General features: G+C 38.9%; 51 protein-coding genes and 1 pseudogene (2 of these 52 cut by a window edge). 15 read left to right on the forward strand and 37 right to left on the reverse strand.

Features of this window, described 5'->3' with window-relative positions; all coding sequences use genetic code 11:
- On the reverse strand, positions 1-196 hold the beginning of the coding sequence (locus tag J7I96_RS17125; RefSeq protein ID WP_214772817.1) for a branched-chain amino acid aminotransferase. It extends 893 nt beyond the left edge of the window; 196 of the gene's 1,089 nt are visible here — the first part of the coding sequence; the start codon lies at positions 194-196; the stop codon falls past the left edge of the window.
- A gap of 640 nt (positions 197-836) precedes the next feature.
- On the opposite strand from J7I96_RS17125, the gene J7I96_RS17130 reads away from it, so the two are divergent.
- Positions 837-2,105 (forward strand): L-lactate MFS transporter, encoded by a 1,269-nt coding sequence (locus J7I96_RS17130; protein WP_101225408.1) that lies wholly within the window; start codon positions 837-839, stop codon positions 2,103-2,105.
- Between the two features lie 499 nt (positions 2,106-2,604).
- Entirely contained in the window at positions 2,605-3,672 is a 1,068-nt protein-coding gene (locus J7I96_RS17135; RefSeq protein ID WP_214772816.1) for an AI-2E family transporter, read from the forward strand.
- A 245-nt stretch (positions 3,673-3,917) separates the two neighbouring features.
- On the opposite strand, the gene J7I96_RS17140 is transcribed toward J7I96_RS17135, so the two are convergent.
- On the reverse strand, positions 3,918-4,370 hold the full coding sequence (locus tag J7I96_RS17140; RefSeq protein WP_214772815.1) for a YueI family protein: 453 nt from the start codon (positions 4,368-4,370) through the stop codon (positions 3,918-3,920).
- A gap of 224 nt (positions 4,371-4,594) precedes the next feature.
- On the opposite strand from J7I96_RS17140, the gene J7I96_RS17145 reads away from it, so the two are divergent.
- Entirely contained in the window at positions 4,595-5,338 is a 744-nt protein-coding gene (locus tag J7I96_RS17145) for a L,D-transpeptidase family protein (RefSeq protein ID WP_214772814.1), read from the forward strand.
- A 398-nt stretch (positions 5,339-5,736) separates the two neighbouring features.
- On the opposite strand, the gene J7I96_RS28450 is transcribed toward J7I96_RS17145, so the two are convergent.
- From J7I96_RS28450 to J7I96_RS17190, 10 genes are all read right to left on the reverse strand, one after another.
- Positions 5,737-5,865 carry a hypothetical protein gene (locus J7I96_RS28450; RefSeq protein WP_285289436.1) on the reverse strand — a complete coding sequence of 43 codons (129 nt, stop codon included), beginning with the start codon at positions 5,863-5,865 and terminating at the stop codon, positions 5,737-5,739.
- Positions 5,866-5,975: 110 nt separating this feature from the next.
- Entirely contained in the window at positions 5,976-6,425 is a 450-nt protein-coding gene (locus J7I96_RS17150; RefSeq protein ID WP_396020115.1) for a nucleoside 2-deoxyribosyltransferase, read from the reverse strand.
- A 287-nt stretch (positions 6,426-6,712) separates the two neighbouring features.
- A complete protein-coding gene (locus J7I96_RS17155) occupies positions 6,713-7,033 on the reverse strand; it encodes a type II toxin-antitoxin system HicB family antitoxin (RefSeq protein WP_214772812.1) in 321 nt (106 codons plus the stop codon).
- 110 nt (positions 7,034-7,143) lie between these two features.
- Positions 7,144-7,425 (reverse strand): DUF4190 domain-containing protein, encoded by a 282-nt coding sequence (locus J7I96_RS17160; RefSeq protein WP_063577730.1) that lies wholly within the window; start codon positions 7,423-7,425, stop codon positions 7,144-7,146.
- A 740-nt stretch (positions 7,426-8,165) separates the two neighbouring features.
- Positions 8,166-8,816: an amino acid ABC transporter permease gene (locus tag J7I96_RS17165; protein WP_034307000.1), complete on the reverse strand. Its 651-nt coding sequence runs from the start codon at positions 8,814-8,816 to the stop codon at positions 8,166-8,168.
- A gap of 14 nt (positions 8,817-8,830) precedes the next feature.
- Positions 8,831-9,469 carry an amino acid ABC transporter permease gene (locus J7I96_RS17170; protein ID WP_057277535.1) on the reverse strand — a complete coding sequence of 213 codons (639 nt, stop codon included), beginning with the start codon at positions 9,467-9,469 and terminating at the stop codon, positions 8,831-8,833.
- A gap of 107 nt (positions 9,470-9,576) precedes the next feature.
- Positions 9,577-10,404: a transporter substrate-binding domain-containing protein gene (locus J7I96_RS17175; RefSeq protein ID WP_214772811.1), complete on the reverse strand. Its 828-nt coding sequence runs from the start codon at positions 10,402-10,404 to the stop codon at positions 9,577-9,579.
- 22 nt (positions 10,405-10,426) lie between these two features.
- A complete protein-coding gene (locus J7I96_RS17180) occupies positions 10,427-11,155 on the reverse strand; it encodes an amino acid ABC transporter ATP-binding protein (protein WP_214772810.1) in 729 nt (242 codons plus the stop codon).
- A 435-nt stretch (positions 11,156-11,590) separates the two neighbouring features.
- A complete protein-coding gene (locus J7I96_RS17185; RefSeq protein ID WP_214923041.1) occupies positions 11,591-12,001 on the reverse strand; it encodes a hypothetical protein in 411 nt (136 codons plus the stop codon).
- Positions 12,002-12,246: 245 nt separating this feature from the next.
- Complete coding sequence (locus J7I96_RS17190; protein ID WP_034307016.1) at positions 12,247-13,149, reverse strand: AEC family transporter; 903 nt, start codon at positions 13,147-13,149, stop codon at positions 12,247-12,249.
- A 225-nt stretch (positions 13,150-13,374) separates the two neighbouring features.
- Between J7I96_RS17190 and J7I96_RS17195 the strand changes: the two genes are divergently transcribed.
- The 3 genes from J7I96_RS17195 (at position 13,375) to J7I96_RS17205 (ending at position 16,853) form a co-directional block, all read left to right on the forward strand.
- Complete coding sequence (locus tag J7I96_RS17195; protein WP_214923042.1) at positions 13,375-13,860, forward strand: nucleoside deaminase; 486 nt, start codon at positions 13,375-13,377, stop codon at positions 13,858-13,860.
- Between the two features lie 25 nt (positions 13,861-13,885).
- On the forward strand, positions 13,886-15,649 hold the full coding sequence (ade, locus tag J7I96_RS17200) for an adenine deaminase (RefSeq protein WP_214772807.1): 1,764 nt from the start codon (positions 13,886-13,888) through the stop codon (positions 15,647-15,649).
- A gap of 145 nt (positions 15,650-15,794) precedes the next feature.
- Positions 15,795-16,853 (forward strand): lactonase family protein, encoded by a 1,059-nt coding sequence (locus tag J7I96_RS17205; protein WP_214923043.1) that lies wholly within the window; start codon positions 15,795-15,797, stop codon positions 16,851-16,853.
- A 61-nt stretch (positions 16,854-16,914) separates the two neighbouring features.
- Here the strand turns inward: J7I96_RS17205 and J7I96_RS17210 are convergent, their stop codons facing one another.
- The 5 genes from J7I96_RS17210 to J7I96_RS17230 all read right to left on the reverse strand — a co-directional run bounded on the left by J7I96_RS17210 (position 16,915) and on the right by J7I96_RS17230 (position 22,341).
- A complete protein-coding gene (locus tag J7I96_RS17210) occupies positions 16,915-17,712 on the reverse strand; it encodes an endonuclease I family protein (protein WP_214772805.1) in 798 nt (265 codons plus the stop codon).
- Between the two features lie 94 nt (positions 17,713-17,806).
- On the reverse strand, positions 17,807-18,421 hold the full coding sequence (locus J7I96_RS17215) for an NUDIX hydrolase (protein WP_214772804.1): 615 nt from the start codon (positions 18,419-18,421) through the stop codon (positions 17,807-17,809).
- A 279-nt stretch (positions 18,422-18,700) separates the two neighbouring features.
- Positions 18,701-20,041, reverse strand: a complete 1,341-nt coding sequence (locus tag J7I96_RS17220; RefSeq protein WP_214772803.1) for an aspartate aminotransferase family protein — start codon at positions 20,039-20,041, stop codon at positions 18,701-18,703.
- 71 nt (positions 20,042-20,112) lie between these two features.
- On the reverse strand, positions 20,113-21,570 hold the full coding sequence (locus tag J7I96_RS17225) for a CoA-acylating methylmalonate-semialdehyde dehydrogenase (RefSeq protein ID WP_251025311.1): 1,458 nt from the start codon (positions 21,568-21,570) through the stop codon (positions 20,113-20,115).
- Positions 21,571-21,792: 222 nt separating this feature from the next.
- Positions 21,793-22,341, reverse strand: a complete 549-nt coding sequence (locus J7I96_RS17230; RefSeq protein WP_214772802.1) for a GNAT family N-acetyltransferase — start codon at positions 22,339-22,341, stop codon at positions 21,793-21,795.
- 120 nt (positions 22,342-22,461) lie between these two features.
- Between J7I96_RS17230 and J7I96_RS17235 the strand changes: the two genes are divergently transcribed.
- Positions 22,462-23,418 (forward strand): D-2-hydroxyacid dehydrogenase, encoded by a 957-nt coding sequence (locus tag J7I96_RS17235; RefSeq protein ID WP_214772801.1) that lies wholly within the window; start codon positions 22,462-22,464, stop codon positions 23,416-23,418.
- Positions 23,419-23,602: 184 nt separating this feature from the next.
- Positions 23,603-23,803 (forward strand): cold-shock protein, encoded by a 201-nt coding sequence (locus J7I96_RS17240; RefSeq protein WP_029714163.1) that lies wholly within the window; start codon positions 23,603-23,605, stop codon positions 23,801-23,803.
- A gap of 220 nt (positions 23,804-24,023) precedes the next feature.
- Here the strand turns inward: J7I96_RS17240 and J7I96_RS17245 are convergent, their stop codons facing one another.
- From J7I96_RS17245 to J7I96_RS17275, 7 genes are all read right to left on the reverse strand, one after another.
- Positions 24,024-24,878, reverse strand: a complete 855-nt coding sequence (locus J7I96_RS17245) for a crotonase/enoyl-CoA hydratase family protein (RefSeq protein ID WP_214923044.1) — start codon at positions 24,876-24,878, stop codon at positions 24,024-24,026.
- 205 nt (positions 24,879-25,083) lie between these two features.
- Positions 25,084-26,076, reverse strand: a complete 993-nt coding sequence (locus J7I96_RS17250; RefSeq protein WP_076369598.1) for an ABC transporter ATP-binding protein — start codon at positions 26,074-26,076, stop codon at positions 25,084-25,086.
- 13 nt (positions 26,077-26,089) lie between these two features.
- Entirely contained in the window at positions 26,090-27,103 is a 1,014-nt protein-coding gene (locus J7I96_RS17255; protein ID WP_214772799.1) for an ABC transporter ATP-binding protein, read from the reverse strand.
- A gap of 49 nt (positions 27,104-27,152) precedes the next feature.
- Complete coding sequence (locus J7I96_RS17260; protein ID WP_053535169.1) at positions 27,153-28,082, reverse strand: ABC transporter permease; 930 nt, start codon at positions 28,080-28,082, stop codon at positions 27,153-27,155.
- Positions 28,082-29,011 (reverse strand): ABC transporter permease, encoded by a 930-nt coding sequence (locus J7I96_RS17265; RefSeq protein ID WP_214772871.1) that lies wholly within the window; start codon positions 29,009-29,011, stop codon positions 28,082-28,084. Before J7I96_RS17265 ends, J7I96_RS17260 begins: the two co-directional genes overlap by 1 nt.
- 133 nt (positions 29,012-29,144) lie before the next feature.
- On the reverse strand, positions 29,145-30,779 hold the full coding sequence (locus J7I96_RS17270; protein WP_251025310.1) for a peptide ABC transporter substrate-binding protein: 1,635 nt from the start codon (positions 30,777-30,779) through the stop codon (positions 29,145-29,147).
- A 683-nt stretch (positions 30,780-31,462) separates the two neighbouring features.
- Complete coding sequence (locus tag J7I96_RS17275; RefSeq protein WP_214772798.1) at positions 31,463-31,897, reverse strand: DMT family transporter; 435 nt, start codon at positions 31,895-31,897, stop codon at positions 31,463-31,465.
- Positions 31,898-32,178: 281 nt separating this feature from the next.
- Between J7I96_RS17275 and J7I96_RS17280 the strand changes: the two genes are divergently transcribed.
- The 3 genes and pseudogenes from J7I96_RS17280 to J7I96_RS17290 all read left to right on the forward strand — a co-directional run.
- A complete protein-coding gene (locus tag J7I96_RS17280) occupies positions 32,179-32,460 on the forward strand; it encodes a hypothetical protein (protein WP_214772797.1) in 282 nt (93 codons plus the stop codon).
- Between the two features lie 1,233 nt (positions 32,461-33,693).
- Complete coding sequence (locus J7I96_RS17285) at positions 33,694-34,362, forward strand: DNA alkylation repair protein (protein ID WP_214772796.1); 669 nt, start codon at positions 33,694-33,696, stop codon at positions 34,360-34,362.
- A 632-nt stretch (positions 34,363-34,994) separates the two neighbouring features.
- Positions 34,995-35,120, forward strand: a pseudogene (locus tag J7I96_RS17290) (IS3 family transposase); the annotation flags it as partial.
- Between the two features lie 14 nt (positions 35,121-35,134).
- Here the strand turns inward: J7I96_RS17290 and J7I96_RS17295 are convergent.
- Complete coding sequence (locus tag J7I96_RS17295; RefSeq protein ID WP_214772795.1) at positions 35,135-35,713, reverse strand: GNAT family N-acetyltransferase; 579 nt, start codon at positions 35,711-35,713, stop codon at positions 35,135-35,137.
- 64 nt (positions 35,714-35,777) lie between these two features.
- Positions 35,778-37,010: an NAD(P)/FAD-dependent oxidoreductase gene (locus tag J7I96_RS17300; RefSeq protein ID WP_214923045.1), complete on the reverse strand. Its 1,233-nt coding sequence runs from the start codon at positions 37,008-37,010 to the stop codon at positions 35,778-35,780.
- A 337-nt stretch (positions 37,011-37,347) separates the two neighbouring features.
- Here J7I96_RS17300 and J7I96_RS17305 point away from each other — a divergent pair, with 337 nt between their 5' ends.
- The 3 genes from J7I96_RS17305 (at position 37,348) to J7I96_RS17315 (ending at position 39,906) form a co-directional block, all read left to right on the forward strand.
- A complete protein-coding gene (locus J7I96_RS17305; protein ID WP_214772793.1) occupies positions 37,348-37,977 on the forward strand; it encodes a CAP domain-containing protein in 630 nt (209 codons plus the stop codon).
- Positions 37,978-38,253: 276 nt separating this feature from the next.
- Entirely contained in the window at positions 38,254-39,135 is an 882-nt protein-coding gene (locus J7I96_RS17310; protein WP_214923047.1) for a helix-turn-helix domain-containing protein, read from the forward strand.
- Positions 39,136-39,306: 171 nt separating this feature from the next.
- Complete coding sequence (locus J7I96_RS17315; protein ID WP_214772791.1) at positions 39,307-39,906, forward strand: exonuclease domain-containing protein; 600 nt, start codon at positions 39,307-39,309, stop codon at positions 39,904-39,906.
- Between the two features lie 179 nt (positions 39,907-40,085).
- Here the strand turns inward: J7I96_RS17315 and J7I96_RS17320 are convergent, their stop codons facing one another.
- The 8 genes from J7I96_RS17320 to J7I96_RS17355 form a co-directional block, all read right to left on the reverse strand.
- Positions 40,086-42,482, reverse strand: coding sequence for a YhgE/Pip domain-containing protein (locus J7I96_RS17320; protein WP_311315190.1), 2,397 nt, complete (start codon positions 42,480-42,482; stop codon positions 40,086-40,088).
- Between the two features lie 390 nt (positions 42,483-42,872).
- Entirely contained in the window at positions 42,873-43,871 is a 999-nt protein-coding gene (locus J7I96_RS17325; RefSeq protein ID WP_214772790.1) for an NAD(P)H-dependent flavin oxidoreductase, read from the reverse strand.
- A gap of 169 nt (positions 43,872-44,040) precedes the next feature.
- Positions 44,041-44,784, reverse strand: a complete 744-nt coding sequence (locus J7I96_RS17330) for a Cof-type HAD-IIB family hydrolase (RefSeq protein ID WP_214772789.1) — start codon at positions 44,782-44,784, stop codon at positions 44,041-44,043.
- A gap of 166 nt (positions 44,785-44,950) precedes the next feature.
- Positions 44,951-45,946, reverse strand: a complete 996-nt coding sequence (locus tag J7I96_RS17335) for a cation diffusion facilitator family transporter (protein ID WP_214772788.1) — start codon at positions 45,944-45,946, stop codon at positions 44,951-44,953.
- 268 nt (positions 45,947-46,214) lie between these two features.
- Positions 46,215-46,967, reverse strand: a complete 753-nt coding sequence (locus J7I96_RS17340) for a hypothetical protein (RefSeq protein WP_214772787.1) — start codon at positions 46,965-46,967, stop codon at positions 46,215-46,217.
- 241 nt (positions 46,968-47,208) lie between these two features.
- Positions 47,209-48,627 (reverse strand): amino acid permease, encoded by a 1,419-nt coding sequence (locus J7I96_RS17345; RefSeq protein ID WP_156404363.1) that lies wholly within the window; start codon positions 48,625-48,627, stop codon positions 47,209-47,211.
- A gap of 805 nt (positions 48,628-49,432) precedes the next feature.
- Complete coding sequence (locus J7I96_RS17350) at positions 49,433-50,578, reverse strand: histidine kinase N-terminal domain-containing protein (RefSeq protein WP_214772786.1); 1,146 nt, start codon at positions 50,576-50,578, stop codon at positions 49,433-49,435.
- Positions 50,579-50,809: 231 nt separating this feature from the next.
- Positions 50,810-52,642, reverse strand: coding sequence for a sigma-54-dependent Fis family transcriptional regulator (locus J7I96_RS17355; protein ID WP_214772785.1), 1,833 nt, complete (start codon positions 52,640-52,642; stop codon positions 50,810-50,812).
- 483 nt (positions 52,643-53,125) lie between these two features.
- On the opposite strand from J7I96_RS17355, the gene J7I96_RS17360 reads away from it, so the two are divergent.
- On the forward strand, positions 53,126-54,607 hold the full coding sequence (locus J7I96_RS17360) for an aldehyde dehydrogenase family protein (protein WP_214772784.1): 1,482 nt from the start codon (positions 53,126-53,128) through the stop codon (positions 54,605-54,607).
- A gap of 181 nt (positions 54,608-54,788) precedes the next feature.
- Here the strand turns inward: J7I96_RS17360 and J7I96_RS17365 are convergent, their stop codons facing one another.
- The 3 genes from J7I96_RS17365 to J7I96_RS17375 all read right to left on the reverse strand — a co-directional run.
- Positions 54,789-55,493 carry a TerC family protein gene (locus J7I96_RS17365; protein ID WP_095679524.1) on the reverse strand — a complete coding sequence of 235 codons (705 nt, stop codon included), beginning with the start codon at positions 55,491-55,493 and terminating at the stop codon, positions 54,789-54,791.
- 321 nt (positions 55,494-55,814) lie between these two features.
- The gene (locus tag J7I96_RS17370; RefSeq protein WP_214923049.1) at positions 55,815-57,302 is read right to left on the reverse strand and encodes a tagaturonate reductase; all 1,488 of its coding nucleotides are present in this window, start codon (positions 57,300-57,302) and stop codon (positions 55,815-55,817) included.
- 66 nt (positions 57,303-57,368) lie between these two features.
- A protein-coding gene (locus J7I96_RS17375) for a zinc-binding alcohol dehydrogenase family protein (protein WP_214772782.1) crosses the window boundary here: on the reverse strand, positions 57,369-57,671 show its 3' portion. 711 nt of this gene lie beyond the right edge of the window; the window shows 303 of its 1,014 coding nt (coding positions 712-1,014); its start codon lies off the right edge, out of view — the gene reads right to left on this strand; it ends in the stop codon at positions 57,369-57,371.

Below are 57,671 nucleotides of genomic sequence, written 5' to 3' on the forward strand. Positions count from 1 at the left end.
AGTGAAAAATCATAGCTGACGGCTCCAATGAGAGCGGTTGATAAGGAACAATTCTTGGATCATGCCACCCTTGCCCTTGTGTGTAATCCATAATAAACATATGATCGGTAAACTGCTTACCGAACTCAAGCTGGTCCGCTTGTGGTTTTTCTTTCTTTGTTGTACTAAGCGTGATTTGCATGTCATGTTCCTTCATTACCAAAACCCCTTGTTGATTAAATTTACAAGATTTCACTTCCATAAAATCTATCTTTCATTAGTTTACTCCTATAAGGAATCATAGTTCAAGCCTTTAAGACGAAATTTTCGGAATTTTTTAAAATAAATTGGTTTTTCTTTGATTTCCAGACTATGATTCCTGAAAAAAGAATCAATTATTCCTGAAACCACTAAAAATATCAATTCCGAGTGGTACGCTTATATGTCTTGAATATTATATTAATTTTATCAAAATAATCACTTTAAAGCCAATGAGAATAATTCTGGTTCATCGCACCTTTAGAGTAAATTCAATCGTTTCCCTTTTTGTAATCAGGAAAATCGCTAAATGAAAAGACTTTTGGGCAGATTCGTGAATAATACACCTCAGCAATACCTGCAAACCTTATATGTATATTAAAATCCTTAGAATATATAACATTTTAATCCGAATCCATAAAGTGTTTTTTCCAACTCTAAGCACGAGGAAAATTTTACATGAATTTCAATTTAGTAGTTTACTACTAAATAATATTCTTATATACTTATTCAACAAGATAGATGAAACGCATGCAAAACCTTATATTATAGATAAAACGCATGCTACTTTCTTAATTTTGAAGAAAAGGGGTAACAAGATGACAAAAAACAGATGGTTAATCGCTTTATCCGCTATCGCCATTCACCTATCCATTGGCGGTGCATACGCATATAGCGTTTACAAAAAACCATTAGTCGAAACCATGGGGTGGTCAGAAACTGAAGTAACGTTAGCATTCACAATAATGATGGCGCTTGCAGGAACTTCTGCTGCCTTCTTTGGCAAGTTCGTAGAAAAAAATGGACCACGAAAGTCAGCTATGGTCGCGGCTGTATTATTCGGATTAGGACAAGCCGGTTCCGGTTTAGCGGTAATGGTCGATTCACTTCCGCTCTACCTATTGACTTATGGGGTGTTAAGTGGTCTTGGTATGGGAATCGGGTACATTTCACCAGTATCCACTTTAGTCAAATGGTTCCCAGATCGCAGGGGATTGGCAACAGGAATGGCAGTATTAGGTTTCGGTGCCGGAGCTCTCATTACAGCCCCAGTCGCTGCAAGCCTTATGGAATCCGTCGGCATATATACTACATATTATATTTTAGGCGCAGGCTATTTCATACTGATGTTCTTAGGGGCCTCCTATATTGCACCTCCAAAAGCCAACTGGCTGCCTGAAGGAATGAAGAAAGATATTGAGTCCGGTAAGAAAGAACTGAAAAAAGACTTAAGGCAATTAACTGCAAAAGAAGCGGTTAAAACTAAACACTTCTGGATGTTATGGTCCATGAAATTGATCAATACAAGTGCAGGGATCATGATGATTTCGGTTGCTTCACCTATGGCTCAAGACGTTGTCGGGCTGTCAGTGGCAGGTGCAGCAACATTAGTCGGAATAATGGGAATCTTTAATGGCGGAGGAAGACTTGGCTGGGCAGCGGCATCTGATTATATTGGCCGTCCAAATGTTTTCGTCATTTTCTTCATCATACAGATCGGTGCGTTCCTTTTACTTCCAACGACTACAAATACACTATTGTTCCAAGGACTCATCTTATTGGTCGTTAGTTGTTATGGAGGAGGATTTTCTAATCTCCCTGCATTTGCCGGGGATTTATTTGGCACTAAGGAAATCGGTGCCATCCACGGTTATCTTTTAACTACATGGTCTCTAGGCGGGGTTTGCGGCCCAATGTTGGTTACTGCAATCAGGGAAAGTACGAACAGTTACATTCCGGTATTCTACGTTTTCGCAGCATTGATTGCGATAGCATTCGCCATTTCCATCTGGTTACGTCTCGACATAAAAAAAATGCAAACAGAACAGAAACAAGGAGTAACGAACACATTCAGTAAAATATCCTAATTTAAGAACCATTATAAAAAGGCATGATCAAGTAAAGTTCCATAACCGGAATTTACCTTTGATGATGCCTTTTTAGTATGTACATTGGAATATCATATGGATTAGGTCATCTCACCTGGGGGCAGTTGTGAGCATAAATTCAGATTATCGACTTATGCACGTAAAGACAGGTAAAAGTCAAAATTGCCGATATATATTAATATGTCCTTCTTTTTACAGTGAAAGTCTTGTTTTTGTTTCCATATATCAACTTCTTTTTTTCCGGATATAGCTATTTGAATTCCAAAAAAAATTTAAAAAGTACGAACTTCCATTTAATAAACAGTTGGTCAGTTAATATTGCTTTTAAGTTTTAAAATTGAAACACAATCGAATAAAAGCTGAATGACAAACTTTCATCCATCTAAAAGTTTTGCACCGAACATTTAATCAAGTTATTTAGTTTAACATTAAGCTAAATCAGGGAATCAAGTAAGAGATGGAATTAGGGGGGATTTTCTTGTGGATCAATAAACCGTTTTTCAAATATGCTTGCGCAATCATTTTGATCATTTTAATTATTTTTTTACTGGGTAAGATTGATTATGTTCTGCTGCCGCTGCAAAAAATCATTGCTGCCATGTTTTTTCCTATTATTGTGGCTGGGCTTTTATATTATATATTACGGCCGGTCGTTAACTTGTTAACTGAATTTATCCCGAGGTCAGCTAGCATCTTCACCGTGTTTTTGATTATATTTAGCATGATTGGGATGGTAAGTTACTTTGGAAGTCCTGTAATCGTTGACCAATTTCAAAAATTATCTGAAAACCTCCCCGGCAAAGTCAAGGAATTCTCTAAAGAATCTGAAGTCATGATAGAAAAAAATGATTTTGGCATGGTAAATATGGAAGAGTTGAAAGAAAAAGCGGTCACGCATTTGAAAGATTATTCGGAAAAGCTCATCGGGAATGTCAATACCATTTTATCAACTATAACTAGTGTATTAACAGTATTGGTCATTACACCATTCATTTTATTCTATTTCTTGAAGGATGGAGATAAATTACGACCATTTCTATTAAAATACATACCGAACGATGTAGAATCAGAGGGGAACACGATTTTAAAAGACGTCGATAAAGCCCTCTCAACTTATATTATCGGTCAATTCATCATATCAATCGTCATAGGGACTTTGATGTATGTTGGTTACCTTATTATCGGTCTCGATTATGCACTCGTATTGGCCTTATTCGCCATGATTTTTACCGTTGTACCATTCCTTGGTCCATTAATAAGCATCATCCCCGCCCTTTTCATTGCCTTACAACAAGACATTGGGCTGGCAGTGAAGGTACTCATTGTCCTTACTGTTGTTCAACAGGTCGAAGGGCACTTGGTTACACCGAATATTATGGGGAAACGGCTTAACATTCACCCGCTTACCATTATTCTATTGCTGCTTGCTGCTGGATCAATATACGGATTCATCGGTATTTTAATCGCTATCCCTACCTATTCCGTAGTAAAAACAATTATAGGAAATTTCAGGAAGTTTTATAAGTTACGGAAAAGAGTTACATAAACAGGATAGGTTGTATAAACACTTAATTAAAAGAGCGCTTAAAAATAAAAACAAATATCACTCGTTCCAGATTGTAGACAAACTCTTAAGAAAGAGAATTCACCTACAGTTTTTTCTTTCAAAAAAAGTTCCAGTTAATTTCATAAATCCGTAAAAATTATTAAGGTAACCCAATTCTTACTATCATGGTTAGGTAGCCCATTCCGAACTCTTCTTCAGACAAACTAAAAACGTTGATAGTTGCATCAACGTTTTTTTAATAATTTTTTAACACAGCGTTTAAAAAACGCTGTGAAGCTTTTCTTTTTGATGACTTGCTGGGCATGAATTTGCTTCTCTATATAAATTTCTTCTTTGTTTATGGCGTTACTTTCCGCTAACACCAGACCCAAATCGGAGTTATGATCTTTGTTTAGGACGATTTTGTATGGAATATCATGACTCATTGCCAATTTAATATATTTTCCTAGATATTGATAGTCCATCTGACCATTTAAAAACAAATTTGAATGGGGATACTGCTTCATCATTTGCTCTATCTCCGGGTATACATTCGTTTCAAAGACTTGGCTTCTTTTTAGGACGATGACTACGCGTTCCCGTAATGTGCCCAGAAATTCCCTTCGTTCACCAGCCTTGATTTCTTTTGGTCCATGAATGCCTTGTTCTAGATAGTCCTCCACCTTTAGGCGTGACAATTCTTACCCACCTCCGCTTTCACTTCAATAATGTATGTAATATGGCCAAAAATAGTGCCCATCTTCTTTCGATATGCATAAAAGTGAAATTGGATCTAAGTTTGACTTTTCCCATAGTTAATTAGTCTACCCTTTTTTTAAAAAAATGTCACTTTAGCCTTACTTCATGCATAGGATAGTATATGTGTAAATGTAGGTTGCTTATATGAGGGACGGGGAAAAACATGAAAAAATTAATTGTATTTGTATTGATTTTCGCCTTTAGTTTTTTGGGGTTCAGTAATACTTCAGGTGCGGCAGCAAGACAACTGATTATCATCAATAAAGCCAATAATCAGCTTGCCTATTACGAAAATGATAAATTGGTGAGGGTATTCATCGTGGCGACAGGTAAGAAAGCCTCTTACACTCCTGAAGGAAAGTTTAAAGTGGTGACAAAGATTGTGAATCGTCCCTATTATAAAGGCAACATTAGAGGCGGAGACCCAAAAAATCCTCTAGGTAAAAGATGGCTGGGGATCAATGCAAGGAATACACCAGGAAATACGTACGCAATACACGGCAATAATGATTCTACAACCATCGGGAAATATATAAGTGCCGGTTGTATTCGTATGTATAACAATGATGTACAATGGCTTTACGAAAAGGTGAGAATGAACACTGTAGTATTGATTGCCAGTTCGAATAAATCATTTGCCAACATAGCTGCCACGAATGGATTTAAAGTGAGCGGATCTGTGAGCCTGCCGGTAAATACAAACGCTACCTTGAAGAAAGGAAGCAGCGGCCCCCAAGTTATCGAACTGCAAAAAAGATTAACTAAACTTGGATACAGCACTAAAGGAGTAGATGGGTCATTTGGAAAAAACACCGAAACAGCCGTAAAGAAATTCCAAAAGTCCAAAAAACTTACTTCTGATGGAATCGTCGGACCAAAAACAAAAAAAGCACTAGGACTTAAATAATTTTCTCACTGATATCCACTGATTAGAGGATATCTTTTTTATATTTTAACAGTACAACCTATACATTATTACCCATATCGTCTTTAATTTTCCACCATCGGATATTGACTTTATGTTATAATTTATACATCAACAGCTAATCATAATCGCACTGTCATTACATACAAGGAGGTAATACAAATGTACGATGAAATTCTAGTGAATTCCATTAAAGCAATTTTTGTTATCGGTACCATTTCAATGTTTGTGATTTTAGGATTCGTAAAAGGACGCAAGTTTTAACTTTAATTCAATCGTTAAAATATCCCAACCTGCCTGGTTTCTTGTATTATTTTCATACAGGTAATCAGGCTATTTTCACTTTAAAAAAAGCATATCCTCTATGGGCATGCTTTTCTTTACCAACTCCAATTATCCGTATTATCTAAAAGTTGATCGATGTCAAATGTATCAAGATGGAATGGAACTGACTCTTCTGCTATCGCTTCAGTGGCTAACAATAATTGGTCGATATCAATAATGGCCAAAACAGTCCTCCCCCTTTTTTAATGGTCTTTATCCTCATTTTTAATACTTTAAACAATTCGTTCAAAAGAAATTTTATTAGAGGGTATCCTTAAAATTTTACATTTGACATTTAGTTAAGAGGCAGTGAATCTTTTTCAGTTCCTTCCGGAGAAAGCGTATGTATCAATTTAACCAGTTTATAAAAGGTCCCGCTGCAGATTGTTACCTCGGGCAGATTATGAAATATTGATTTTTTATTAATATGATAATTTTCTTTCTCAGGGGAATACACAATTATTTTCTTATTTAAAGATAAAGCATAGCCAAGCTCATATAGATTACCTTTTCCTGCCGTTAGGAAGATCAGCATGAAATCAGCTTCCTCTATCCCCTTTTTTTCATATTCTCCAATGTCGTCCGTTATTTGGTTTTTCTCATCATTCGTAATTAAATTCATGTCATTCACACAAGTAAATCCCTTTGAAGCCAATTTCTTGATCAATGATTTTACTTGCTTCAAATTTTTTTCGTCTGATGCTATATAATATTTCACATGTACACCTCCAAAATATATAACTATTGATACTTTTTACCTATGTTACCTATACTATACATATTCGTTATAAAGAACGCAATATCCTTTATCCAAAAATAAAAAATAATTAAAGGGGAAATTTAAAGCGAAACTAAAAACCATCATTCCTTTTACAGGTAATGATGGTTTTTTATATTTTATGAGTGGCACTATTATCACCATCGATTTCAGCTTACAAAAAAATAATATTTTGTATATACTGGTCTGACATTCCGGGTTAATTCAATAAATCCAAAATAAAAAAACCTTGTCCTTTAACCGGCAAGGTTTTTTTATTTTTCATATGTGATATTTTCTATTTCAATTCTGAAGGGTGCAGCCTCGCATATATTGATTCCCCGATCTAGATTCACCTTTTCCATTTCGCTTGCATCCGGGATTGTTTTTTTATCGTGTATAAAATGTTCGACCATGGACTCCAACAGTTCTTGAGCACAAGCTAAGGCTTCTAACCGATTCCTACCGCTAACGGAAGAAATAATTCCTTTTCGCCTAAAATCCGGGAAACAAACTTGAACGGAAAAAGAGTCGATAATCAACGGGTGCTTTTCATAATAGAATACGGCTGGGTACTCAAAGATTTGAATGGTCAAAATATCATCCCTTCATACAATATTTAGATATTTATAATAATTATAACATGAATTTCCATTTTTTATAGGTTTATATTACTTTTCTTTGTTTGTCAAGTTAATACTTACATTCAATAGGTTGATATGTCCGTATTGACTACGAAATAAAAAAACACCATGAAAATCAAAATCATGAGAACATTCAAGATTATTCCTATAATGCTGCACACTTTTCCCGCTGTCACTAAACCATTTCCAGATTCACCAGTAAGGTTCATTTCTTGTTTACTTTTCGATGCAAATATTAACCCTAAAATACCTAATATGATGCCGATGATTGGAATAAACAGGGATAATACCCCCATGATCAATGATACAATCGCTTTGCTATTACTTCTTTTAATTTCCGACATGTATTCCACCTTCTTTCTTCCTTTATATATACGGTTATTAAAACCAAAAGATTCATTTTTTGTGTACTATTCATCATTAATATTCGAGTTGAATCCAGAGGTTCGCTCCCTTACCGATGGCTATCTGCAAAGCCGCATTAAAGTAAACATCTCCGGGGTATCGGCTATCCAGTTATTCGGCAGGTGTGTCGCAATCTTCTTCCATCCATTAAGGGTTACAGTATAAATCCATGAAGGATAACTAAGTTTTCAACTTGTTTGGGATGAGTCCAGCCTACGTTTTTTTCTTAAAGTAACATTCCAGTTGATTCCAGAGGTCCGATCCCTTTCCGACGGCTGTCTGCCAAGCCTCCTTGACGCAAGCGTCTGTTGGGTCTTGGCTAGCCAGCAGGAGTGTCGCAAATTTCTTCTATTAAATGAGGTTTCATTAAACAATGAAAAACTCAAAGTGTAACATTTTCTTAATCAAAGTTAGGAATGAAACCAAACTATAGTTTATTCTTTAAAAAACAATCCAGTTGATTGGAGCGGGTATGCGAGACTCCTGCGGGAATTGCGAGTCCAAGGGAGACCCCGCGCAGGCGCAAGTGCGCCGAGGAGGCTCCCGGACCGCCCGCGGAAAGAGAGTGCCTGAAGTGAAAATCAACGTTCAAATTTGTACAAGCAAAAAAAATGTAGACAAACTCGATTTTCATCGAGTTTGTCTACATTCTGAAACGACTCATTTCTGAGTCGTTTTTTTAGGTTCGTTTCAATTCAAGTCTCTGGGCTACCAAAGAAAGACTATAATTAACTATGAAATACATGAGAGCTACCAGAATCAAAATCGGTATTAAATACTTTTGACTTTGTCCATATATGATTTGACCATGATGAGTCAGCTCCGGTAAAGAGATGACAACAGCTAAAGAGGTGTCCTTTAATAAAGAAATGAATTGGCTGACAATAGGAGGAACCATGCGGCGCAGCGCTTGGGGCAGAATAATATGTATCAATGCCTGTGTATAGCTCAAGCCTGATGAACGTGCAGCTTCCATTTGGCCTTTATCAATGGATTTCAGTCCACTTCGAATGACTTCAGAAAGCATGGCTGACTCAAAAATTGTCAAGGCAACTATGGCTGCCGGAATGATTTCCAGTTTAATCCGTATCTCCGGCAAAGCAAAATACGTAAAAAATATGATTAATAACAGAGGTAAATTACGTACCGTTTCTACAATCAAAGCTAGTATTTGTGATAACACCGGCACTTTTGCGTATCGGATTATACCTACAAGCCCGCCAATAATGAAACTTAGAATAATGGATATAAAAGCTACCTGGAGCGTTACCCAAAATCCTTCTAATAAAAACTTAAGATTATCTGGTGTATAGGCACCTGCAAAATCCATATCTTATACCTCCCTCAATTACTCTTAGCCAGACGTTTTTCCAAATAACCAACGCCAAAGCTTAAAGGAATGGTAAGAATTAAGTAAAAAGCTGCAACGAAAATGTACACATCAAACACGACAAATGTCCTTGAAGAAATCAAATCCCCGTGGTACATAAGATCGAGTCCTGCAACGACGGCCAAAATGGAAGAATTCTTTACTAAATTGATAAATTGGTTCCCTAATGGAGGAATGACTATTTTAACGGCCTGCGGCAGTATGACGAGCCTCATGGCCTGCCCATATGTCAGGCCTGATGAACGGGCAGCTTCCATTTGACCCTTAGGCACGGAGAGTATGCCTGCCCGAATTGCCTCAGCTATGAAAGATGAAGTGTAAATGGTCAAGGCTAATGTCCCTGCATATAGACCGCTTAGTTTAAGACCAAGAAAGAAGAAAAAGGTAATGATCAATAACGGTATGTTCCGAATGAATTCAACATAGGCGGTACCCAGCCAGTTTAGTGGCTTTATTGGCGCTATCCGCATGATGGCAATTAGCACACCAAGAATCAAACTCGATACCAATGCGACCAAACTCGACATGATCGTATTTTTAAAGCCTAATAAATACATATCCAGATTCTCTGTTAAAATGGAGAAATCAAGCACGGCATACAACTCCTTTAACTAGTAAGGATGAGCAAAACGCTCATCCTCACAGACAAATATTCAAATGTTATTCAAGGTCAGCTGCCAAAATACATTTGCTAAAATGTTTAATGTTTAATCCATTTATCATGGATTTCATCGTACTTGCCTGAATCTTTTAGTGACTTAAGGGCCTTATTCAACTCTTCCACAAATTCAGAATTGCCTTTTTTTACGGCAATTCCATATGGCTCTTCAGTAAATGTACCACCAACAAGCTCATAACTTGGGTCTTCATCAGCCATTCCATAAAGGATGGAATCATCCGTTGTCAATGCATCCCCTTGTCCGGATTTAAGTGCAGCGAACGCTTCGGAATAGTTTTCAAATTCCAGCACTTGTGCTTCAGGCGCTTTTTCACGGATATTTATGGAAGAAGTAGATCCCTTGACAGCCAATACCTTTTTCCCTTTCAAACTATCAATATCCTTGATATCGCTGCCCTTTTTGACTAACAAAGATTGTCCGGCGTCGAAGTAAACATCAGTGAAGTCCACTTCTTTTTTACGATCTTCCGTGATTGTCATAGTTGCTACAATTGCGTCGATATCACCATTATTCAATAAGGCCATCCTAGTTTTAGAAGTCACTTCTTTAAATTCAACTTTATTCTCATCACCAAGGATTTCTGCTGCAAGAGCTTTGGCAATATCAATATCAAATCCTTCTACCTCTCCAGTACTAGGATTCTTCAAACCGAATAGCCTTGTATCATTTTTCACCCCAAAAACGATCTTATCCTTTTCCTTCACTTGTGCGAGAACATCTTCTTCTTTGCCTTTACCTCCACCCTCTTCAGCTTTGTCGGAATCATTCCCCCCGCCGCAACCAGCTAATAAAATGACGGCCAGTAATGATAGCAAAGATAATTTTAACCATTTCTTTTTCTTCAACATGTAATTCACCCCTGTTTTTTATTTAATGATTTAATATACGGCTAAGGAATAAACGAGCCCTCTCTTCACGAGGATTGGCGTAAAACTCAGCCGGTGTTGCCTCTTCTAAAACCCTGCCTTCGTCCATGAATACGATTCGATCCGCCACTTCACGGGCAAATCCCATTTCGTGCGTAACCACCACCATCGTCATTCCTTCATGGGCAAGAGCTTTCATTACATCCAGGACCTCGCCAATCATTTCCGGATCCAAGGCTGAGGTAGGTTCATCAAAAAGCATGATTTCGGGGCCCATCGCCAAACCTCTGGCGATCGCAACCCGCTGCTGCTGTCCACCTGATAGCTGGGAAGGAAATGAATTTGCTTTATCCCCAATCCCCACTTTGTCCAAATACTTCTGAGCAATCTTTTTCGCTTCCTCTTCGGATTGTCCCAGAACCTTCCTGGGAGCAAGCATGATATTCTCGAGCACGGTTTTATGGGGATACAAGTGAAAATGCTGGAAAACCATACCGATATTCCGACGGAGTTTGTTTATGTCCGTCTTTTTATCCGCTACATTTAAACCATTTATTGAAAGGGATCCTTGTGAAATGGTCTCTAGACGATTAATGCATCGAAGCAGTGTACTTTTTCCTGATCCGGAAGGTCCGATGACCACTACCACTTCCCCTTTCTTGATTGTTAGATTAATTTCTTTCAATACATGGAAATCGCCGTAATACTTATTCACCCGGTCAAAAACTATCATAATTAGCACCCCGCCCATATTCAATCTATGAAACTGAAAATTTATAATAATCAGAATTCTAAAAGCATACTATCGCATTCTCTTAACTCGGATCATATCTAATGTATAATCCTTTCTTCCAAGATTATTTCCCAATATTTCGATAGTGTAAGGGAAGCGACCATTTTTATTGTTATTTTAAACTAGTAATTTAAATAATATATTCAATATTCACATTTTTTATTATATATAATATTTCTTAAAATTACCATATAAACTTTAAATTGTTAAAAACGATATCATATTTCATGATATTATTGCTATATCTCATATAAATGTTAAATTTTGGCTAATAACTCCTTAAAAAAATTCCCTCTTTTTGTAAAAAAACGTTTATTTCCCGAAAGCTGAATACTTTTTTAATGCAAAAAAGACAGCGTTTGCTGTCTTTTTGCATTATTCCTTTACCGCATCTTCAAATGGTGCTGAATACAAACCCCTTGGCGCCAGCATATCCGTATCAGATTCATGAATTTCCCCATTGTGGGTATATGGACCTGCTGGAAAAAAATCAAACAAATCACTTTCCTTATGTATGACCAAGAAATAATCGCATAAATCATCCATAAGTTCCTGATGTTCATCTATTTTCATGATTTCACCAAATTCATCAATTTCAAAGTTTTCATTAATCGCATCTTGAAGTTCCTCATTATTTGAATACGCGATATAAAAATCGACATCTCCGCACTCCATGCATAGCAAGAGTTTTTCTTCCAGTGCTTCTTCATAGGTTTTCAGGACGATTTCCTTTAGTATGGCATCAATCTTTCCAGGATTAATCAGTTTAATTTTAGTCTGGAACACAAAACCCCTCCAATCAAATACAGGCATTAAAATACCAAACGCCAGTTTAATAAGCTACTCTTAAATATTAAAATGAAATTGTTGAAATCATTTTTTCCATAAGTTCATGTACCGCGATGGAACCTATCCCAAGATTTGGTCATCATGGGCAATGCCTATAATCTGGTCGGATCTCGTTTATTGGATAGGACACGTCCGATTCGTGTTTATAATAAGTTTGCCCACATAATTAGAATCATAATCTTCTATAATACAAAGAAAAAGATGATGGGAAGCGTAATCAGGCTTAATGATGTACTGATGAACGTAGCACTTGAAACGAATTCAGGCTCCGTGTTGAATTGGAGCGCATACATCGTAGTGTTGGCCGCCGTTGGCATGGCAGCTACGATGATCATGATATGCCTGACCATTTCACCCACTGGCAAGGCAAGTGATAACAGGAAGGCAATTGCTGGTGAAACGGCAAGTTTAAGGAGTAGCGAAACTGATAGCTTCCGATAGGCTATTTTTTTCAGGGAAATGTTGGCCAGCTGCATTCCCAGTGTAATCATGATTGTTGGGATCGCTGCGTTTGCAACAAGATTAATAGCTTCCATAACCGAATTGCTTAATGGTATGTTCACGAACTGAAATACTGTTCCTGCGATAGCTCCATAAACAATTGGCATTCGACATACCGCTTTAATTGCTGTTTGAACTCCGTTTCCTTCAGGACTGCCCTTTGCTGCGAAATAAATGCCGATCGTGCACATCACTAACTGCTGTCCCACCATAAGGATGATTGCATAATCGAGTCCTGCGGCTCCGAATAACAGGAAAATGACGGGTGTACCGTAATTCCCGTTATTCATGAATGCCGATGCCAATATCATGCCGCTTGTTTCAGTGACTGTATAATTGCGAAAAAAAGATATAATGTAGACTACCAGTATGAGAGAAAGGCAAAGTACTATCGTGAATAAGAACAGGTAAAAATAATTAATCGTAAATTCTGCGGAATAAAAAGTCCGGAACACGAGAAAAGGTGACATTAAGTATAATGCCATCGTGGAAATCGACTTTGTATCAAGATTAAACTTTTTCTGACCGATGAAACCTAAAACAAATATACCGAATATCGGTAATAGAACTCCCAAAAACCCCATGCATATCACCTTCATAATTCTAATGATTTTCTTCTAACAATATCAGTTTTATAATTATTTGTAAAAATTCTTTTAAATCCTTTTGATTGCACGTCATATACTCTAACATAAATTGATTTTTCTTTATTTTCAGAAAATTATATTCTGTTTCCCCAGGTATATGGTATATTGTTTATTATATTTACGTTAAAAAACGTAACATTAACACTTTTGGGTTATTAATATATGAAGGGGTGTTTTTTAGTGGATGTAAAATTCATGGAAATGGCCGTTCGGCTTGCAAATGAAAATGTGCTGGCTAAGAACGGAGGTCCTTTTGGTGCTATAATCGTAAAAGATGGCAAAGTCGTAGGCAGAGGATGTAATAATGTGACAACGGCCAACGATCCCACAGCGCACGCCGAAGTACAGGCGATTCGTGATGCATGCAGGAATCTTGACAGCTTCCAGCTTACAGATTGTGAAATTTACACTAGCTGCGAACCATGCCCCATGTGCATCGGTGCTATTTATTGGGCACGTCCAAAAGCCATTTATTACGCATGCACTAAAGAAGACGCTGCAGTTATTAGCTTTGATGATCACTTTATCTACCGAGAACTTGCCCTGCCAATGGAAAATCGTACAATTGAAATGAAACAATTGTCTTTTAATGAACACGATTTACCATTCCGAACATGGGAAACCAATACGGAAAAAGTGAAATATTAACCGGTTATATATGGCCAAAGGGGTTATGAATATGAAAAAAAAATTGCTTAAAAGGAGAATTGACGTTGCAACAGGAAGAATACCTGCAGATTGTGTCATTAAGAACGGGCAAATCATAGATGTTTTCAATGGTGATATCTATACTGGCGACATTGCGATCGCCGATGGTTACTTTGCTGGAATTGGGCATTATGAGGGTACTTCGGAAATCGATGCTTCTGGAAAATTCGTATGCCCTTCCTTCATTGATGGCCATGTTCATATAGAATCATCGATGGTCAGGCCTTATGAACTTGCAAAAATCCTCCTTTTGCATGGTGTGACCTGCATCGTTGCAGATCCTCATGAAATTGCCAATGTATCTGGCAAAAAGGGCATGGAATATATGATTGAACAATCCGATCAACTTCCTTTTGACTTTTACTTCATGATGCCCTCTTGTGTGCCCGCTACGGAGTTTGAACATTCTGGTGCTGTCTTAAGAAGTGAAGATTTAATTTCCTTTTATCAAAACCCGAGAGTGCTTGGTTTAGCCGAAGTCATGAATTTCCCCGCCGTTTCACATACAGATGAAGATATGCTGCAAAAAATATACGATGCAAATAGACTGGGCAAAAGCATCGATGGCCATGCAGCTGGATTATCCGAACAACAGCTCGATGTTTATCTATGTGCAGGCATTAAAACAGATCATGAATGCACTACAGCGGAAGAGGCAAAAGAAAGACTGCGTAAAGGAATGTATCTTATGATCAGGGAAGGCACCGTCGCCAAAGACTTAATTAACCTGATTCCAGTTATTAATGAGAAGAACTCCCGCCGTTGTTTATTCGTCACCGATGACCGGCACCTAGATGATATAGTTTCTGAAGGAAGTATCGATCACAACGTTCGACTTTCCATTGAAACAGGTATCCCGCCAATTACCGCCATTCAAATGGCGACCATTAATGCAGCAGAATGCTTTGGATTAAAGGAACATGGTGCAATTGCACCTGGATACAAAGCAGACTTCCTTCTACTGGAAGATCTTGATTCAGTCATCCTCCATTCGGTCTTCAAAGATGGAAAGCTTATGGTACAAAATAATCGATTGCTTAACTATCCAGCTGATGAGAAACAGGTTATTATCGACGGGTTGAAGCACTCTGTTCAATTTCATGAAATAACCGGAGATGATTTCGCGATACCTTTTAAAAATGAGTTCGCTAATATTATTGAGATAACTCCAAACAGCCTAATTACAAAGCATTCGATTGAACCGGTCACACTTGATCATGATGGTCTATTTCAGTTCTCCGAACATGTTGATCATCTAAAACTTGCAGTAATTGAACGGCATCATATGACCAAACAAGTGGGCCTGGGAATCGTCAAAGGGCTCGGGTTGAAATCAGGAGCCATTGCCACGACAGTAGCCCATGATTCACATAATTTGATCATTGCCGGAACGAATGACCAGGATATGCTTCTGGCAGCTAAGGAAATCAAAAAAATGCAGGGTGGATTGACTGTAATCCAAAATGGGGAAATACTAGCTTCCCTTCCCCTTCCAATAGCGGGATTGATGAGTGAATGCAATTATATGGATGTGGTCCAATCATTGAAACACATCGATGAAGCCTTATTGAAACTCGGTGCTAACAGGCATTTCAACCCTTTTCTTACACTTGCCTTCTTGGCGCTACCAGTCATCCCTGAAATCAAACTGACGGATCAGGGTTTATTTTCCGTTTCTGAGTTTAGGCATATACCCATCGAAGCTTCAAAGCCAGTCGATTTAAATTAACCCGCTAGGCGGGATTTTTTTCTTATCACCCCAAAAATTTTAAAAGAAAAAGGTTCCGACTCAACATAAAATGGGAAAAGGATATATGCGCATCATCTATGTTAAAATAAAAAATAAACACAATTCTTTCTTGGAGGAGATAAATATGGCAAAACATTATCAACAAAACATAATTGGATACATAGGCACTTACACAAAAGGAAACAGCGAAGGTATTTACCGATTTACTTTAGATACAGCAGAAGGAAAGGTCAGCACACCGGTTCTTGCAGCAGAATTGACCGATCCGACTTATGTCGCCATCAGCCAGGACAAAAAGAATCTCTATGCCATTTTAAAAGAAGCGGGCAGCGGTGGAGTTTCAGCCTATTCGATTCATGAAGATTCAGGTGAGCTTACCTTCTTAGGCAAACAACTTACACCAAATGGCTCTTCCTGCCATATAAGTGTCGACAGTAAGAAACAGGTTTTGGTCACTTCCAGTTATGGGGAAGGCGTGATTGAATCATATCCGCTTCATGACGATGCGACACCTTTGCCTATATCATCAACTGTTCAACATGAAGGGCATGGACCGAATGAAGAACGTCAGGAAAAAGCACACACTCACTTCGCTGGTTTCACGCCGGATGAAAGGTTCATTGCTGTTGTCGACCTCGGAATAGATAAAGTAATAACCTATAAAATACATAATGGGGTTTTGGAAGAAGTAAGCAGCTTATCTGTTGCTCCCGGCAGCGGACCACGGCATCTGACTTTCCACCCAAACGGTAAATTTGCGTATGTCATGGCAGAACTTGTACCAGAAGTGTTTGTTTTGAGCTTCGATAGTCAAACCGGTAGTTTTTCTGAATTGCAAACGGTACGGACCGTCCCTGAAGATTTCAAGGAAAATAACCAAGGAAGCGCCATTCATATTTCTGATGATGGGCGATTCATATATGCCGCAAACCGCGGACATGATAGTATTGCCGTTTACGAAATCAATCAAGAAACAGGCAAACTGGCATTCGTGCAGCTTGTTTCCACCGAAGGAAATTGGCCGCGTGATTTTTCATTGGACCCTAGCGGAAAATTTCTTATCGCTTCTAATGAACAATCAGGAAACTTGACACTATATGCCCGGAATGAAAATGATGGAAAATTAACATTATTGCAAAAGGATGTTCAAGTTCCCTTCCCTGTTTGCGTAAAATTCTTATAATCCATACTAAAAGAGGATTGAAGCTTGTACTGCAGCTTCAATCCTTTTTTTATGCCCTTCTTTAATTCCATTTCTCTGCCATTTCCGGAAAATCTATATATGGGTTACGATTACCCTGCATTTCATGTATAGCGACGTTTCTATGTTTTTCATAAGTGCTGACGGGAAAAAGCCGATGCCATTCCAAAAGCAGTGCCAGGTCGATTTTGCCGCTATCGATTATTCCCTCATATCTGAGTAAAAAATACAAAGTTGCCCTAGCCACGATCCCTTTTCCGTATTCAGGCTCGAATTTACTTTCGTCTGATTTCCCGCACCCCGCTTTTATACCGGCAGCCGATCTTTCAGGGATATAATCCTCAAAATCATGGTATGGATAGTTACTCCGGCTGCTATTACACGTTGGTTCACAGGCGAACAGATGATGCAAATCCCCCCTCATCGGTTCTTTTTTATCGAACCATGATTGAGGTACTACATGTTCACAATTAACGAGAATGTTCTCAGAATTTGTTGATTCAATACCTCTTGACAACACTTCCAGTATACGGATATCTTCCTCAATTACTTGTACAGGATCCATCCCTTTACCGGAATACAGACTTTTCAGCTGTCCATTTTCCTGTAGGTCCACCCATGGGTAAACATGACGATGCGGTGAGTAGTTCAGCTGGTTTTTATGGGTTGCCACGAGAAGCTCCTTCAATCCTTCCCGGTCCATGGAACCATCTTTGTAGTATGCTAGCTTAAGTTCATGATCTTTGGTTTCATCATAGTATTCGCGGTTCTCATTGAAGTTGACTAGTGCAGCCATTGCCATTTCCCGTTCTTTTTCAAGTACTTCAAAACTATACTTCATCCACTCATCCCCCCGCTTCTATTAAAGACCTAACTTTTACCATAATTAAAGCTTAATAGAAATAGACCGAAAAAAAAAGGTGCTTTAGAAGGGTCTAACGAAGAATTTCAATAAAATGGGTAAGGATTTTTGCAGTCATCCCCCAGATTACCCGATCATTATATAAGTAAAAATACTCTTCCATCTGTTTTGGCTGCCATTTATAATTCTCCCCTCCAACGACTAAATCATGGGGGAAGTTTGCATGCGGTTCCACTTTATATTCCACATGATAAATTTCTGGCGGTTTTTCCATGAAAAAGGATAGCGGGACCGTAAAAATGGTTTCTACCTCAGCTGGATTAGGTATTATCCGTTGATGGTTACGAACAAATCCTGCATAAGGATAGACAATCATCCCGAATGGAGATACCAAATAATCGATTGGAAAGACGTTTTCGATATCTTCTTTTCGCAAATTTAGTTCCTCATATGTTTCCCTTAGGGCAGCAGCCTGTTCATCTTGATCCAGCTTGTCTATTTTTCCGCCCGGAAAACATATATCCCCCGGCTGCCTCCTGAGTTTGTGTGATCGCTCTTCGAAAAGAACATGAATTCCATCTTCTTTCTCTATAAGCGGTACCAATACAGCATACTTTGAAAAATTCCCACTCCCTAAAATTTCAGGGATATGTAATGTTAATTTTTTTGTTATATCTTCATTATTCATGTCCCTCACCTCTTCTGCCGGATAATATTGAAATTCTATCACTACTCCTTATCATTCCATTTTCGAACATCCGCTATAACTAAGCAAGGAAAACGATTCCAAAATATCGCCTTTAATTTCTACTAGATTCCTTTACCTCTTATTCCTCCTTGATCATAGACAAAAGCACCGTTCTAAGTTCCGAACGGCGCTAAAATCAGCTTCATTTAAAAAGCAAGGTATGTGTATCAATAGGCACATACCTGAAATTGATGAATATTCAGTTTCTTCTTTTCATTTTCATAGTTCAGCTAGCGTTCGCTTTACCGTCGCTATGATGAATGCAAAATCCTCTTCAGTTATACTAAGTGGGGGAGCAAGAGTCAGGATATTATTGAAACCTGCTACTGTATCGCCATTTTTACCTATGATCAGCCCCTTTTCTTTACACGAAGCAATCACTTTATTGATTTTGGATAGTTCGATCGGCTGTTTTGTCAGTTTATCCTCCACTAGTTCAATGCCTACCAACAAACCTTTCCCGCGTACATCCCCAACATTGGGATGAGCTTTGATTTCTTCAAACTCTTGCAGAAAGTGTAGCCCTAACTCCTTGGACCGTTCAATTAGTTTTTCATTTTCATATATTTCAATATTCTTCAAAGCGACGGCACAGGCAGCAGGATTGCCGCCAAATGTATTTACATGCCGAAAGCGGTCATAAACATCTGAGCCAATATACGCTTCATAAATTTCACGTTTGACGGCTGTAGCGGATAATGGCAAATAAGCGCTCGTGATTCCTTTAGCCATTGTTACGATGTCTGGTTTTACGTCATAGTTCATAAATCCGAATTTTTTACCAGTACGGCCAAACCCGCAAATTACCTCGTCCGAAATGAGAAGGACACCATTTTTCTCACAAATTTCTTTGACACGTTTCATATATCCATCGGGCGGCATCAAAATTCCGCCCCCGGTGATGATTGGTTCCATGATGACTGCAGCCACCGTTTCGCTCAGTTCCCATGTAATGGCACGTTCAATTTCCGCTGCACTTTTTTCACCGCTTTCATCCTCTGGATTTCGGTAAGTATCTGGCGGTGATACATGAAGAAACCCTGGGGCGAGAGGTTCATATTTATATTTTCGCTGCGCCTGCCCGGTAGCTGACAGGGCTCCCATTGAATTGCCATGATAGCCGCGATAGCGCGAAATGAATTTATAGCGTCCATGTTCACCCTTTTGCTGATGATACTGCCGCGCAATTTTAAAGGCCGCCTCATTAGCTTCTGAACCGCTGTTAGAGAAGAAAATCACATAATCCCCACCAAGCCATTCATTTAATTTCTCCGCTAACTTAATAGCCGGAATGTGGCTATTCGTTAAAGGGGCATAAGGAAGTTCCTTAAGCTGCTCGTATGCTGCTTCAGCCAGTTCCGTGCGGCCATAACCGACGTTGACGCACCATAAACCCGACATCCCGTCAAGGAAACGATTCCCATCAACATCCGTAATCCATGCTCCTTGCCCGTTTTTAATTACCATTGCACCAGGAGTGGGTTCTGCCCCTTTCATATGATGCCACACATATTTACCATCCATCGCTTTAAGATCCTGACCCTGTTTTTCAACCTGCATATGCTACACTCCTCCTAAAATAATGTATAAAGGAAGGCCGACCACAATATGCGCCGACCCCCTTTTTCCTATCAGTATCTTGCCGTTAACATTTTCTTTCTCGTGTAAAATTCCACGCCGTCTTTCCCATTGGCATGAAGGTCTCCATAAAACGAACTTTTATATCCGGAAAATGGAAAGAATGCCATTGGCGCGGGTACGCCAAGGTTAATACCAAGCATCCCTGCATCAATTTCTTCGCGAAATTCCCGGATGGCTTTTGCACTATCCGTATAGAGGCAGGCACCATTGGCAAATTCGGATTGATTGGTCAATTCAATTGCTTCTTCGAGGGTATTAACTCGTACTATGGATAAGACAGGAGCAAAAATTTCATCACTCCAGATTTTCATGTTTGTTTTTACATGATCAAATAATGTCGGTCCAACGTAATAGCCTTTTTCCTGATCGCCTTCATTCCTGCCATCACGAAGGAGGACAGCCCCTTCTTTTTCCCCGATTTCAATATATTGTTCTGTTCTCTTTTTATGAGTATCACGGATTACGGGCCCCAGGAAAACGTCTTTATCCATTCCATTTCCAATCTTGATGTTATCCGCTGCAGCCTTTAATTTCTCAACGAGCGTATCTCCCACTTCTCCCACCGCAACAACCACTGACGCAGCCATGCAGCGCTCGCCTGCAGATCCGAAAGCTGCATTCGTTATGTTCGTTACCGCATTATCCAAATCTGCATCGGGCATGACGATCGAATGATTTTTCGCTCCCGATAAAGCCTGGACACGTTTTTTATTGGCAGCTGCCGTTTTGTATACATACTCTGCGACAGGCTGGGATCCCACAAATGATACCGCTTTAATGTCTTCATGTTCCAAAATCCCATTCACGACATCGTGGGCACCATGGACAATATTGACAACACCATCCGGAACACCGGCTTCTGTCAATAATTCCACGAGACGGTTGGCCAAAAGCGGTGTTCGTTCTGAAGGTTTTAAGATGAACGTATTTCCACAAGCTATTGCCAGAGGGAACATCCAACATGGCACCATCATCGGGAAATTAAACGGCGTAATTCCGGCAACGACACCCATTGGATAACGATACATGCCAGATTCAATGCCTGGGGAAATATCAGGAAGCTGACTTCCCATCATCAAGGTAGGCGCACCTGCTGCGAACTCCACGCATTCAATCCCGCGTTGAACCTCACCATATGCTTCTGTATAGCTTTTTCCATTTTCCAAAGTGACAAGCTTTGCAAGCTCATCCCAGTGTTCTATCAATAATTGCTGGTAACGGAATAAGAAGCGAGCTCTTTTTGGGACGGCGACCTTTTTCCATTCTTTATACGCCTTTTTAGCTACCTGCACCGCTTGGTTTACATCTTCCTTTGTTGAAAGGGGTACGATTGCCAATGCTTCTCCTGTTGCCGGGTTAGGCACTTGTTCATGTTTTGAAGTTGTGGAATCCACCCATTTGCCACCGATATAATTTTTCAACGTTTCTACATCATTGATAACTGTCATTAAATAAACCCTCCATTTCAACACGATTTCATAGTTTCATTATATTTTTCAAAACGAATTTTTACATTAGACGTTTTGTATAGTTTTTGATTCAATATTTGCACATATTGTTTGTTTCCGGCTTCCCAATCTCCACCATAATCAACAACAGAAATTCACGCTTTTGCAAACGATGTATATTGTTCCTTTTAATTTTCCTTTAATAAGCTGACTGCGCAGCCATCATTTTATAATGGAATATAGCTTTAGATCCTGATGCTTCCCCTTGACGAACATTCCTTTTCTAATGATTCCTTCAAAAGACATACCTGCCTTTTGCATGACTCGCTCTGAACCTGAATTTTCAACGAAGCACCTAGCTTGTATTCGAACTAGGTTCATATTTTCGAAGCCAAAGGCGATGATCTTTTGGGCTGCCTCCGTCATCAAACCACTCCCCCAATATTCTGGTGCAAGCACATATCCGATTTCTGCACTATGATGGTCAACCTGCCATGAAACAAAATCAATGGTACCAATCATCTTTCCGCTTTCCTTGTGTTCTATGCCCCATGGAGCGATTTTCTTATCCTCATAATTTTGAAGGATAAATCGGATAAAATCTTTTGTATCACTTAGGGAACGATGGGCTTCCCATGTGACGTAACGTGAAACTTCATTGTTGGATGCATAAGCGAACATGTCTTCGGCATCATTCATAGTGACTTTCCTCATGATCAATCGTTTTGATTCCAGGGCAGGCAGCTGTCCATATATCTCTTTCACGTTCATGATTACACCCCATTCCATTGATTATTAGTATTATAGCAAGATTGGTAAGCAATCGCCTTCCCAATTGAAATATTATCGCAACTTACGTATAATTCAGAAAAAATATCCAGGAGGATAATTATGCCAAAAAGAAAACTCATAATAAGCCAAAATTTGAACGAAATCTTATTACAGAAGATCCAAGAATTGATTCCCGAGTGGACTGTTATCACCGGGAGATCCCCGGAAAAATGGAGGGATCATATTGCCGATGCAGAAGTCATCGCAGGCTGGAAAGCGGAAATGTCTGTATCGATTGCTGCAAGCGATGTTAAATGGATCCAGACATGGAGTGCAGGAGTGAATGCTTTACCCCTGGACAATTTAGAACAAAAGAATGTTCAGATTACAACTGCAAACGGCGTTCATGCGTATCCCATTTCAGAGACAATTTTCGCGTTCATGCTTGCCTTAACAAGAAAAGTAGATACATATATTAAGCAACAGCAGACAAAGACCTGGCATCACGCACATATGAAGCAGGAAATTCATGAAAAGACCATCGGAATCATCGGTGTCGGTAAAATCGGAAAGGAAACCGCAAAAATTGCCAAGGCTTTTGGCATGACCGTATTAGGGATGCGCCATTCCGGTAAATCAGAAGAATTCGTCGATGAGATGTACACACAAAAACAATTGATTGATCTTCTTCCTAGGTGTGATTATATTGTCGTGACATTACCATTGACCCCAGAAACAAGGAATATGTTCGGTAAAAACGAATTCAAGTTAATGAAGCGCTCCGCATTTTTCATTAATATAGGGAGGGGAAACCTCGTCATTCAAAACGATTTGATTCAAGCGCTTAAGGACAAAGATATTGCAGGTGCTGGTCTTGATGTGTTTGAAACGGAGCCACTTCCTGAGAATAGCCCTTTATGGGAGTTGAACAATGCAATCATCACGCCGCACACATCCGGAAATACGGAATTTTACGACCAAAGGCTAATTCAGGATATTTTCATCCCGAATTTAAAGGACTATCTAAATGGTAAAACACCTTCAACAAATTTACTTGATTACAAAAAAGGGTATTAAGAATTGTTCATTTTCTGTTTACATTAATAATCTTTCCTTGTTAGCTTGCAGATTCCGACATTATCTGTTATATTTAAAAAGAATTATTTTTGTTCGGGAAGATTGATAAGTGAAAAACTTTTCGTCTAATGATTGAGCAAGGGTAGTAACACAATGTGTGGATTCACACTAGGAGGCAACAACAATGGAACAAGGTAAAGTAAAATGGTTTAACGCAGAAAAAGGATTTGGCTTCATCGAACGCGAAAACGGAGACGATGTATTCGTACATTTCTCAGCTATCCAAAGCGAAGGATTCAAATCATTAGACGAAGGTCAAGAAGTTACTTTTGAAGTTGAGCAAGGTCAACGTGGACCCCAAGCTACTAACGTTCAAAAAGCATAATTTTAAATACAATATATAACGGACCCTACTTGTAGGGTCTGTTTTTTTGATCAAAAAAACAATCATAAAAAAACCCTATTCACAGGGAATAGGGAACATGAAACAAGTTTAGTAAATGGTAAACCTAGTATAACACACTAAGAAAAGAAACCCTAATTTATCCGAAAAGTAAAAATTATCAAGCACTTCCGAAGCCCTCGATATCGATCTTACCATTCATTCATTTCTTATCCGCTTCATATGTTCGATCCGTTCCCCACGGATAAAACGGAGGCATATCCGTGCTGCTTTTCATTTTGAAATCGGCTTTCCTTTTTTTGAGAAAAGCTTCGATTCCTTCTAGTGCATCAGCTTGTTTTCCGGTCCAATGAATCATTTTCGATTCTATTTTGTGTGATTCAACAGGATGGTTCGCACCGAGCATGGACCACATTAACTGCCGGGATAGCGTCACAGAGACGGAAGACGTATTTTCCGCAATGTCTGTCGCAATCTCCATTGCTGCAGACATCAATTCGTCTGGCTCGACGATCTTGTTTACCAGCCTTCCCTCATATGCTTCACTGGGCGTAATCATCCTGCCGGTAAAAATCCATTCGGAAGCTTTGCCCATTCCGACTAGTCTAGGCAAGAACCATCCGCTGCATGCCTCCATCGTTATCCCCCGCCTTGCAAATACAAAACCCATCTTTGCATCTGTTGAAGCAATTCTAATGTCCATGGGCAAAGTCATTGTTATCCCAATCCCGACTGCCGCTCCATTAATGGCTGCTATCATTGGTTTCTTCATCTCAAAAATCCGTAATGACAACATTCCTCCTGCATCGCGATATTCAACCAAAGGAGTGTGATCCATAAACGTTTCTGCACCTTTTTCCAAATCCATCCCAGCACAAAAAGCATCCCCAGCGCCAGTTAATATGACGGCTCTTACGTCATCATTTTCATCCGCTTCATTAAAAGCGCGAATCATCTCCTCACACATCTTTTCATTGAAAGCATTCATTCTCTCTGGACGATTAAGAGTAACAATCATGACACGATCGACGATCTCACTAGTTATCGTGGAATACAATAACAGTCCCTCCTTCTCTCACAAATTGAAACATTCAACAGAATTTCATATTTACATATAATTACATTTTATATGTTTTATTTTCAGATTCCTAGTTTTTTATTTTGACATGCTGATAAATAATTTGATGATCGTTTCTATTCTAAAAATATTTTACATAAATGTGTAAAAAAAGACCAGCCGCAAAAGCAACTGGTTTTTTTGTTTACCAATATAAATGACAAGCAACGAAATGCCCTGGTTTTTGTTCTTTCCATTCAGGTACAGCACTGGAGCATATCTCCATCGCCTTAGGGCAGCGCGTCCGAAATACACAGCCGCTCGGCGGATTGATCGGGCTTGGCACATCGCCTTTAAGGACGATCCTTTCCCGTTTGATAGTCGGGTCTGGTATCGGCACTGCGGATAGCAAGGCCTGTGTGTATGGGTGTAGCGGATCTTTCGTTAAAGAATCACTGTCCGAAAGTTCCATCATTCTTCCAAGGTACATGACTAAAATGCGATCTGAAATATACTTGACCATCGATAAATCATGCGCGATGAATAAATAAGTCAATCCCATTTCTTTTTGCAGTTCTTTTAATAAGTTGACCACTTGGGCCTGTATCGAAACATCCAAGGCAGAGATCGGTTCATCACAAACGATGAATTTTGGATTTAAAGCCAATGCCCTTGCAATTCCAATACGCTGGCGCTGTCCGCCACTGAATTCATGCGGAAAACGAGTGATATGTTCCGGACTTAAACCAACCAGCTTTAATAGGTCTTCCACCCGTTTTCTTCGCTCTTTACCTTTTGATATCCCATGAATGGCAAGTGGTTCCCCAATCAATTCCTCTACCTTCATCCTTGGGTTCAAGGATGCGTAAGGATCTTGGAAAATCATTTGTATTTCACGGCGGATATGAGACATTTCCCCAGGTTTGTAATCGAAAATATTTTTCCCCTGAAAAAGAACTTCCCCATCTGTCGGTTCATATAATCGAGTGATTGTACGACCTGCAGTCGACTTACCGCAACCGCTTTCCCCAACAAGACCGACAGTTTCCCCTGGATAGATTTTGAGATCCAAACCATCTACCGCTTTCAGCGATTGAGAACCGATGGGAAAATGCTTCTTCAGATTCTTTATTTCAACAAGAGGAGAATTTTCGTTGTCTGTCTTTTCTTTTACGGCCTTATTTTTCAGTGAAACCATTGGTTCTCCTCCTTTATACGTTAGTCGGTGCTTGTACCTGTGCTGCCTTGGCCATCGGGTGGTGCAGCCAGCATGCGGCTGTCTGACCTTCTTCCACTACTTCAAGCTCCGGATCATGGTCTTTGCACACTTTCATTGCTGATTCACATCTTGGGTAAAATGGGCACCCTTTTGGCGGATCCAATAAATCAGGTGGTGATCCGATAATCGGAACCAACGGAGCCGTTTTTTCCATATCCAGCCTTGGCACCGTTTTAAGCAAACCTCTTGTATAAGGATGCTGCGGGTTTGAAAATATAGCCTCTACCGTACCCGTCTCCACAACCTTGCCTGCATACATGACGACAACCCGTTCACAAGTTTCCGCAACCACACCTAAATCATGAGTGATTAAAATGATGGAAGTATCCATTCTTCGTTGGATATCTTTCATCAGTTCCAAAATTTGCGCTTGTATCGTTACATCCAATGCAGTTGTAGGTTCATCGGCAATCAGTAATTTCGGTTCACAAGCAAGGGCCATCGCTATCATTGCCCTTTGGCGCATACCACCTGAAAACTCATGCGGATATTGCTGCATCCTTTTTTCCGGCTGTGGAATACCTACTAGTTTCAGTGTTTCCAACGCCCGTTCGTATGCATCATTTCGGGACATATTTTTATTATGCTTTAAAATGCCTTCCATGATCTGGCTGCCGATTTTTGTCGTTGGATTGAGCGAAGTCATCGGATCCTGGAAAATCATGCTGATTTCATTCCCGCGAATCCTCTGCATTTCCTTTTCACTCATTTTAAGAAGGTCTTTACCGCCAAATTTTATCGACCCTTTTCCATACTCTGCCGGGGGTGTTTCCAGTAATCTCATGATAGATTTCGCTGTAACACTTTTGCCGCATCCGGACTCCCCAACAATGGCAACGGCTTCCCCCTTTTTCACGTCAAAATTCACACCGCGAACCGCTTGCACTTTTCCTGCATAAGTATGGAAGGTGATTTGTAAATCGTTGACTTCTAATAGGTTCTCCATCATCGTCCCTCCTATTCTAGTAATATCAAATCGTTATGTTAGGGCTCATTTATTTCCGTAGTTTTGGATCTAAGGCATCCTGCAATCCGTCACCAGCCACATTGAAAGCGAACATCGTTAATGAAATCAATATTGCCGGGATTAAAAGTTGATAGAAATTCCCTACCAGAATACTTCCCAGTGCATCACTTGTCAGAGTTCCCCAGCTTGCCTGAGGTGCCGGCACTCCCAGTCCCAAAAAGCTAAGTGTCGCTTCGGCAAAAATGGCTGTAGGTACAGTCAACGTTAAATTGACAAGGATTGGTCCCATTGTATTTGGAATCATGTGTTTTCTTAAAGTCCAGCTTGTATTGGCTCCAGAGATTGTTGCAGCATGGATATATTCATTCTCTTTCAGTTGTAAAACCTGGCCCCGTACCAGTCGCGCCATCGGAATCCACCCCGTAATCGACATCGCAATGATGATCGGCAGAATACCAGGTTTTAATACGACCATCATTAAGATAACCATCAATAGGTATGGAATCGCATAGATCACCTCAGCGAAACGCATCATGATATTATCCGTGCGTCCACCGCGAATGGCAGAAATCCCGCCATAAAGGACACCAATTAAAAAGTCGATCAGCGCTGCCATCAATCCAATGAACAAGGATATCCTTGCACCGTACCAAGCTCGCGTAAATAGATCCCTTCCTGATGAATCCGTTCCAAACCAATGCTCGCTATTTGGGCTAAGATTTTTTTTCTCGAAATCTTGTCCATAATAAGTATATCCGTTAATGTACGGACCAAAAATCGCCATCAAGACCAAGAGGATTATAAGAACAAATCCAGTCATGGCCAGCTTATTTTCTTTAAATCGACGCCAGACGTCAGACCAATATGAAACTGTAGGTCTTGCTATTTTCTCAGCTTCCTTAAAGTTGCCTTCGGCGGGTTGGAACATATCTTCGGTTAAATGCACTTTATCTGCCATTATTTCTTCTCCCCCGTCACTTTAATTCTAGGATCAATCAACGTATAGGCTATATCAACGATGAATATCAATAGAATAAGCACCGCACTATACACAATTGTGGAACCAAGAATCACCGGGTAGTCCCTGTTGGATATTCCCTTTACGAACATATCTCCCATGCCCGGAATACCAAAAATACGTTCAATGATGAAGCTTCCTGTCACGATATTAGCCGTAAGGATGCCCAGAACCGTGATAATCGGCAATAACGCATTCCGAATCGCATGTTTGATTATGACACCGCTCCGTTTCAATCCTTTGGCTTTTGCTGTCAAAATGTAATCCTGCCCCATTACTTCAAGCATGCTTGTCCGCATCAGTCTAGCGATGAATGCAAGCGGCATCATGGAAAGGGCAATGGATGGTAAAATGGTATGCTGCCATGTCGCCCATGTAGCAACAGGGAATATATTCCATTTAATTGCAAAATAATTGATTAAAATAGTCGCCAGGATAAAGTTAGGAACGGAAATCCCTACGATGGCAATGATCATTGATAAATAGTCGGGCCATTTATTTCTTTTCAGTGATGCCACGACACCCAAAATGAGGCCAAAGAAGATGGCAATCACCAAAGCTTGTGCCCCTAAGTGCAATGACACCGGAAACCCCTTCATAATGTAATCATTCACGGAAATGGATGAAGATTTCAAAGAAGGACCAAAATCAAATTGAACGACTTCCAATAAATAATTCCCATATTGGGTCAACAACGGCTTGTCCAATCCATAGTGGACTTGAAGGTTTTCATAAACAGCAGGAGGCATGGCCCCTTCTTTTGCAAATGGATTTCCCGGAATCGTATGCATTATGATGAACGTTAATGTAATAACAGCCCATAAAGTAATAATCGCCCATTTAAAACGGTTTAATGTATATCTCAACATGGTAATCACCCCAATCATCGATTTTCTAAGAAGTTGAAAACGGAAATGAATTCATGAAATATTCAAATTCGCAATTGAAAAATGGGGTATGTCCTTAATCGGACATACCTCCCATTTCTCTATTATCCTTCTATTATTTTTTATCCGCGTAAATAAAGTTCGGATAAGCGTTAATTGGAGCAAAAACTCCAGTAACATTCGATTTAACCATATATGGTTTTGTATAGAAGTAAACCGGAAGGATAGGCATTTCGTCAATCATGACTTTCTCTGCTTTATGCAAAGCATCCATGCGTTCTTTTGGATCCATTGTAGATTTTGCTTCTTTTAATAAATTATCATATTCTTTGTTTGACCAACCTGCATCATTATAGGCGCCGTCCGTTTCCCAAAGCATGAATGTCATCGGGTCGACATAGTCACCAACCCATCCTGCACGGGAAATTTCAAAGTCACCAGCTTTTTCACGGTCAAGCTTAACTTGGAATTCTGCATTTTCAAGTGTCACTTCAACACCCAGGTTATCACGCCACATTCCTTGAACCGCTTCAGCAATTTTCTTGTGTGAATCTAAAGTGTTATACAAAATTGAAAACTCAGGTAATTCTTTCATGCCTTCTTCAGCAAGTCCTTCTTTTAACAATTTCTTAGCTTCAGCAACGTCTTCCTTAAATAGGTTACCTGTATTTTCCTGGAAATCTCCAGATGCATCAGGAATACCCGGAGGGACTACGCCGAAAGCAGGCTTTTGTCCGCCTTGAGCAACATTTTCGGTGATTTTTTGACGCTCGATAGCCATTGAAAGCGCTTTCCTCACTTTGGCATTATTGAAAGGTTTCACTTCTGTATTAAAGTTGTAATAGTAAACGGCAAGTTCTTTGCCCATTTTGAATTCTTTATCATCAGAATTGACCATTTGACCTTGAATATCTACTGGCAGTGGATAAGCGAGATCCAATTCGCCACTCTGATACATTTGCCATGCTGTATTCTCATCTTCAATTAGAGCAAAGTTAACTGCATCCAATTTGATTTTATCTTTATCGTAGTAATTTTCATTCTTTTCGATTTTCAGGCTTTCTTTATGTTTCCATTCCGTTAATTTGAACGGCCCGTTTGAAACGTGAGTTTTTGCATCCAAAGCCCATTTTGGATTTTCTTCCTGTACCTTTTTATCGATTGGATAGAAAGTATAGAAAGAAGTCAAGTCAAGGAAATATGGTGTAGGCTGTTCCAAAGTAACGACTAATGTATGTTCGTCTGTCGCTTTAACCCCTACATCCTCTTCTTTCCCTTTCTTACTGTTGTATGCTTCCCCGCCTTTAAGATAATAAAGTTGGTAAGCATAATCTGCAGCCGTTTCCGGTTTCAAAGCATATTTCCAAGCGTATTCGAAATCATTGGCTGTAAGTGGATCTCCATTTGACCATTTCAAACCATCTTTCAATTTGAAAGTCCAAGTTAATCCATCTTCACTGATTTCCCATGATTCTGCAGAACCAGGGACGATTTTGCCTTCTTCCGTTTTCTTTGTTAATCCCTCAAACGTATGTTCAAGGATCCATGATTCATGAGTACCTTGTGCATTTGCAGGGTGAAGCGAACCAGGTTCACTCGAATTGTTTACGTTTAATACTTTTGATCCGGATGAGTCACCCGAGCCGCCTTCTTTTTCATTCGAAGTTTCCTTCGAACCGCCGTTGCATGCCGCAAGCATAAGCATGATGGCCATAAGAAGAGCTAGCACTGAAAATTTAGACTTTTTCAAAAAATATTCCCCCTCATCTTTAATCTTTCTTAGAATATTCCCATTTAAGAGATTATCCTTCTAACACCTATTAATCTTCCGTATAGTACATATAATGATTGCGAGGAAAAGTAGAAGCATTCATTGCAGAAATTCACCTAAAACAATTAGCGAACCGTTTGCATAAATCTTAATTTCTACCTAAAAAAAGCAATTAATGCAGTTTACTAGGTAAAAAATCACCTTTTTTTACCTCGCCAAGGATACTATACCTCGAATTAAAGATGTTGAATTTTAAGTATATTACGAATAAATCAAAAAATCAATAAACCGGTGAGTACTTTTTCACAATATAGTAATTAATTGCTAATCAATTCGATCTAGATACTAGGTAAATAGAAATGATCACCTAAAAGGACTTCCGACTTCCAGGAGTTTTTACAAACACCTCAAATCAGTATTCATTTAGGTTCCCTCAACTATTCATTTCTAAATATTCTAATAATTCATATCAAGTTGATTACTGAGACAACTTCCCTAGCAAACTATCCCCTTTCAAATAATATATTTTAGCAGGATAATGCATTACTTCGTTAAAATATATAGTTCGCTATAATCAATCTCCAAATAATAGGCATTAACTATAGGGGAATAGAAATATTCCCCCATATGTACCCGTCGTTTCAAACAAAAGTGCAACTTCTTCATTTATGATTAAACAAATATAATGACACGAAAAGCAAACAAATTCCTGCCACTTTTTTCCCATCCAATGGGATGCGTACGCCTCCAAATAGACCGAAATGATCAATGACTGCCCCAATAATTATCTGGCCTGCTATAACCCCGACCATTGCCGGTGCCACTCCAATCTGAGGGACGACCAGTACGATCACTATGACATAAATAGCCCCTAAAATCCCTCCTATTAATTGCCATCTGGGTACGGAACCGATTGCGGAAATATTTCCATTTCCCGCAAACAAAACAATAAATAACAAAGCGAGTGTCCCGATTCCAAACGAAATGAAGGAAGCTTCAATGACCCCCACTTTTTTTCCTAACCCACCATTGATTTGTCCTTGTATGGCAATGGTGATTCCGCCCAGGACCGCAAGCAACGGAAATAATATCTTCACAATGATTTTGCTCCTTTTCATGTATCCGGACCGATTAATGAATTCGCATACCATTTTAACATGAAAAATATGTATATTGTCCTGTACTGATATAAAATCATCTGCAAATAAAAAAATGGCACTTTAGGCCAGCTGCAATCTTCTATACCAAACTAAAAACTTTATGATTCCTGAACACTTTGTAAGCTTAGCCAACTGGCTGACAAAATTAATAATGAAGCTGATCAAATACAAGAATCAAAAAGCAATGGTTGATTCATAATTGATGGAGGAGGACAGATATGACTAAATCACAAAATGGACGGGGTGGTAAGGGCAGACCTTCCAACTATAGTGACGAGCAGCTCAAAGAAATGGCGCTAGAGATAAAAAACAAATTCAAAGGACAAAAACTAACTTATCTTTTCTTAGAAAAGGAAACCGGAATCGGCAGAAATACGTGGAGCAGACGCATTCCTGAAACGATAGAATTAAACAAACCTGTTTCAAGGTCTATCGGAATATCTGAAAGTGATGATGTTTACTTTCCAAATATTGAACAAATCTTTGAAATAAAATGGTAAGAACAATATAATCAACGAGCTTTACTTCATTGAAACAGTTTACTTAGAGCTTTATAATGAGGCTAAAAATTTGAATGAGGAACTCAACCGAAGAAAAGATGACAGTGCCGAGTTTAAAATGAAACATGATGAGTTACGGCTATTGCGGGAACAGGTAAAACATTATGAACAATTATAAAATCAGCAAATGGTTTCAAGTGCATTCCCTCACCTGCAATCTCAAAAACCAGCATAAAGATAATTTGATAAAGTGTATAATAAAAACAGCAAACATACCACTCTTCAAAACTTGGAAGCCTTATTTGAAACCGAGGAACCTAATTCTGAGAAAAAAATTCTAACCTTTCAAACATGGAAAAAAGATTTAACAATATATTCAAAAAGGACCGTTAGGTGTGGTATTGAAACAAAGTCGTACATTTTATAAAAGTTGCACCGTTTTAATCCTTTGGATGTTGTGTAAAAAGGTTTTATTTATCGAAAAACAGTATTCCACAAACGGGCCAGATTGTGGAACAATAACCTATTATAGATTGTGAAAATTCCCACTTGAACTATGGACTGTTTAGTCTCCATATTGAAGTTATCCAGAGTCAAATGTTTAAAAATCATCTTCTCTCTTCTTATTGAGAAGGTGAGGAAAGGATAACTTATACAATGTAAAGAAAAAGTAACTGATAGTCGGGTCAATATGTCAATTGAGGTATGAAGGACAAAACAAATAATTCAAATTTGGTGTATACTTTAACTTATGGAAGATATTGGTAGTGAAAGAGTTAATCATGTTAATATTTTGACTGTTTTAGTCATAACTATCCCGATAAGTGTATTAATGCATGAAATTGGACACGGTATTGGTGTATTTCATTTCAAAGTCACATGTTCTAGGAAGCAGAAATGAAGGAAATAAAGAAAACTTGAAGTTGGAAGGCTTCATTTACAGGTACATATTGGTCCTACGCCGGATATATAGAATGGAAATTTAGATAAACGCCAGAAGGCAATAGCTTTGGCGGGAGGGCCATTTATGTCGATACTAATTGGGATTTTCTTCAGTATTATGGTTATTGTGGTGCCTCCTCGGGATTTGCATTCTTTTTTTGGGGAATAACAATTTTTAACATTTCTCAATTTGTATTAACAACCATCCCTATTACTTATCCTCGGTGGATGGCTGATATACCCGTCAAGGACATAGTATGAAACAGCGCTTTAATAAAGGAGTTGTATAAAATGGATGAAAAAAAAGATACTGAAATAAAACGCTCGTCAAAAGCAGAAAACATTCTACTTCAGATCAATAGTAAAACAAAGCTAGGCGACTTACGAAAAATCGCGAAGGACATTAAAAAAGATCACGAACTAGCTATGGAACTTTGGTCAACCGAAGAGTTTTTGCCCAGACTATTGGCAATCTTAATTATGGACAAAAAACTTCTTTCACAAGACGTGCTAAATAAGCTTGATAAGGATATGCAGACTCACTCTTATGATGAGCGAAATAACTTAATGGATTGGTTAATGGCTAATCAGCTCACCAAAGACAAGAAGAAAATTGCATTGATGGAGTCATGGGAAAATAGTCCTTCTGCTCTTCAAAGGCGAGCTTTCTGGTATTATCAAGGGCGATTGAGATGGACTGGACAAACACCGCCTGATAACACCGCAGACTTGCTATCTGCATTAGAAGCTAATATTACGCAGGAAGAACCGGAAGTTCAATGGGCTATGAATTTCACCGCAGGCTGGATAGGCGTTTATGATGAAAAGAATCGTGCACGTTGTATTAAACTTGGTGAGAAAACGGGTCTTTACAAAGATGAAATAGTAGCAAAAGGATGTACTCCCAGCTATTTGCCGGAGTTCATTACGATTGAAGTTAACAAACGACATAATAATTAGTTACCTCTGAAAAATTTATTAGGGTTTAATGCAAAAAATAAAGGAATTCAAAGCCTCAATATGAAAATTGTAATAGGTTTGGACCGAAAAATAAAGATAACAACGCGTTATGGCAGCTAGTTAGTGAAATATGCAAGGAAGATGTAAAGGATTAACCCACTTTCTCTTTATGATCTGTAGGGCGCTTATCTTTAAGAAGAACAACTTTCCAGCTGCGCAGTACAAGAATACTGCGCATTCCATTATCATTTATGAATATTAACTTTGTGAAATAATGTACTTGAAGTAAAGCGTAAGTTCAATAATGATCTTCCTCAATATGGCGCAATTGTGGAAGATCATGGAAGGAATTTAACTTCTTTCAAAGTATCACGATAACTATATAACTCTGCTTCGTTTAAAATTTGTTTTTTTTAGTTTGCTTGCAGCTGCCAATCAGCTTCCTCTCCTACTTGATCCATCTTGTATACTTATCCTCACGCGATACTTCAAAGCATTGATCTCTTCTTTCGTGCTCTCAAATGCATTTCCCAGTGTTTCATATTCCCGTATGCTTCTGCTTCTTCTTCCCTTAAATTGATTACCGCCAACTTGGCCTCTGCTGCTTTATTCTTAGCTGCAATATAGTTGAAAGTATGGAGCACTTTGAAAAGGAATCAGATGATTATTTTCAATACTATAACCACAAACGAATGAAGGTAAAATTAAAAGACCTGAGTCCGATACAATACCGAACTAAGGTCTTAGAAGCTGCTTAAATTTCTATACCAAACTAAAATCTATAAGATTCCAGAACACTTTGTTGCCTTAACTGGCAATACTCCGTATTCAACAAGGAAAATACCAGGGCATCATGCGACTGATCACGAAGGAATAGGTAACTTCTGAGGTTGCCTTCCTCTTTGAATCCAAATTTCTTCAGAAGGTTTCTGGATGCAATATTATCCTTGAAAGTTAAAGCGGCGATTCTATTTAGTCTCAATTCTTCAAAACAATAGCGCAGTACTTCATTGACAGCTTCAGACGTAAAGTGTTTCCTCCAATATTCAGGATGGATTTCATATCCTATTTCGGCGCGTTTGTTGGCTAGGCTCAATTGATGCAGGCCAACAGTACCGATGAATTTGCCTGAATCCTTTAGAATGACTCCCCACCGCATCCCTCGCTTGTTTATATAAGCACTTTTAAACGAGTCGATTAAGCGGCGGGCATCTTCTACTAGAGTTAAACTTTCCATCCCATCATATTTGGTCACTTCATCTTTAGAGAGGATTTCAAACAGACTCTCGGCATGATGGTGACCTATTTCGATTAAATGTAGCCTTTCTGTTTCCAATTCCTTAAACCACATCGAAGAATCCCTCCGTATATTCAGCTGTCTACTTAATTCTATTCATGATGAAGAGATACCTGTCTTAATGGACAATACTTTTTGAAAAATGCCTTTCCTTAACGTACAATGCCGAGTCCTCCTGTCCTCCCTTTGTAATCAAATCCCTGATGATTTGGGAAAGGATGACACTGTAAACCGTTACATTCCCGCCATAACCCAATAAGAAGTAGCAATTAGAATAGTCAGGATACATTCCTATTGTCGGTAAACCATCATGGGTCTCACAAAAAAAAGCTCCCCAATAATAATCAGCCCAAATCCGATTCTTTAATTCTGGAAACAGATTGACAAGCTGCTTTATTAATTTATCTCTTTTGTTCAAAATCATTGAATCTCTTTTCTCCAGATAACCGGTCGATTCATCAAGGCCACCAATGATAATTCGATTGTCAGGAGTTTTTCTTGCATATAAATAAGGCCGTGCCGTTTCCCAAATCATCATATTATCATGCCATTTAGCTTGATCGGCTATTTGATTTGTTGCTATGGCATATGAACTGAGAATCACTGCATTTTTATCTTTCACTTCTTCTTGGGCTTCATAACCAGTTGCGAAGATGACCGTCTGTGCATGTACCGTGTGACCCGTTTCGGTAAATAACTGGGTTTGATTCTCTTTTAGTATCTTTCCATTGATTTTTGTTTTTGCATAGACACGTACGCCTTTCGAAACTGCCTTTTCAATCAATAAATGTGCATGTTTATAAGGATTGATTTCAGCATCATTATCTGTAACCAGCGCTCCTGCTTTCGGAAACGAAAATTTCCTGTTAATCTCTTTTTCAGTATAATATTCAACAGGAAAATTGCGGGTTTTAAGATTCCTATATTCTTCTTTAAGCTTAGGAACATCCTTGGGATTGGATGCATAGTACAAGCTTTTTCTTATTTTAAAATCCGGATTTTCCTTTAAACTTGGAACAATCTCTTTCTCAAGTGTCCGAATGGCGTCCAAACAAAGCTGAACATGCCGTGTCCCAGCTTCTTCTCCAAAACTATGAATGAGGGAAGTTAATGTTTTATCATTTGAAAACTGTAAAAGTCCAGTATTCGCAACCGTACTTCCTTCACTTATATCCCTTTTATCGATCAGGACGACATTCAGACCAGTCTCTGCCAAAAAATAGGCACAGTGTGCCCCTGAAGAGCCGCTCCCTACTATACAAACATCACATGAAAGGTCTTCCTCCAACATGGGATATTTTCTCGCTTCAAATGTATCCTTCCAAAACACTTTCCCTGCCTTTAAATCCATACAAGCTCCACCCTTGGGATAATTGATTAGTTTCTTCCTTTTTAGTTCCATATAACTATATCGTTTAGATGTACTTATTATTTACCCTGACAAACAAGGACTGGAAACGTAAATTGATTCTTTTTTTCCAGAAATTCATCATTCCAATTTATCAAATAGACCTATGATTTGGATTTGCCATATCATCTGCCAAGTTACATGGACCCGTATTATGTATATTCTCATACTATCCCTTTTTCCTAGTCCTATAAAGAATGAGAATGAGCTAATTTTACACAAAACTATTTTTATAGGATACTATACTTCCAATCCAGATATTCTACTAGGAGGAATTAAAATGAAAAAGATCATCCTTTTATCAGCACTGTCACTATCACTTCTATCTCCGAAAGTTGCACTCGGAGCCAATACTTACGAGGTGGCAGAAGGAGATACCTTAACGAAAATCGCTTCTGAATATGATGTCAGCATTGACGAATTACTTAAATCGAACTCTGCTATCAACGATGCAAATCAAATTCGAATCGGACAAATCATAAATCTTCCCGAATCATCCAATACGACGGTTAATCGCAAAGAAAGTCAATCAGTTGAACGGCAGATACTTAGTTTAGTTAATGAAGAACGGGCAAAATCAGGCCTCCCTTCACTTAAAATGGATACAGCCATTTCCAACGTAGCCATTCTAAAATCTGAAGATATGCGTGATAATAATTATTTCAATCATACAAGCCCCAGTTATGGATCGCCTTTCGAAATGATGAAATCCTTTGGGATCAGATACGAGTACGCAGGGGAAAATATCGCTGCAGGTCAACCTAGTGCGGATGCAGTCATGAAATCATGGATGAACAGCCCTGGACATAAGGCCAATATCCTTAACAAGAACTATACGCACATTGGAATCGGGCATGTAACCGGAGGGAAATACGCCCACTATTGGACTCAACAATTCATTGGAAATTAAAAGCTTTAGAGGCGGCAGATTGCCGCCTCTTTTTATTTATTCTTATACTCCAAGTCAAATGATTGCTATAAGCTGTAATTATATCCCTTTCTCACTTTATATAGAAAAGACTTCATTTTAAGTTTAATCGCTTCTTCTTAATTATTTTTTAGTTGGTTGATACCCAAGGAAAACACGTATAGTAGTTATATCATACTATCTTTCAATTATCTTACTGATAAAAATTAAATTATGTTAAAATAGAATTCTAGACATAGGTACAAAGGAGCAATTGTAATGAAAATAGAGGTTGGTTCTGTTATCAACGAATTACGAATAAAACAAAATCTTACAAGAGAAGAACTGGCTAAGGATATATGTGAACCTAATGCCCTGTCAGATTATGAAAGAAGCATCACTTCTCCAACCATTGATGAATTGGCACTTTTTGCGGATAAACTTAAAGTTGACCTTCCGTATTTCTTCACTACCAAAAATGAACCGATTTATAATTACATAGAAACCATTAAACTTTTGATTAACAAATACAAACGGACACGTAATTATGAAGCAATTTATGAAATCGTCCAAAAAGAAATGGCAACTGCTCCGGAAAAATCGATATCATTTTATCAATTCTTAAAATGGCATGAAGGCATCTCTTTTTTTTATTTGTACAAGGACAAACAAAAGGCTATAAAATTATTGAATGAGGCCATGCAGATTACCATGGGTAAAAGGGTCATTCTTCATCAACAGGAAATAGAAGTTTTAAATAGTATCGGAATCATCCATTTTAAAACGAAAAATTATGAAGAAGCCATCACCATCTTCCATGAAGCACTTGAATTTATCGAGAATATTCCCCATGTGAATCAGGAAGGTACCATTATCGTGAAGATCATTCATGGATTAGCACAAACATTGACTGAACTCCATTATTATCAGGAATCATTAAATTATACCCTTAAAGGGATCAACATTTGTAATTCGATAGAATCACTATATTTATATGCTGAACTCCATCTTTTAACTGGTAAGAATCTGGTTCATCTGCAACAACCTGAAGAAGGACTGCACTATATTAAGCAATCCAAAAACATTTTCAGTCTTCAAAAAAACGAAGAATTCGTACAAATTGCCGAACATGAATTGGATAACATTTTGCACTGCGTATGAACATATGGATAAAAAAGATAGAGATTGCTTTAAAAAAGGAATCTCTATCTTTTTTTAGTGTCGTTAGTTCATTTTTACCTTTTCAAATCCTTTAAAACGATCATTACACTTTCAATAGCTCTTCCATGTCAGTTATAATAGAAGAATGTAACCCAACTGGAGGAAAAAAAATTGACTAATAGATTAGGTTTGGTACTCGACGTAGAAACAACTGGTTTACGTCCCTCTTCAGATGAAATTATCGAGCTTGCCCTTATACTCTTTACATACAGCAGTGAAACAGGGGAAATCATTAATCTTATTGATCAAGAATCATTTTTAAGGGAGCCTCTCTCCTATGGTGCAAGAAGGAATTATGATCAAGCATACAGAATTCATGGAATTCCATACAGCTCCGTAGAAGGAAAGAGTTTTCATGATGAAAAAATTAAAACCTTCATTGACCGTACCGATTCGATTTTTGCACATAATGCTTCGTTCGATAGAAGTTTTCTCTACCAAATGTATCCGGAAATCAATGATCAAAAGTGGTACTGTACGATGCGGAATGTACCTTGGAAGCAATATGGATTTGAGAATAGTAAACTCTTAACATTACTGCAGGCACATAATATCACCAATTTTCAAACACACAGGGCCATGGACGATATTTCTTACCTAATGGAGCTTATGAGAAAACCAGGTCCTTCCGGCCATCCTTATTTAAAGGAAGTCATTGCAAAAAATCCGATGAAGAAATATGCACCTGCATCCCAAAAGACAAGGGTATAGGTGTTTAATACTTACTTCATGGTTCATGCTGCACCAATGTTTTGTCACAAACAAACCATTGCCTGTATGAAAATCTAAAGATGGGGTTATTTTAGGGAAACTTTTATTTTCCTGCATTTCACTTATTACCTGATATTTATCAAAAAAACAGCGACCCATCTGGGTCGCTGTTTTTTTGATCATTGTACAGTTGCTTCTTCCTGATTTTCATTCAATGTACCTTTCATTTTCTTATACCGATAAATAAAGTAAAGAAGTGATAAGGTTAATGCCGTAACGAGGAATATCGCCAATATGGCAAGATTATGCCACATGAAGCTATAATCTCCTGTTGAGATGACAGCACGAAAAGCATTAATGGAATAAGTCATCGGTAGGAACGGTGTGAATCCTTGCAAGAAACCAGGTACTAATTCATTTGGGAATGTTCCGCCACTGCTGGTCAGTTGGAGAATCAAAATCAATAATGCTATGAACCGGCCTGGATTGTCAAAGGCTGAACCCAGGAACTGGATGATTGCCATGAATGTGCAGCTAGCAAGAATGCTTACTGCAAAAAACAGCGGCAGGCTCGTAACATCGATTCCAAGACCTAAAATTAAAATCGAGTCCACCAATATGGCTTGACAGATTCCGATGAGTGCCATGACGCCGTATTTACTAATAAACCAGCTAAATCCACTCGCAGGTTTAACAGCAGGATCTCTTAACGGGAAAATGATCGTCAGAACGATAGCCCCGATAAATAAACTCAATGAAATTAAATATGGTGCAAAACTAGTGCCATAGTTCGGTACATTATTAATTGGTAATTTATCCACTTTAACTGGGCTTGCAAACATGTCATACACTTCTTCATTGGATTTGATCTTGCCTGCTTCATTTGCCCCGTCATTCAATTCGTCATGTAATTCTGCAGATCCATCAGAAATTTTGGCGATTCCATCTTGTAACTTAATGGCTCCATTCGCCAGTTCTCCCATACCACTAGTTAGGCTGTTTGAACCTTCCTTCAATCTATCCGTTCCTGTAACCAGACCTTTCGAACCTTCGGAAAGCTGTGAGGTTCCACTTGATAATTGCTTGGAACCATCTTCAAGCTGATCAAGCCCGCTCACCAAGTTATTGCTGCCTTCCGTTAATTGTCCAAGGCCACTCTGCGCTGAATCGATACTGTCGCCAAATGTTGTCAAACCAGACACCAGTTGACCTTGGCCATTTTTCAGTTCATTCGCCCCATTGGCGAGTTTACCCTGAGCTTGCTTCAATTGCGTGAAACCGTCGCTTAACGAACTTGTGCCTTCACCTAACTGATTGGCTCCATCACTAAGGCTATTAGAGCCTTTAGCAATTTCGGTTGCACTGGCCGATAGTTTCCCAACTCCTTCAGATACTCCTTTACTACCTTCACTGATGCGTGTTAGAGAAGAAATCACTCCCTCCAAACGCGCTTTCTCTGCAGGATCATCCGTAGCTTCAGATTGTTGTTCCAATCCGGAAATAACCTCATCCAAACCTGCCGAAACTTCAGATGCCCCCGCTTTTGCTTCGTTCGATGCTGCACTCCATTCAGACAATGAACCTGAAAGCTGGGTGGCACCAGCCGCAACACCATTTGCTCCCTCAGTCAAAGCGGGCAGCTTTTCTTCTATTTGATTGAAGCCCTCTAATGACTGCTGCAATCCAGAGGCCAATTCACCAGTTCCCGCTTCAGATTTCTTGGCTCCTTGCAAAAGCTCGGATTGACCATCTTTCATTTGCCCAACACCAGAGCTGAACTGTTGTAACCCTTGATTAAGTTCCTTTGATCCGGCAGCTGCCGAACCGACCCCATTCGAAAAGGTCAATGATTTTTCAGCTAATTTTTCCAGGTTTTCATGGATTTCGACAGAACCTGAATGAAGGGAATCAATTCCTTCATCCACTTTTTTGGAACCTTCTTTAGCTGAGATAATCCCTTCACCAAGTTCACTGGTGCCGTTCTTCACTGTATCTGTTCCGTCTTTCAATTCTCCAGCCCCATCACTGGCACTTTTGAGTCCGTCAGCCACTTCGTTCAAATTATCGAACATAGACTCCGCATAGGTTTTCGTAACCGCCGACGAAACCTCCCCTTTGATTCTCTCCGAAGCTGCATCACCTATTTTAGTGGATATATAATTGAACCCTTCATTGGACGTATAAATTAAATCAAGTTTTTTCGGATTGTCCTCCTGCAAGGTAGTTGCATTCTTCGAAAAGTTTTTCGGAATTTCTATTTTCATGTAATAATCTTGATTTTCCAGGCCTTCATTGGCTTCTTTTTGACTGACGAAATGCCAATCGAAATCCTTCTTTTCCTTTAACTCCTTGACTAAATCTTTTCCTATTGTAAGTTCCGTTTCATTGAACTCCGCACCCTCATCCAAATTGACAATGGCTACAGGCAATTGGTCCACCTTACCATATGGATCCCAAAATGCCCAAAGGAACGTGCCGCTATATAATAAAGGAATCAGTATGATCCCTATTATGGAAATGAGTATCATAGGATGTTTTATTATGGCTAAAAATTCACCCTTTAAAGATTTTAACACGCCTACCAAGCCCTCCTATACGACGAATATGCCGTTTATTTAATCTATCTCGGTGAAAACGGAAGAATACAAAATTAAGTTATATTTAAAATTCTTTATCTTCACCTAGATATATATTGCTTTTTAAACAACTAATAATTTATGACTAGATTGTTCATTTGGTCATTATCATGAAAATAATATAACATTTATCCATCTTTTTATCAATATTTTTTCACAGCCATACATCCTATATTTACTGCTTTTATCATTAAATCCTATTTAGATTGCTTTTTAAGCTGATAAGTTCATTATGAATTAGCTCTGATATTTCATGGCAAAAAAAGGGTACCCATAATGGATACCCTTTTTATTGGCTATATTAACATAATTAAATAAAGCGCTTTCATATCATTTCGATATAATTCCCTTTAATTTTTCCGCCTGTCCGGTCAATTTCTTCAAGGACTCGTGATACTCTTTTTCTAATTGTTTTATGATGCCTGCAGCGGTATCTATTTTTTTTATCGCTCCCACACCATGACCCGCTGACCAAATATCACGCCACGCTTTAGATTCAGACGATTTGGACATGCTGTCAAAATCGACTTTTTCTTTTTTGGCTAATTGTTCTGGGTCCAATCCTTCCTTCCTTATGCTCGGCTTAAGCATATTACAATTAACGCCTGAAAATGCATCAGTCAAGATGATGTCATCATGGTCAGAATCGACAAGCATTTCACGATATTCATCATTTGCCCTGCTCTCTTTCGCCACGATAAAACGTGTACCCATATATGCAAGATCCGCTCCAGCTGCCTGAGCTGCCAAAATACTGTGACCAGTACTTATGGATCCGGCAAGCAAAATGATGCCGTCCCAGAATGTCCTTACGCTGTCCACGAAAGCAAAGCTATTTATCTCACCAGCATGACCGCCTGCTCCTGCAGCAACCAAGATCAATCCGTCCACACCTGACTCCGCAGCTTTTTTTGCAAAATCCACAGAGCTGACATCCGAAAAGACCAACCCGCCATAGCTATGTACGACATCCACCACATGTTTTGGTGAACCTAATGATGTAATGACGATGGGAGGCTGATGCTTTTTGACCAATTCCAACTCTTCTTCAAGCCTGCTATATGTACGGTGAACAACCATATTCATTGCCCACGGAGCTATCTTTGAGCCTGGTTCTTTATCCTTCACTGCAATCAATGTATCGTTTATGTCACCCATCCATTGATCCAGTACCTCTATCGGCCGCGCATTCGGTGCTGGAAAAGAGCCGATCACCCCATTCAAACAGCATTCTTTCACCAACTCAGGACCGGATATTAAAAACATAGGTGCTGAGATTACTGGTAAAGATAATTGATTCCACCATTGTTCAGGCAAACTACTAGTCATCCTTAAACCTCCCATTATTAATATATTACCAAAATATAACACTACAAGATTATCATACTTCTAAAAGACGCAATTTTCAAGAAATTAATTCAGTAGCTAAAATTTAATTGTCATGCAGCGCCATTTCAATAAAAAAACTGTATATGGAATACCCATATACAGTTTCGATTCAATTTGAAAGCACCCATTTATGAATGGCCTTAGCTACCCCATCTTCTTCGTTTGTCGCTGTGATCCAATCTGCTTTTTCTTTCACAATTTCTTGGGCGTTTCCCATTGCCACACCCACTTTTGCTTCAGAAATCATTGCAAGGTCATTAAGGCTGTCACCCACCGCCATAACATTCTCCATGGTAATGCCGAGCAATGAACATACGAGCTTTATCGCTTTCGCTTTATTGACGCCCATGGCATTGACTTCTATATTCGTCGGGCTTGAATTGCTTATTTCAAAGTTTCCTTTTGAAACCAGTTCATCCATGATGATTTGGCGGATGCTTTCATCATCTGTATCAAATCCGAATTTAAGCCATTGCGAATCATGGATTTTCTCAGGCATTTCAGCTCTGTAAATATTATCGCAGCTAATGGCCCAGAAATGTGTACCATGTTTTTGGCTTAATTCCCACATCCATTGTATGGAATCGCTATCGACGATATTCCTTTCCACCAGTTTTCCTTGATTATCGTAAATTTCGCTTCCGTTTACCGTTATGAGATATGATTGAAGCTCCATTGACTTTGCAAAATCACTGCATGTCGCATAGGATCTTCCTGTACTCAATACCACAAAAACCCCTTGATTTTCAGCTTCTTTTATCGCTCTCCGATTTTCTTCAGATATCTCTCCAGCCTTATTGAGAAGCGTACCATCCATATCAAGTGCAACTAGCTTAATATCTTGTTTATGCATCCTTATTCCCCCTCCATAATCCTTCTTTATGTAACTAAGTCCATGATAGCTTATAATGCATACCCAAGGAAAGTAAGTGATGAATTGAACAGGCTTATCATTAGTGTCATGATTTTATAATCAAATAAATTTCATGATCATGACACTTAGTATGCTGCCATTATTTCTACTCCCTGTCTTTTTTCATTTCATTCAATTCTTTTTTTATCTGACCTTCCCATTTAGGGATACCATCATTTTCATCAAATTCTATAATGACATCCGTTACCCCTCTTTCCTTGAATATCTGATTAAACAGCCGATCTTTAATATCGTCCGCCTGTGCGATAGAAATATGGGGATCAAGCTCTACTTCAAGTTCAACATGAAAGTCTTCCCCTTCTTTTATTACGGCCAGTTTCTGTATATCCCTTACGTCTGGATCATCCATGACCATCGTTCCAATTTTTTGCCGCATTTCAATATCGGCTTCCCCAAGAGCACCTGCAGCATTGTCAAGAAAGACCCTTCCAACCACATAGAACATACCAAGACCGATCATGACGGAAGCAACTCCCTCCGCTTGGATGAAAGGAGTGAAGTTTGCTAATAAAATGGCAATTATCGCAAGGACGCCGCCACCGGTCGCTACCATATCTTCCATGAATACTAATTTCGTCGCTGGTTTTGCCCTTTTTAAACCTGAGAAGCTCTTGAATATGACTGCTGCTCCTTTAGCCTCGATTCCAGTCTCATGGACCACTTCTTTCATCGCTTTAAATAATACATATGATTCCAACACAACCGCTAACGAAAGGACGGACAAGTTAATAAGGATACCAGTTGATTCTACAGGGTGCAAAATGTGATGGAACCCTTCTTTAATCGTTTCATAGGACATGATCCCGACAACCAATACTGCCCCTAGTAATACAAGGTTAACCAAACGTCCAAAACCATCAGGGAATCGATCTGTTGGTGACTTTTTACTTAGTGCGGAACCAATGAAGACGAAAAACTGATTCGCAGCATCGCCCAATGTATGTAAAGTTTCAGCAAACATAGCGACATTCCCTGTCATGAAATAGGCAATCCCTTTTAGGACAGCGATGATACTATTCACACAGGCTGCAATGAAAGCCGACTTATTACCTTGTTTCAATAACTGAAATAATTCTTTCATATAAAAAATCCCCCCTAATCTTTTTATAAATGCATGATCATAATGTATTATCCCCAACACTGGAAAATATGAAACCACAAAACGAAAACCCCATCCTATACGAATGGAGAATGTTTCTTAGCTGTAGCTCCAACAAACGAATATATTCCAGGAGTTGACGCTTCTATTCTAATACGTTCACAATGAAAGCATTCATTTCTTTAGAAGCATGAATACTGCAATAAAAAAAAGGAGTAAGCGGCGGCTTACTCCATATAACTTCAAGCGTTTATCCTTCCTTTTTCACTAACTTTGATGGATTATTTATTTTATAGCGTATTTCTTTATTGTATTTTTTGTCGACCACTTTTCCATCAAATTCGATTGCGTCTCCTTCTTCGAGCTCAGCTTTTTTTAATGTCTTGCTATATCCACACCAAGCATCGCCGATAGTCAATACAGGCTCCGTTGTCACTTTGACATTCTCCAAGAGTATGACTTCATCTTCTTCACCAGTGAAATGGTTCATTTTTGCCGTGAACTCCTTGACGGTCGCGGTGAAATGCACTTTTTCCCCAGGTAAGTCCAACTTAGGTTTTGCTGTCGTCTTTTTAGTTTTGGTTTTTGCTTTTTTTGGTTCTTCACTTGGCTGTCCGGGGTTTTCCGTAATTGGTGCTTCCATCACCTGATCAGTATCATTTGAATCTGCGGATGTTTCGGATACCGGTCCACTCAACAATTCTTTTCCGAAACTGGAGCTTTGCATTTCCTTTAAATAGGAAGGGTTAATGCAGCTAAGCTTACCATTTTCAAATTGAACGACTACAGTGTCAAGTCCGTTGCCATATTGTTCATAACCTGCCAATTTGACTTTTGCTTGAAAACTGCCGCTTTTGTATAATAGTTCTTTTTTAACCGAACGGGCAGTGAATAATTTCCATTCCAATCCTTTAGCGATATAGTCCGTATCATCTGAAAAAGGGATATACTCTCCTTTTGGTGCAATATAATGAATCAAATCTTCAGCTGGAGTTTCAGCCACAGTCACCACTCCTAATCTTTTCTATAGATTATATTCTAGCAAAGGATTTCAAAGTTGCAAATGAATGAGCATCATAATTGATCAGAGGGGGTGGCAGTCATTGTTACGATCATACATTAACAGCCCCTATAAAATGAATGCAATCATTTTTGGAACCAGAAAAAAAGCTGCCCACTAAGAGCAGCCTTTTGTTTGAATAGTCAATCTTTTCTTTCTGTAATTGAAACAAATACTGTATCCTTTACCCTTCCTTAACGTGGATATTTTTTAATTTTCCTTCTTGTTCAGCAGCAATTACGTTTTTCTTATGATAAAACAGGAAGTATGACCCAATAACTAGAATCGTGAGAAGGGTTGTAAGAAAGAATTGCAATCTCATGGAATCTATAAACGCCTGAGCAACGAATATAATAAATAAGACGGCAATGGTCGCATAGGTTAAATAAGGGAATAGCCACATTTTCACTTTGAGTGTCCCGGGATTTTCTTTTTCCGTCTTTTTCCGTAAATAAAGATGGGAGAAGGCGATAAAGATATACATGATCATCGTGACACCTCCCGAGCTGTTTGCGAGAAAAGCAAACAATTTATCAGGGGAAACAAATTTAAATGTCGTGAACACATAAGCAAAGAAAACACTTGCCATTAACGCCCAAATCGGGATTCCCCGCTTATTCACTCGGGAAAGGATTTTCGGTGCATCACCTTTTTTTGATAAAGAATATAACATACGAGAGCTAGTATATAGGCCTGAATTCAAAACAGAAAGCAATGAAGTGAAGATTACGATATTCATGATTTGACCCGCTGCCGGCAGGCCTGCCATGTCAAATACGCTGGCATAGGGGGTTTTCAGTAAATCTTCAGCACCTTGGGGGATTACGAGAACCAACACGGTCACTGAACCAACAAAGAAAAGAAGCAGACGCCATACGACACTGTTTATGGCTCTAATAATGTTTTTTTCAGGGTTTTCAGACTCTCCTGCAGCAATGGCAGCTACCTCACTTCCCGATAAAGAGAAAGTAATGAATATCACACTAAGAAGGACAGGCAGAAAACCTTTTGGTAAAAATCCTTCCGCTCCAGTTATGTTTGAAAGGCCTGGTGAATCAAATCCCGGAACCAATCCAAAAATCATGGCGGCACCAAGGAAGAGGAATATTACAATGGCAGCCACTTTCATGAAAGCTAACCAGTATTCAAATTCTCCATAAGCTTTGACTGAATAGATATTCGTAATCGTCATTAATATAGGGAAAGACAGACTGGCAGCCCACATAGGTATACCAGGAAACCAATCATGAATCATAGTTCCCAATAACGTAGTTTCAATAGCAATGATGATAACCCAGTTGAACCAGTATAACCAGCCAATCGTGTACCCGGCCCAAGGACCGAATGCTTGATGTGCATATGTAGAGAAGGATCCGCTATCAGGATTTACAACAGCCATTTCACCCAACATACGCATTATAAGTACGATCATCAATCCTGCGATTATATATGATAAAATCGCACCAGGACCTGCTGAATCAATTATGGTTCCGCTTCCGATAAATAGCCCTGCCCCAATTACCCCGCCTATAGAAATCATTGTGACATGCCTGGTCTTGAGACCATGTTTCAATTCATTTGTTTGAAGTGCCACTATTGTCACCATCCTTTAAAACTGTCAATTTACCGTTTTGTAAGCAGTAAACCACTGCTCATGGGTACCCTAGTAGATATCTTTCATTCAAAAAAACAATGTTTACAGTCCTATCCCCGTTTCATCATTGGTTTTAATGAGGCCATATTCACAATCGTTATATGTATATTGCACAGCGTATATTCTATTGACGGGTAATGCAATTCTATTTATACTGTCTCTTTACTACCATCAGCTCCTCAACGAATTACAATGAACGTACAATGGTCCTTGTTGATATTTCACTTTCGCTATGTGTTGAGTGAAGTTCTTTTATGTAAAATTACCAGCTCTTATCCTTTCTTTCCTCAATCTTCTTTTATTATAAAAGCACCCTCTCTCATTAAAATTTCATACCTTTATAAAATAAAAGCAATATCCATGCCAAAAAAAGGATAGTTAGTTAATTAGGGTTTAACGCTTTTATGGATTAAAAATGATTCATTGTTGCATCATAAATGCATTTTTTGATTCATATATTAATTATTGACCCTTTTTGATTCACAATTGAATTAAAAAAATACAATTCAACTGATTTCATTTTAGATTTCGACACCTTTACATACCGAAAAATAACAGAGATAAAAAGAAGATGCCAAAAACCAAATATGATTTCGCATCTTCCAAATATATTTATTTTCATTGAGAATGATTTTATGTAAAATACTAGCAGTCCCAAAACGACCTTTCCTATTAATCAAAGATTTGTACATGCTTCGAAAAATAATGATATGTATACTAAAATGTTAGATAAAAAGTAACTATATGATATGTATTAAACCCTTATAAGTTCATTTTGGACTTTAGGGAAATGGATGCTGAATGTGGTTAAATTTTCATTGGAGACACAATTCATATATCCATCATTACTTTCAATGATCTTTTTACATACGTATAACCCAATTCCCGTTCCTAACTCTTTCGTTGTGACAAAAGGTTCAAAAATAGATTCAATCAATTCACTGGCAATGGCCGGTCCATTATTTGAAATCCTAATTATTCTCTCATTCGCCTCGATTAAAGAGTTTATCCTCAAAATTCTTGGATGTTCTTTATCCTTTAAGGCATCAATCGAATTTATAAAAAGATTCAAGAACACTTGTTTTAACCCATCCTTGCTCGCTGTCATGACGAAGTTTGGATAAATATCTATTTCCACATTAACACTGGCATCCACAATATTTGCATAAGTCAGCTCTTGTATTTCTTCAATTAACGTTAACACTGAAATTTCCTCTCTTTGTTCCTCATTAAAATCTGATTTAGAGGTATGGAGGAATTGGGTTATCCTGAAATTCAGCTGATTTAACTCATAATCGATGATATCCAAATATTTTAAGTCAGGGTTCTCCCTCTTCAGTAATTTATTGAACCCCATGATAGCTGTAAGAGGGTTTCGGAACTCATGTACAAAGCTTGATGATATCTGACCCAGTACCGCTAATTTATCTTTGTGGTTTTCACTAATATAAGACTTTTTTTCCTCAATCACTTCATTTGTAAGATTCGTATATCTCGTTACTGCATGGTAACTGAACGTATCAAAGTGCAAGTTGATGTCATTAATGAATTTCTGCATATAATTAATCGGGATATTTGCCTCAAAAAGATTTCTGATTATGATATTTCTCCCCAAATTGATATTATATAGAAAATCCCCAATGTTGATATTCGCTTCAAGACGTTCTTTTGCAACCTGGTAAGCCAATTTAATCAGCATATCTTCAGATAGTACTTCCTTGAACGTTTGGATCACCAGTGAGTACATTCCATAACCATTTTCTTTAATCTTTTCTTTGTAGGGATCTATTTCATTGATCTTAATAGTCTCGTTCCATTCATTTAAAAACTCGGATTCTTTTTCTTCCAAATATTGAATCAATACAAATTTATACTTCTTATGTTCAGATGACCACTTCATACTATTGACCACACATCCCCTTACGGAAATTTAGATACTATATCAATAACATCATTCTATATGAGTTTGATTTCCTGCGCTTCATTATTTATAGTAGTGAAATGTAGCTTATAAAGAGACAAGGTATGCATGTTCGCATATACAATAACAAGAACCGGCCAAATCAGGTCGGGAATCTGAGATCTTAAAAGAAAAATTATCATTCATGTTTTTTTATATACTAAGGAACTATTACTTTTGAAAGTTGATTCCATATTTTTTCATTTTTCTATAAAGCGTATTTCGACCGATGTCGAGTTGTTTCGCGGCGTTACTGATATTCCCACTTGTTCGTTCCAATGCATTTCTGATAAGCTGGGTTTCTTGTTCTTGAAAGTTTCTTGGTTCTCGATCGGCAATTGTCACTTCCTCATTTGTAATGGAAGAAACAGGACAAAGTGCCACAAGCATGTCCCTTGTAATCGGGCCCTTATCAGCTAGGAATGCAGCCTGTCCGAGAACGTTTTGCAATTCACGGAAATTTCCTGGCCACGAATATTCCAAAATGAATGTTTTAGCTTCGACTGTTAGTTCAGTATGTTCGCTCCTATAAGGTAAATCCGCTAAAATGTATTCTGCTAAGAGCAATAAATCTTTACGACTCCTCAGATTTGGAAGTTTTAAAGATAATCCACAAAGGCGGAAAAATAAATCTGCACGGAATTCTCCAGCTTCCATTTCTTTTTGTAAGTCTTTGTTGGTGGCAGCAATGACCCTGACATCGATTGGAATGGAAGCATGTCCGCCGACACGCGTCACACATCGTTCCTGAAGCACACGGAGCAGTGACGCTTGAGCTTGAAGCGGCATGTCCCCGATTTCATCCAAAAACAGGGTTCCGCCATCTGCAGCTTCGAACTTCCCCTTATGCCCGCCGCTTTTTGCTCCAGTAAAGGCACCCTTTTCATACCCAAATAACTCACTTTCCAATAAGTTTTCTGGAATTGCGCTGCAATTGATGGCGATGAATGGCTTATCACTTCTTAAGCTATACCCATGAATGGATTGAGCGAACAGTTCTTTTCCCGTTCCGCTTTCTCCAGTGATTAGCAAGCTGATATCAAGCGCTGAAGCTCTTTTAGCAATGGATATGGTTTGATTCATTTGCGGATCATTACTTATTATATCGGTAAATTGATAACGATTGGTTGTTAATCCATCAATCAATTTCTGTTTTTTTAACCTTACGATCACGGATGATTGATGTTCCATATTTTTGCCAAGGGTTTGAACCAAGAATTCCTGGTCTTTAATTGAAACCCTCCGTTCTAAAATGAGTGGGTCAGTTCCTGATACAATATTCGAAACCGGTTTCTCCAATGTGCCGATAACATCTGACGCCGCTGAATTGAGATCTGTAACTTTCCCTTCTTTATCTAGGGTAATTAACGGATCAGGGTATGAATCATATATAAAATAAAGGTTTTTCTCCCTTTTTTGTGTTTGGGACAACAAGAGTGATTGTTTGATGCTATCAGCCACCCTCTGGACTAAGCTAATGGAAAAAGGATGATAATTCTGTTGATGACTGCTTAAGTTCAAAACACCAAGCAGGTGCCCATCAGGGTGATAAATGGGCGATGCTGAACAAGTAAGAAAATGGTTATCCTGATGAAAGTGTTGACTGCCATGAATCAATACAGGGTTCTTCTCCACTATGGCTGTTCCTATTGCATTTGTTCCTTTTGATTCCTCTAGCCAATTGGCCCCTTTTCTTAAGGAAACAATATCTGCATGGCGGATGAAAGCTGGATCCCCAACTGTTTCGATGATATATCCTTCAGGAGCAGCAAGTAATAAAATGGACTCCAAACCATTAATCGAGTGATACACTTCTTCTAAAATGGGAGAAGAATGGTACAGGAGTTCCGCATATCGATCGTGGTATTCGGCCAACTCAAAAGCACCAAGCATATCTTCCTTATCCATCATGCTTGGCTGAAGTCCCTTCGAAATGCACCGCTGCCATGATTCTTGAATAAATGCCGGTATGGTTCCTTTATCCGCGCTTATATTTACAGACATTGAATAATCCTCCCGTATGTATAATCAAGTAAATCGGCTTCTGTTTTTTATTCAATTTCATTAATGAAACTCTAAGTGATCCAAAGTTTCAGAACAATCAGGGTCGTTCCTTCAATTTAATTATAACAGAAAATTCAGATATCCACCAAAATGAAAACAAGCTAATGTGAACTACTAAACTTTTTTTGTTCCATATTGGAACACCTGCCTGTTCCAATATGGAACAGTATGGCACCATCCCTTTTCCCTCCACCATCTTTTTAACTGATTTCATCGTTTTTTTGTTATGGCATCAGTCTTGCATAATTACATGTCGAGATATTGATTCCTTTTGATAAAGGGGGGAAAGAAATCAAGATAGTCAGAATTGCTGCAAGTCTGCCAAAGGGAATTGGAAAAAAACATAGTGCCTGATCCTTTACTTAGAGCCATTGTCCAAACAGATATCGAACAATATATTCCAATTGAAAAGGGGTAATATACATGGAACAAACTATTAAACTCAATCCACGTGTGCAAGCATTCTTGAAGGGCACTAAAAAGCTTTTAATAAATGGGGAATTGGTGGAAGCTGCTTCAGGAAAAACCTTTGAGACTCTCGATCCTTCAAACGGCAAGGTTTTAGCGGTTGTGAGTGAAGCAGGTCCGGAAGATGTAGATAAAGCAGTCAAAGCAGCCCGTTCGGCTTTCGACAACGGTCCTTGGAAAAAAATGAGTGCATCGGAACGCAGTCGCCTCATTTACAAATTAGCGGACCTCATGGAGGAACATAAAGAGGCGTTAGCACAATTGGATACTCTGGATAATGGCAAGCCAATTGGCGAAACCACTAATGCCGATGTCCCCCTTGCAATCGATCACTTCCGTTATTATGCGGGATGGACCACTAAGATAGTAGGACAAACAATACCTGTTGCGGGGAATTACTTCAATTATACCCGTCATGAAGCGGTTGGAGTGGTAGGACAGATCATCCCTTGGAATTTCCCTCTACTTATGGCCGCATGGAAATTAGGCGCAGCCCTTGCCACCGGATGTACGATCGTTTTAAAACCAGCGGAGCAAACGCCGCTTTCAGCCTTATATTTAGGACAATTGGCGCTTGAAGCAGGTTTTCCTCCTGGCGTTCTCAATGTCATACCAGGATTTGGTGAAACAGCAGGTTCACCGCTTGTAGATCATCCTGATGTCGATAAAATTGCCTTTACCGGTTCAACCTCAGTAGGGAAAATGATCATGCGCCAAGCTTCGGGAACCGTGAAAAAAATCTCGTTGGAATTAGGCGGGAAATCACCTAATATCATTTTACCGGATGCAGATATGAGTAAAGCCATTCCTGGAGCTTTAATGGGCATCATGTTTAATCAAGGACAAGTTTGCTGTGCCGGTTCCCGCCTGTACATTCAAAAGAAATCCTATGATAACGTGGTAGCTGACTTAGTGTCCCATGCAAAAAACATTAAACAAGGGGCCGGTCTTGACCCATCTACCCAGATAGGGCCTTTGGTATCCAGTGAACAAATGGAAAGAGTCGGCGGTTATATTGAAAAAGGAAAGTCTGAAGGAGCTGAAGTGGTTACCGGAGGTAATTACGGACAAGGAGAGGGTTATTTTGTAACGCCAACAATATTTGCAGGCGTTGAAGACGAAATGACAATAGCTAAAGAAGAAATCTTCGGTCCTGTTGTAGCTGCGATGCCTTTTGATGATTTGGATGATGTGATAAACCGTGCAAATAACTCAGAATATGGATTGGCTGCAGGTTTATGGACACAGGATGTAAAAAAGGCCCATTATGTGGCTAATGAATTAAAAGCGGGTACAGTTTGGGTAAACTGCTATAACGCATTTGATGCAGCTTCTCCATTTGGCGGTTATAAACAAAGTGGAATCGGTCGGGAAATGGGCAGTTATGCTTTGGATAATTATACGGAAGTCAAAAGTGTCTGGATTAACTTAAACTAAAAAATAGATTAAACGTTCCATATGCTCATTTGGCTAAGATATCATGATTGAAGTGCATGTTATCTTTTGCTAATTCGCAAAAGGATGTACCAAAGTTAAGACTTTGGTACATCCTTTTTCTTGTTTTGTGGGCATAGACAAAAAGAAGAGACCTTTCATCCGAAAGGTCTCTTTGTACCGATTATCCATTACGTTCAATTTGCATTTTTTCTCTGTTAGCTTTTTCTTTTTCGATATTTTTCTGTCTTGAAATCCCGGCAAACAGGATTCCAATAACCACTATCGCTTCAAATCCATATTTAATGAATGGATTTGCAAAGTAGTCGTGCATGAAAGGTTCAGCTACGATCATTTTAGCGGCTGTCCAGCCTAGTATTCCCGCACCAATTATTATGATGAATGGGAAGCGTTCGATCAATTTCAGGATTAAAGTGCTTCCATACATCACTACTGGAATTGATACAAGTAAACCGATCACCACTAAAATGAAGTTACCATGAGAAGCACCTGCAACGGCTAGGACATTGTCCAATCCCATCAATGCATCTGCAATAATGATGGTTTTTATAGCAGCCCACATCGAGTCTGCAGGCTTCACATCATGTTCTTCTTCATCGATAAGGAGCTTATAAGCAATCCATACAAGAAGTAATCCCCCTATTAAATGCAGTCCTGGCACCTCTAATAGCCAAACAACCAGCAGCGTTGCAATGATCCTTATCACAATTGCGCCGACCGCTCCCCATATTATCACCTTTTTTTGCTGCTCTTTTGGAAGCTTTCTTGCAGCCAATCCAATAAGGATCGCATTATCACCGGCTAGAACCAAATCTATCATAATGATCGCTAAAAGTCCTGAAATGAATTCACCTGTTAAAAAATCCAACACAAATTCCTCCTTTTTACAAAAATAAAGAGACCTCTGCCATAAATGGCAAAGGTCTCGCTAAGCACTAAATGAATTAGGCCAATAAAGCCGGTGGGGTTCCCACGTAATGACGACTTTATTTCAGGTTATCCCTGACGCTACTCCCCTTCACGGGAATAAAGAATATGTAGTTCTTTAATATCTTTCCATTAGGAAACTACCAAGAAAAAATATCACTAATTCAGTATACCAAAATTACAAATAAAATAAAGAAAAAAATAATAGATAGTAATGTTTTTCAGGAACTTAACCTTGTCCAAATCCTTTAAACGGATAATTTCAGTCAATCATCCCTTCTAGATATTGGCATAATTCGTTTCCAAGGTTAGGGATACCGCTCAAATCCTTCCCCCATAGATATTGATTACTTAACGTAGCCTCTACCAATTGTCTAAGCGGGATTTCTTCCCTCTCATAACGAAGCCATTGTTCCCTAAAAAATTCAATTGCCTTTATATCATCTTTGACGACATAGGCTTTACCCGCAAAGCTTTTACCCATATAACTCCCCTTGGTTTCGTTAACCCTATAAAATCGGATCAGGCCCGAAAAACCTCTTACGATACAGTCGAGCAGCGTGCCTTTCGCCCTATGATATTCCTCTAAGCTAGGCAGGAGACGAACCTTGAACTTCGAGATGCTATTCAGCGAAATATCCGCCAGGAGGTGATGTACAAAAGGATTCTTAAATCGTTCAAGAACACTTTCCCCATATAGCTTCATCTCATTTTGATCAAAAGGTAATGAAGGAATTATTTCCTTTTCGATGGCACTGCTCAGAAATTGGTTGAATTCCGGATGATCGATTGCCTGTTTCACTTCTTCCAATCCAGATAAAATTCCTAAAGGAGCTAACAAGGTATGTGAACCATTAAGTATCCGTACCTTCCTCATTTGATAAGGTGTCAAATCTTTTACCCAACGCACATTCAATCCGGATTGTCGTAAAGGAAGACGTTGATCAATACTAGGGTCACCTTCAATAGCCCATAAATGGTAGGGTTCTGCCGTATTTAGCAGAGTATCCTTATATCCCCATGCCGCAAATAGGTTTTCCGACTCATTGACTGGGAATCCTGTAACGATTCGGTCTACAAGCGAGTTTAGGAAGAGATTGTCCCGGTCCACCCACTCAATGAATGACTTGGGTAAATCCCAATCCCTGCCATGCTTAAGAACACATTTCTTCAATGTATCACCATTTCTATCTAAAAGCTCACATGGAAGGATGATCAATCCTTTTTTCGCATCCCCATTGAAATGCAGATAACGATGATACAAAAAAGCAGTCAGTTTTCCTGGAAAAGATTCCATTGGTTTTCCCTCTTCCAAAGGAATCGGCTGATATTTGATTCCTGCTTCAGTCGTGTTGGAAACTACAAATTCCAATTCAGTGTTTTCTGATAGTTCTAAAAATTCCATCCATTCTTCATATGGATCAATTACCTTAGAAAAAACGGAAATGATTTCTGTTTTTTCCACTTTCTCCTCTTGGTGAAAACCACGTAACATTAATGTATACAGTCCATCTTGCCGCTTCACTTCTTCTATTTTCCCTTTCCCGGCGGGCCGAGGCTGGGTAACTGCAATGCTTCCCTTGAAATGACCTTGTTTATTACACTCATGAATCATCCAATCAAAGAAGCCCCGAAGAAAATTCCCCTCCCCAATCTGCAATACTTTTATGGGAAAATCCATCATATGTGAATGTTGGACAGCTTTTGTATCTTTACTCAACCGCTTTAGTTGACTTGTATTTATCTTCATGATCAAAGAACTCCCTTCTTATGGAAATAGCCAATTCAAAGTACGGTTTATCAGCATACCCAATGCTTATATTTCGACAATCGCCTTGATCACTTTAGCTTCAGGAGTTAACCACCCTTCAAACTGATTGATCAATTCATCCAAATGAGTGCGGTGTGTAATATACTGGCTCATATCCAGCTTGTCATTCTTCAGCGAATCCACGACATAATCAAAGTCATCTTTTGTTGCATTACGGCTTCCCATCAATGTAAGCTCTTTACTGTGGAATTCAGGATCATTGAAGGTAATATCCGCTTTAACTAAACCTACATAAATCAATCTTCCCCCGTGAGCAGGATATTTAAATGAGTCCATCATTGACTTAGC

The sequence above is a fragment of the Bacillus sp. ISL-78 genome, assembly GCF_018613455.1.
GTDB classification, from domain to species: Bacteria; Bacillota; Bacilli; order Bacillales; family DSM-1321; genus Peribacillus; species Peribacillus frigoritolerans.

Coding starts and splice junctions, on each gene's coding strand:
- J7I96_RS17130 (WP_101225408.1), top strand. CDS start 837: ATGACAAAAAACAGATGGTTAATCGCTTTATCCGCTATCGCCATTCAC.
- J7I96_RS17145 (WP_214772814.1), top strand. CDS start 4,595: ATGAAAAAATTAATTGTATTTGTATTGATTTTCGCCTTTAGTTTTTTG.
- J7I96_RS17160 (WP_063577730.1), bottom strand. CDS start 7,425: ATGTCGGAAATTAAAAGAAGTAATAGCAAAGCGATTGTATCATTGATC.
- J7I96_RS17165 (WP_034307000.1), bottom strand. CDS start 8,816: ATGGATTTTGCAGGTGCCTATACACCAGATAATCTTAAGTTTTTATTA.
- J7I96_RS17175 (WP_214772811.1), bottom strand. CDS start 10,404: ATGTTGAAGAAAAAGAAATGGTTAAAATTATCTTTGCTATCATTACTG.
- J7I96_RS17180 (WP_214772810.1), bottom strand. CDS start 11,155: ATGATAGTTTTTGACCGGGTGAATAAGTATTACGGCGATTTCCATGTA.
- J7I96_RS17190 (WP_034307016.1), bottom strand. CDS start 13,149: ATGGGGTTTTTGGGAGTTCTATTACCGATATTCGGTATATTTGTTTTA.
- J7I96_RS17195 (WP_214923042.1), top strand. CDS start 13,375: ATGAAGGGGTGTTTTTTAGTGGATGTAAAATTCATGGAAATGGCCGTT.
- ade (WP_214772807.1), top strand. CDS start 13,886: ATGAATATGAAAAAAAAATTGCTTAAAAGGAGAATTGACGTTGCAACA.
- J7I96_RS17205 (WP_214923043.1), top strand. CDS start 15,795: ATGGCAAAACATTATCAACAAAACATAATTGGATACATAGGCACTTAC.
- J7I96_RS17210 (WP_214772805.1), bottom strand. CDS start 17,712: ATGAAGTATAGTTTTGAAGTACTTGAAAAAGAACGGGAAATGGCAATG.
- J7I96_RS17215 (WP_214772804.1), bottom strand. CDS start 18,421: ATGAATAATGAAGATATAACAAAAAAATTAACATTACATATCCCTGAA.
- J7I96_RS17220 (WP_214772803.1), bottom strand. CDS start 20,041: ATGCAGGTTGAAAAACAGGGTCAGGATCTTAAAGCGATGGATGGTAAA.
- J7I96_RS17225 (WP_251025311.1), bottom strand. CDS start 21,570: ATGACAGTTATCAATGATGTAGAAACGTTGAAAAATTATATCGGTGGC.
- J7I96_RS17230 (WP_214772802.1), bottom strand. CDS start 22,341: ATGAACGTGAAAGAGATATATGGACAGCTGCCTGCCCTGGAATCAAAA.
- J7I96_RS17235 (WP_214772801.1), top strand. CDS start 22,462: ATGCCAAAAAGAAAACTCATAATAAGCCAAAATTTGAACGAAATCTTA.
- J7I96_RS17240 (WP_029714163.1), top strand. CDS start 23,603: ATGGAACAAGGTAAAGTAAAATGGTTTAACGCAGAAAAAGGATTTGGC.
- J7I96_RS17250 (WP_076369598.1), bottom strand. CDS start 26,076: ATGGTTTCACTGAAAAATAAGGCCGTAAAAGAAAAGACAGACAACGAA.
- J7I96_RS17255 (WP_214772799.1), bottom strand. CDS start 27,103: ATGGAGAACCTATTAGAAGTCAACGATTTACAAATCACCTTCCATACT.
- J7I96_RS17260 (WP_053535169.1), bottom strand. CDS start 28,082: ATGGCAGATAAAGTGCATTTAACCGAAGATATGTTCCAACCCGCCGAA.
- J7I96_RS17265 (WP_214772871.1), bottom strand. CDS start 29,011: ATGTTGAGATATACATTAAACCGTTTTAAATGGGCGATTATTACTTTA.
- J7I96_RS17280 (WP_214772797.1), top strand. CDS start 32,179: ATGACTAAATCACAAAATGGACGGGGTGGTAAGGGCAGACCTTCCAAC.
- J7I96_RS17285 (WP_214772796.1), top strand. CDS start 33,694: ATGGATGAAAAAAAAGATACTGAAATAAAACGCTCGTCAAAAGCAGAA.
- J7I96_RS17295 (WP_214772795.1), bottom strand. CDS start 35,713: ATGTGGTTTAAGGAATTGGAAACAGAAAGGCTACATTTAATCGAAATA.
- J7I96_RS17300 (WP_214923045.1), bottom strand. CDS start 37,010: ATGGATTTAAAGGCAGGGAAAGTGTTTTGGAAGGATACATTTGAAGCG.
- J7I96_RS17305 (WP_214772793.1), top strand. CDS start 37,348: ATGAAAAAGATCATCCTTTTATCAGCACTGTCACTATCACTTCTATCT.
- J7I96_RS17310 (WP_214923047.1), top strand. CDS start 38,254: ATGAAAATAGAGGTTGGTTCTGTTATCAACGAATTACGAATAAAACAA.
- J7I96_RS17325 (WP_214772790.1), bottom strand. CDS start 43,871: ATGACTAGTAGTTTGCCTGAACAATGGTGGAATCAATTATCTTTACCA.
- J7I96_RS17330 (WP_214772789.1), bottom strand. CDS start 44,784: ATGCATAAACAAGATATTAAGCTAGTTGCACTTGATATGGATGGTACG.
- J7I96_RS17335 (WP_214772788.1), bottom strand. CDS start 45,946: ATGAAAGAATTATTTCAGTTATTGAAACAAGGTAATAAGTCGGCTTTC.
- J7I96_RS17350 (WP_214772786.1), bottom strand. CDS start 50,578: ATGAAGTGGTCATCTGAACATAAGAAGTATAAATTTGTATTGATTCAA.
- J7I96_RS17355 (WP_214772785.1), bottom strand. CDS start 52,642: ATGTCTGTAAATATAAGCGCGGATAAAGGAACCATACCGGCATTTATT.
- J7I96_RS17360 (WP_214772784.1), top strand. CDS start 53,126: ATGGAACAAACTATTAAACTCAATCCACGTGTGCAAGCATTCTTGAAG.
- J7I96_RS17370 (WP_214923049.1), bottom strand. CDS start 57,302: ATGAAGATAAATACAAGTCAACTAAAGCGGTTGAGTAAAGATACAAAA.